Source organism: Micromonospora sp. NPDC048040 (genome assembly GCF_055587185.1).
Map to the genome: position 1 here is coordinate 56540 of NZ_JBVJGT010000010.1, position 57000 is coordinate 113539.

Annotated in this window: 50 protein-coding genes (2 of these 50 only partly in view); 21 read left to right on the forward strand and 29 right to left on the reverse strand. The window is 73.2% G+C overall.

Going from position 1 to position 57000, the window contains the following annotated elements; all coding sequences use genetic code 11:
- Nucleotides 1-318, reverse strand: the 5' end (the start) of a protein-coding gene (locus ACZ6O2_RS13260; RefSeq protein ID WP_350702456.1) for a D-alanine--D-alanine ligase family protein. It extends 681 nt beyond the left edge of the window; the window shows 318 of its 999 coding nt (coding positions 1-318); it begins with the start codon at nt 316-318; its stop codon lies beyond the left edge, outside the window.
- Nucleotides 319-325: 7 nt separating this feature from the next.
- Nucleotides 326-1639, reverse strand: a complete 1314-nt coding sequence (locus ACZ6O2_RS13265) for an aminotransferase-like domain-containing protein (RefSeq protein ID WP_350702458.1) — start codon at nt 1637-1639, stop codon at nt 326-328.
- 293 nt (nt 1640-1932) lie between these two features.
- Here ACZ6O2_RS13265 and ACZ6O2_RS13270 point away from each other — a divergent pair, with 293 nt between their 5' ends.
- Entirely contained in the window at nt 1933-2598 is a 666-nt protein-coding gene (locus ACZ6O2_RS13270; RefSeq protein ID WP_350702460.1) for a GNAT family N-acetyltransferase, read from the forward strand.
- A gap of 87 nt (nt 2599-2685) precedes the next feature.
- Here ACZ6O2_RS13270 and ACZ6O2_RS13275 read toward each other — a convergent pair whose 3' ends face one another.
- From ACZ6O2_RS13275 to murJ, 7 genes are all read right to left on the reverse strand, one after another.
- Complete coding sequence (locus ACZ6O2_RS13275) at nt 2686-3849, reverse strand: N-acetylmuramoyl-L-alanine amidase (RefSeq protein WP_466022995.1); 1164 nt, start codon at nt 3847-3849, stop codon at nt 2686-2688.
- A 151-nt stretch (nt 3850-4000) separates the two neighbouring features.
- On the reverse strand, nt 4001-4324 hold the full coding sequence (gene trxA, locus ACZ6O2_RS13280) for a thioredoxin (RefSeq protein ID WP_250793747.1): 324 nt from the start codon (nt 4322-4324) through the stop codon (nt 4001-4003).
- A gap of 29 nt (nt 4325-4353) precedes the next feature.
- On the reverse strand, nt 4354-5307 hold the full coding sequence (trxB, locus tag ACZ6O2_RS13285; protein WP_357450264.1) for a thioredoxin-disulfide reductase: 954 nt from the start codon (nt 5305-5307) through the stop codon (nt 4354-4356).
- Nucleotides 5308-5488: 181 nt separating this feature from the next.
- Nucleotides 5489-6568, reverse strand: a complete 1080-nt coding sequence (locus ACZ6O2_RS13290; RefSeq protein WP_466022996.1) for a hypothetical protein — start codon at nt 6566-6568, stop codon at nt 5489-5491.
- A complete protein-coding gene (gene sigM, locus ACZ6O2_RS13295; protein WP_466022997.1) occupies nt 6565-7386 on the reverse strand; it encodes an RNA polymerase sigma factor SigM in 822 nt (273 codons plus the stop codon). The genes ACZ6O2_RS13290 and sigM overlap by 4 nt, the downstream gene beginning before the upstream one ends.
- A 43-nt stretch (nt 7387-7429) precedes the next feature.
- A complete protein-coding gene (locus ACZ6O2_RS13300) occupies nt 7430-9031 on the reverse strand; it encodes a protein kinase family protein (RefSeq protein ID WP_466022998.1) in 1602 nt (533 codons plus the stop codon).
- Nucleotides 9032-9488: 457 nt separating this feature from the next.
- Nucleotides 9489-11240 carry a murein biosynthesis integral membrane protein MurJ gene (gene murJ, locus ACZ6O2_RS13305; protein ID WP_466022999.1) on the reverse strand — a complete coding sequence of 584 codons (1752 nt, stop codon included), beginning with the start codon at nt 11238-11240 and terminating at the stop codon, nt 9489-9491.
- 135 nt (nt 11241-11375) lie between these two features.
- Here murJ and ACZ6O2_RS13310 point away from each other — a divergent pair, with 135 nt between their 5' ends.
- Nucleotides 11376-12836 (forward strand): CCA tRNA nucleotidyltransferase, encoded by a 1461-nt coding sequence (locus ACZ6O2_RS13310; protein ID WP_466023000.1) that lies wholly within the window; start codon nt 11376-11378, stop codon nt 12834-12836.
- An 81-nt stretch (nt 12837-12917) separates the two neighbouring features.
- On the opposite strand, the gene ACZ6O2_RS13315 is transcribed toward ACZ6O2_RS13310, so the two are convergent.
- Nucleotides 12918-14435 (reverse strand): flotillin family protein, encoded by a 1518-nt coding sequence (locus tag ACZ6O2_RS13315; protein ID WP_350702476.1) that lies wholly within the window; start codon nt 14433-14435, stop codon nt 12918-12920.
- A 29-nt stretch (nt 14436-14464) separates the two neighbouring features.
- Nucleotides 14465-14986 carry a hypothetical protein gene (locus ACZ6O2_RS13320; RefSeq protein WP_350702722.1) on the reverse strand — a complete coding sequence of 174 codons (522 nt, stop codon included), beginning with the start codon at nt 14984-14986 and terminating at the stop codon, nt 14465-14467.
- Nucleotides 14987-15094: 108 nt separating this feature from the next.
- On the opposite strand from ACZ6O2_RS13320, the gene ACZ6O2_RS13325 reads away from it, so the two are divergent.
- Nucleotides 15095-15499 carry a hypothetical protein gene (locus ACZ6O2_RS13325; RefSeq protein ID WP_466023001.1) on the forward strand — a complete coding sequence of 135 codons (405 nt, stop codon included), beginning with the start codon at nt 15095-15097 and terminating at the stop codon, nt 15497-15499.
- Nucleotides 15500-15588: 89 nt separating this feature from the next.
- Nucleotides 15589-16068 carry a methylated-DNA--[protein]-cysteine S-methyltransferase gene (locus tag ACZ6O2_RS13330; protein ID WP_350702479.1) on the forward strand — a complete coding sequence of 160 codons (480 nt, stop codon included), beginning with the start codon at nt 15589-15591 and terminating at the stop codon, nt 16066-16068.
- 67 nt (nt 16069-16135) lie between these two features.
- On the opposite strand, the gene ACZ6O2_RS13335 is transcribed toward ACZ6O2_RS13330, so the two are convergent.
- The 3 genes from ACZ6O2_RS13335 to ACZ6O2_RS13345 form a co-directional block, all read right to left on the reverse strand.
- Nucleotides 16136-16831 (reverse strand): hypothetical protein, encoded by a 696-nt coding sequence (locus tag ACZ6O2_RS13335; protein WP_466023002.1) that lies wholly within the window; start codon nt 16829-16831, stop codon nt 16136-16138.
- A 144-nt stretch (nt 16832-16975) separates the two neighbouring features.
- Complete coding sequence (locus ACZ6O2_RS13340) at nt 16976-18055, reverse strand: inositol-3-phosphate synthase (protein ID WP_466023003.1); 1080 nt, start codon at nt 18053-18055, stop codon at nt 16976-16978.
- Nucleotides 18056-18078: 23 nt separating this feature from the next.
- Nucleotides 18079-18717 carry a PadR family transcriptional regulator gene (locus ACZ6O2_RS13345; protein ID WP_350677787.1) on the reverse strand — a complete coding sequence of 213 codons (639 nt, stop codon included), beginning with the start codon at nt 18715-18717 and terminating at the stop codon, nt 18079-18081.
- 175 nt (nt 18718-18892) lie between these two features.
- On the opposite strand from ACZ6O2_RS13345, the gene ACZ6O2_RS13350 reads away from it, so the two are divergent.
- From ACZ6O2_RS13350 to ACZ6O2_RS13360, 3 genes are all read left to right on the forward strand, one after another.
- Nucleotides 18893-19360 carry a DUF5318 domain-containing protein gene (locus ACZ6O2_RS13350; protein WP_350702483.1) on the forward strand — a complete coding sequence of 156 codons (468 nt, stop codon included), beginning with the start codon at nt 18893-18895 and terminating at the stop codon, nt 19358-19360.
- A gap of 196 nt (nt 19361-19556) precedes the next feature.
- Complete coding sequence (locus ACZ6O2_RS13355; protein WP_466023004.1) at nt 19557-22415, forward strand: transglycosylase domain-containing protein; 2859 nt, start codon at nt 19557-19559, stop codon at nt 22413-22415.
- 119 nt (nt 22416-22534) lie between these two features.
- On the forward strand, nt 22535-24040 hold the full coding sequence (locus ACZ6O2_RS13360; protein WP_466023005.1) for a glycosyltransferase family 87 protein: 1506 nt from the start codon (nt 22535-22537) through the stop codon (nt 24038-24040).
- A gap of 55 nt (nt 24041-24095) precedes the next feature.
- Here ACZ6O2_RS13360 and ACZ6O2_RS13365 read toward each other — a convergent pair whose 3' ends face one another.
- Together ACZ6O2_RS13365 and ACZ6O2_RS13370 are read right to left on the reverse strand one after the other, a co-directional pair.
- Nucleotides 24096-26468: a hypothetical protein gene (locus tag ACZ6O2_RS13365; RefSeq protein ID WP_466023006.1), complete on the reverse strand. Its 2373-nt coding sequence runs from the start codon at nt 26466-26468 to the stop codon at nt 24096-24098.
- Nucleotides 26465-27256, reverse strand: a complete 792-nt coding sequence (locus tag ACZ6O2_RS13370; RefSeq protein WP_466023007.1) for a deoxyribonuclease IV — start codon at nt 27254-27256, stop codon at nt 26465-26467. The genes ACZ6O2_RS13365 and ACZ6O2_RS13370 overlap by 4 nt, the downstream gene beginning before the upstream one ends.
- Before the next feature lie 636 nt (nt 27257-27892).
- On the opposite strand from ACZ6O2_RS13370, the gene rpsF reads away from it, so the two are divergent.
- The 5 genes from rpsF (at nt 27893) to dnaB (ending at nt 33452) form a co-directional block, all read left to right on the forward strand.
- Nucleotides 27893-28183, forward strand: a complete 291-nt coding sequence (gene rpsF / locus ACZ6O2_RS13375; RefSeq protein WP_076468436.1) for a 30S ribosomal protein S6 — start codon at nt 27893-27895, stop codon at nt 28181-28183.
- A 79-nt stretch (nt 28184-28262) separates the two neighbouring features.
- Nucleotides 28263-28790, forward strand: a complete 528-nt coding sequence (locus ACZ6O2_RS13380; protein ID WP_176731587.1) for a single-stranded DNA-binding protein — start codon at nt 28263-28265, stop codon at nt 28788-28790.
- Nucleotides 28791-28831: 41 nt separating this feature from the next.
- Nucleotides 28832-29071, forward strand: coding sequence for a 30S ribosomal protein S18 (gene rpsR / locus ACZ6O2_RS13385; RefSeq protein WP_007073789.1), 240 nt, complete (start codon nt 28832-28834; stop codon nt 29069-29071).
- A gap of 14 nt (nt 29072-29085) precedes the next feature.
- Complete coding sequence (rplI, locus tag ACZ6O2_RS13390) at nt 29086-29532, forward strand: 50S ribosomal protein L9 (protein ID WP_350702491.1); 447 nt, start codon at nt 29086-29088, stop codon at nt 29530-29532.
- 1094 nt (nt 29533-30626) lie between these two features.
- The gene (dnaB, locus tag ACZ6O2_RS13395; protein WP_466023008.1) at nt 30627-33452 is read left to right on the forward strand and encodes a replicative DNA helicase; all 2826 of its coding nucleotides are present in this window, start codon (nt 30627-30629) and stop codon (nt 33450-33452) included.
- Nucleotides 33453-33467: 15 nt separating this feature from the next.
- Here the strand turns inward: dnaB and ACZ6O2_RS13400 are convergent, their stop codons facing one another.
- The 5 genes from ACZ6O2_RS13400 to ACZ6O2_RS13420 all read right to left on the reverse strand — a co-directional run bounded on the left by ACZ6O2_RS13400 (nt 33468) and on the right by ACZ6O2_RS13420 (nt 39254).
- Nucleotides 33468-34148 carry a maleylpyruvate isomerase N-terminal domain-containing protein gene (locus ACZ6O2_RS13400; protein WP_466023009.1) on the reverse strand — a complete coding sequence of 227 codons (681 nt, stop codon included), beginning with the start codon at nt 34146-34148 and terminating at the stop codon, nt 33468-33470.
- A 117-nt stretch (nt 34149-34265) separates the two neighbouring features.
- Nucleotides 34266-34697, reverse strand: coding sequence for a TFIIB-type zinc ribbon-containing protein (locus tag ACZ6O2_RS13405; RefSeq protein WP_466023010.1), 432 nt, complete (start codon nt 34695-34697; stop codon nt 34266-34268).
- A 22-nt stretch (nt 34698-34719) separates the two neighbouring features.
- Nucleotides 34720-35355 (reverse strand): phosphoribosyltransferase, encoded by a 636-nt coding sequence (locus ACZ6O2_RS13410; protein WP_350702499.1) that lies wholly within the window; start codon nt 35353-35355, stop codon nt 34720-34722.
- Nucleotides 35356-35364: 9 nt separating this feature from the next.
- Nucleotides 35365-36666, reverse strand: coding sequence for a glycosyltransferase 87 family protein (locus ACZ6O2_RS13415; protein ID WP_466023011.1), 1302 nt, complete (start codon nt 36664-36666; stop codon nt 35365-35367).
- A gap of 71 nt (nt 36667-36737) precedes the next feature.
- Complete coding sequence (locus ACZ6O2_RS13420; RefSeq protein WP_466023012.1) at nt 36738-39254, reverse strand: putative bifunctional diguanylate cyclase/phosphodiesterase; 2517 nt, start codon at nt 39252-39254, stop codon at nt 36738-36740.
- Between the two features lie 861 nt (nt 39255-40115).
- On the opposite strand from ACZ6O2_RS13420, the gene moaC reads away from it, so the two are divergent.
- The 4 genes from moaC to ACZ6O2_RS13440 all read left to right on the forward strand — a co-directional run bounded on the left by moaC (nt 40116) and on the right by ACZ6O2_RS13440 (nt 42893).
- On the forward strand, nt 40116-40607 hold the full coding sequence (gene moaC / locus ACZ6O2_RS13425) for a cyclic pyranopterin monophosphate synthase MoaC (RefSeq protein WP_466023013.1): 492 nt from the start codon (nt 40116-40118) through the stop codon (nt 40605-40607).
- Nucleotides 40604-41074: a MogA/MoaB family molybdenum cofactor biosynthesis protein gene (locus ACZ6O2_RS13430; protein WP_350702506.1), complete on the forward strand. Its 471-nt coding sequence runs from the start codon at nt 40604-40606 to the stop codon at nt 41072-41074. The genes moaC and ACZ6O2_RS13430 overlap by 4 nt, the downstream gene beginning before the upstream one ends.
- Nucleotides 41075-41172: 98 nt before the next feature.
- A complete protein-coding gene (locus ACZ6O2_RS13435; protein ID WP_466023014.1) occupies nt 41173-42432 on the forward strand; it encodes a molybdopterin molybdotransferase MoeA in 1260 nt (419 codons plus the stop codon).
- On the forward strand, nt 42429-42893 hold the full coding sequence (locus ACZ6O2_RS13440) for a molybdenum cofactor biosynthesis protein MoaE (RefSeq protein ID WP_350702509.1): 465 nt from the start codon (nt 42429-42431) through the stop codon (nt 42891-42893). The genes ACZ6O2_RS13435 and ACZ6O2_RS13440 overlap by 4 nt, the downstream gene beginning before the upstream one ends.
- Before the next feature lie 15 nt (nt 42894-42908).
- On the opposite strand, the gene ACZ6O2_RS13445 is transcribed toward ACZ6O2_RS13440, so the two are convergent.
- Nucleotides 42909-44351 (reverse strand): glycosyltransferase 87 family protein, encoded by a 1443-nt coding sequence (locus tag ACZ6O2_RS13445; RefSeq protein ID WP_350702510.1) that lies wholly within the window; start codon nt 44349-44351, stop codon nt 42909-42911.
- 215 nt (nt 44352-44566) lie between these two features.
- Nucleotides 44567-45112 (reverse strand): DoxX family protein, encoded by a 546-nt coding sequence (locus ACZ6O2_RS13450; RefSeq protein ID WP_466023015.1) that lies wholly within the window; start codon nt 45110-45112, stop codon nt 44567-44569.
- A gap of 168 nt (nt 45113-45280) precedes the next feature.
- Between ACZ6O2_RS13450 and ACZ6O2_RS13455 the strand changes: the two genes are divergently transcribed.
- Nucleotides 45281-45826, forward strand: a complete 546-nt coding sequence (locus ACZ6O2_RS13455) for a GNAT family N-acetyltransferase (RefSeq protein WP_350702514.1) — start codon at nt 45281-45283, stop codon at nt 45824-45826.
- A gap of 20 nt (nt 45827-45846) precedes the next feature.
- On the opposite strand, the gene ACZ6O2_RS13460 is transcribed toward ACZ6O2_RS13455, so the two are convergent.
- The 3 genes from ACZ6O2_RS13460 to ACZ6O2_RS13470 form a co-directional block, all read right to left on the reverse strand.
- A complete protein-coding gene (locus ACZ6O2_RS13460; RefSeq protein ID WP_466023016.1) occupies nt 45847-47088 on the reverse strand; it encodes an ATP-binding protein in 1242 nt (413 codons plus the stop codon).
- Nucleotides 47089-47238: 150 nt separating this feature from the next.
- A complete protein-coding gene (locus ACZ6O2_RS13465) occupies nt 47239-47670 on the reverse strand; it encodes an LppU/SCO3897 family protein (RefSeq protein WP_350702723.1) in 432 nt (143 codons plus the stop codon).
- A 578-nt stretch (nt 47671-48248) separates the two neighbouring features.
- Complete coding sequence (locus tag ACZ6O2_RS13470; protein WP_466023072.1) at nt 48249-48797, reverse strand: LppU/SCO3897 family protein; 549 nt, start codon at nt 48795-48797, stop codon at nt 48249-48251.
- A 296-nt stretch (nt 48798-49093) separates the two neighbouring features.
- Between ACZ6O2_RS13470 and ACZ6O2_RS13475 the strand changes: the two genes are divergently transcribed.
- Together ACZ6O2_RS13475 and ACZ6O2_RS13480 are read left to right on the forward strand one after the other, a co-directional pair.
- On the forward strand, nt 49094-50122 hold the full coding sequence (locus ACZ6O2_RS13475; RefSeq protein WP_466023017.1) for an EamA family transporter: 1029 nt from the start codon (nt 49094-49096) through the stop codon (nt 50120-50122).
- A gap of 10 nt (nt 50123-50132) precedes the next feature.
- Nucleotides 50133-50768, forward strand: coding sequence for a prepilin peptidase (locus ACZ6O2_RS13480; protein ID WP_466023018.1), 636 nt, complete (start codon nt 50133-50135; stop codon nt 50766-50768).
- Nucleotides 50769-50781: 13 nt separating this feature from the next.
- Here the strand turns inward: ACZ6O2_RS13480 and ACZ6O2_RS13485 are convergent, their stop codons facing one another.
- Complete coding sequence (locus ACZ6O2_RS13485) at nt 50782-53976, reverse strand: UvrD-helicase domain-containing protein (protein WP_466023019.1); 3195 nt, start codon at nt 53974-53976, stop codon at nt 50782-50784.
- Between the two features lie 146 nt (nt 53977-54122).
- Between ACZ6O2_RS13485 and ACZ6O2_RS13490 the strand changes: the two genes are divergently transcribed.
- Nucleotides 54123-54647 carry a SigE family RNA polymerase sigma factor gene (locus ACZ6O2_RS13490; protein WP_350702522.1) on the forward strand — a complete coding sequence of 175 codons (525 nt, stop codon included), beginning with the start codon at nt 54123-54125 and terminating at the stop codon, nt 54645-54647.
- Nucleotides 54648-54670: 23 nt separating this feature from the next.
- Complete coding sequence (locus ACZ6O2_RS13495) at nt 54671-55552, forward strand: hypothetical protein (protein WP_466023020.1); 882 nt, start codon at nt 54671-54673, stop codon at nt 55550-55552.
- Between the two features lie 50 nt (nt 55553-55602).
- Here the strand turns inward: ACZ6O2_RS13495 and ACZ6O2_RS13500 are convergent, their stop codons facing one another.
- Both ACZ6O2_RS13500 and ACZ6O2_RS13505 read right to left on the reverse strand, forming a co-directional pair.
- A complete protein-coding gene (locus ACZ6O2_RS13500) occupies nt 55603-56847 on the reverse strand; it encodes a metallophosphoesterase (protein WP_466023021.1) in 1245 nt (414 codons plus the stop codon).
- A gap of 13 nt (nt 56848-56860) precedes the next feature.
- Nucleotides 56861-57000: the 3' portion of a MoaD/ThiS family protein gene (locus ACZ6O2_RS13505; RefSeq protein ID WP_466023022.1), read on the reverse strand. Its footprint extends 175 nt past the window's final position; 140 of the gene's 315 nt are visible here — the last part of the coding sequence; its start codon lies beyond the right edge, outside the window; the stop codon is at nt 56861-56863.

Below are 57000 nucleotides of genomic sequence, written 5' to 3' on the forward strand. Positions count from 1 at the left end.
GCGGGCGTCGCACCCCACGTACGGGACACCGCAGAGGTCGAGCACGCCGCGCAGCGAGCCGTCCTCGCCGGTCGCGCCGTGCAGGGCGATGACGACGGCGTCCGGCGGGTCGACGGTCAGGGCCGGCAGCAGGGTCACGTCGGCGTCCCGCAGCTCGGCGTCCATCCCGACGGCGCGCAGCGCGTCGAGCACCCGGCGGCCGGACCGGAGCGAGACGTCACGTTCGTAGGAGAGCCCGCCGGCGAGCACCAGCACCCGCAGGTCGGCGGTGACGGCGGAGTCGGTCACGACGGAACGGTCGGCAGCGGTGGGAGCCATGCCGGAATCATGCCAAGTCGGGACCCGGCGTGTCCGAGCCGGCCTGCCCCCGCCGTGATCCGGGGCGGCCGACCGCGCCGAACACCCGCCGCATGGCGATGTCCTGCTCCATGACGCCGGCCAGCCGGCGTACGCCCTCGCGGATCCGCTCCGGGGGCGGGAAGGAGAAGTTGAGCCGCATGTTGCCGCTACCCGTGCCGTCGGCGTAGAAGCCGGTGCCCGGCACGTACGCCACGCGCGCGGCGATGGCCCGCGGCATCATCGCCTTCGAGTCGAGGCCGTCGGGGAGGGTCGCCCAGACGAAGAGGCCGCCGCCCGGCGTCGTCCAGGTGGTGCCCGCCGGCATCAGGTCCTCCAGCGCGGCGAGCATCGCGTCGCGCCGTTCCCGGTAGACCTCGCGGTAGACCTTGAGCTGCTCCCGCCAGGGCATGGTGCCGAGGTAGGTGGAGACGGCGGCCTGCGCGTAGCCGCTGGGGCAGAGGATCTGCGCCTCGCTGGCGATGACCAGCTTGTCGCGGACGGCGTGCGGCGCCAGGATCCAGCCCACCCGCAGGCCCGGGGCGAAGGTCTTGGAGAAGGTGCTGAGGTAGAAGACCCCGTCGCGGCGCCGCGCGCGCAGCGGCGCGGGCGCGTCCCCCTCGAAGCCCAACTGACCGTACGGATCGTCCTCGACCACCAGGAGGCCGGCGCGCTCGCAGATGTCGAGCACCCGTTCCCGCCGCTCCTCGGTGAGCGTCACGCCGGTGGGGTTCTGGTAGGTGGGGATGGTGTAGAGGAACTTGACCCGCCGTCCGGCGCGCGCCTGCTCGGCGATGGCCGCCTCCAGCGCCTCCGGGATCAGCCCGTCGTCGTCCATCGGCACGTGCACCACCTGCGCCTGGGCGGCCTGGAACACCCCGAGCGCGCCGACGTAGGTCGGGCCCTCGGCGAGCACCACGTCACCCGGGTCGAGGAAGAGCCGGGCCACCAGGTCGAGCGCCTGCTGCCCGCCGACGGTGACGACCACGTCCTCCGGGGAGGCGCCGCAGGCGGCGTCGATGCCGGAGAGCGCCATCACCTCGCAGATCCGCTCGCGCAGCTCCAGGGTGCCCTGGCCGATGCCGTACTGGAGGGTGGTGACGCCGTGCTCGGTGCCGAGCCGGCCGAGCATCTCACCGACGGCGTCGAGCGGCAGCGCCGCGATGTAGGGAGCGCCGCCGGCGAGCGAGACCACCTCCGGCCGGCTGGCCACCGCGAAGAGCGCGCGGATCTCCGAGGCGGTCATGCCCCGCACACGGCGGGCGTACCGGTCGGTGTAGTCGTCGAGCGTCGTGCCGGTCATGACATCACCTCGATGGCTGCTCGGGTGGATCCCGCCCCGGCGTACCCGGGACACCGGCGACCATGGGCGACGCGGGACGCCGGGTGTCGATCGTAGTCGCCCCTACCAGGAACGCCGCCACGACGTGACCAGCGTCCACATCGCGGACCACCGGTGGCCCTCCCGGAGGCGGGCATTCGCGCGTCCCCTCCCGTGGCGTCCCGAACCGGCGTACGATCGCTCGTCGGGGGCAGGAAGGCGGCGTTGTCGTTCCGTGCCGGTCTCACCTCCGAGCCTAAGGTGGGGATGCGCCAATGTCGCGACGTCTGGTCAGCTTGACCCTCGACACCCTGGAGGACGTGCCCCGTCCGTGCCGGCAGTGCGTCTACTGGGAGCTCGACCCGGTTTCGGCGGACCGGGCCTGCGCCGCGGGCGACCCGGGGCTGGAGAAGGAGGCCTGGGTCTCGCAGACGCTGTTGGAGTGGGGGTCCTGCGGCAAGCTCGTCTACGTCGACGGCATGCCGGCCGGCTACGTCCTGTACGCCCCGCCGGCCTACGTGCCCCGCTCGATGGCGTTCCCCACTTCCCCGGTCTCGGCCGACGCGGCGCTGCTGATGACGGCCAACGTGGTGCCGGCCTTCGCTGGTGGCGGGCTGGGCCGGATGCTGGTCCAGGGGGTCGCCCGGGATCTCACCAAGCGCGGCATCAAGGCGATCGAGGCGTTCGGCGACGCGAAGTTCGGTGACGCCGCCGACCCCGCCGGCACCTGCGTCGCCCCGGCCGACTTCTTCCTCTCCGTGGGCTTCAAGACGGTCCGTCCGCACCCGCGCTTCCCCCGCCTCCGGCTGGAGCTGCGCACGGCCCTGAGCTGGAAGTCCGACGTCGAGTACGCGCTGGAGAAGCTGCTCGGCTCGATGAGCCCCGAGACGCTGCTCCGCCCGGTCCGCCCGGCCCCGGCCACCCGCTCCACCTCCGGCTGACCGCGCCGACCGCCCACCCGGTCCACGGCAGCACGGGCCGCTGCCCCGGCCCACGCCCGCCCGGTTCACGACCGCGCCGACCCCCGTTCAGTCCACCACCGTGCCGGCGGCCACGACCGCCCGCAGCTCGCTCACGTCGATCGAGCCGGTCGGCACGTCCCGCTCCACGGGGAAGTACATCCGCTGCACCGCGGCCACGACGGCCTCGGCCACCAGGTCCCGGAACCGGGGGTCGACCAGCCGGGCCCGGTCGCCGGGCGAGGTGAGGTAGCCGACCTCGACGCGTACGGCCGGCATCCGGGTCAGCCGGAGCAGGTCCCACGCCTTCGCGTGTGTACGGCAGTCGCGCAGCCCGGTACGGGCGACGATCTCCCGCTGCACGAGCCCGGCGAGCCGTTCCCCGGTCGCCGAGGTGACCCCGTTGTCGGTGCCGTAGTGGTAGGTCGCGACGCCCTCGGCCGCCGGGTTGGCGTGCCCGTCGAGGTGCAGCGAGATGAACACGTCGGCGCCGAGCGAGTTGGCCAGCTCGGCCCGGTCGACGTCCGGCAGGCAGTCCTCCGGGGCCGGCCCGCGGGTGAGCTGCACCCGGACGCCGGAGGCGGCGAGCCGGCCCTCCAGCCGGCTGGCCAGGTCGTGTACCAGGTCCGCCTCGGTCCACCGCAGCCGCCCGTCCGGCACCACCACGCCCGGGTCGGTGCCTCCGTGACCGGGGTCGACGACCACGGTCCGCCCCACCAGCGTCGGGCCGGACTGCCGGATGGCGTCGGACTCGCGCAGCCACTGCGGCCGCCCGCCGACGACCTTGCGCCCGAGCCGGCGCAGCGCGTTCATGGTGTGCGGCCCGCACGAGCCGTCGGGCGTCAGCCCGACCTCGCGCTGGAACTGGGCGACCGCCCGCGAGGTCCGTACGCCGTAGATCGCGTCCGCGCGTCCCACGTCGTACCCCATCTCCAGCAGTCGTTCCTGGAGTGACCGGACGTCCTCGCCGGTGAGCGGCTCGGGGACCGCGTGGTAGAGGGTGCGGGCGCCGAGCCGCCAGCGGGCGGCGTCCAGGGCCCGCCAGGTCTCCGCGCCGACCCGGCCGTCCACGCTGAGCCCCCGGGACTGTTGGAAGGCCCGCACGGCCCGTTCGGTGTGGGCGTCGAACTCGTCGGCGTCCGGCGCCATCGGTGCGAGCAGGTCGAGGCCGGTCAGCACCGTACGGATCTCGGTGACCGCGGGTCCACGGTCACCGGGTCGGATCGGACGCACGCACGACCCCCTCTGCACGGACGCTGGCTGGCCGGGCGGCCCCGGGGTTGAGGTTATGCGTTCCGGGGAGCTCAGGTGGGCGCGCCGGGAAAAGACGTCGACCCCGTCCCCCGGGCGGGCCGGGTACGGGGTCGACGTGCGTACGTGCAGCTCAGAGCGCCGATTCGATGAGCTTGACCAGCTCACCCTTCGGCTTGGCGCCGGCGATCGACTGCACCGGCTCGCCGTTCTTGAACACGGTGAGGGTCGGGACGGACATCACCCGGTACGCGCGGGCGGTCTCCGGGTTCTCGTCGATGTTGAGCTTGACGATGGTGACCTGGTCGCCCATCTCGCCGGCGATCTCCTCCAGCAGCGGCGACACCTTGCGGCACGGCCCGCACCACTCGGCCCAGAAGTCCACCAGAACCGGCTTGTCGGACTTCAGCACGTCGGCGGCGAAACTCGCGTCGGTGACCGACTTCGTTGCTCCCACTATGACCCTCCTCCGGAGTTTTCGGTTGTTCAGCCCTGCAGCGTGGCGATGAAGCGCTCGGCGTCCAGCGCGGCGGCGCAGCCCGTACCGGCGGCGGTGATGGCCTGCCGGTAGGTGTGGTCCACCAGGTCGCCGGCGGCGAAGACACCGGGCACGCTGGTCCGGGTGCTCGGCGACTGGACCTTCACGTAGCCCTCGTCGTCCAACTCCACCTGACCCCGGAAGAGCTCGCTGCGCGGGTCGTGACCGATGGCCACGAAGACGCCGGTGACGTCGAGGACCTTGGACTCGCCGGTGTGCGTGTTGCGCACCCGTACGCCCGAGACCTTGCCGTCGTCGCCGAGGATCTCCTCGACCACGGTGTTCCACTCGACCTTGATCTTGTCGTTGCCCAGCGCCCGCTCGGCCATGATCTTGCTGGCCCGGAAGGAGTCCCGGCGGTGGATGATGGTGACCGACTCGGCGAACCGGGTGAGGAAGCTGGCCTCCTCCATCGCCGAGTCACCGCCGCCGACGACCACGATGTGCTGGTTGCGGAAGAAGAAGCCGTCGCAGGTGGCGCAGGACGAGACACCGTGGCCCAGGTACTCCTGCTCGCCGGGGACGCCCAGCGGACGCCACGCCGAGCCGGTGCTGAGGATGACGGCCCTGGCCCGGTAGGCGGTCTGACCCACCCAGACGGTGCTGACCGCGTCGGAGCCGACGCTGCCCGTGTCCTTCAGCTCCACCCGCGTCACGTCGTCGGTGAGGAACTCCGCGCCGAACCGCTCGGCCTGCTTGCGCATGTTGTCCATCAGCTCGGGGCCGAGGATGCCGTCGGCGAAACCGGGGAAGTTCTCCACCTCGGTCGTCGTCATCAGCGCGCCGCCGGACTGCACGCCCTCGATGATGAGCGGCTTGAGGTTGGCGCGCGCCGCGTAGACCGCCGCCGTGTAACCGGCCGGCCCGGAGCCGATGATGATCAGGTTGCGGACCTCGTCCACTGCCGTCTCCCGATAGTGTTGTTCGTCATCGGCGCGCGCACCGATGCCGATCCGATGCCGACGCCCCTCGCGGTGCCGGCAGTCTGATGTGCAGAACGTCATCGTACGAACCGGGGATTCCCGAGCCGGTCATCCGGTGGGTCAGGTCACGTGGACGGTCAAACGTCCGGTGGCCGCGAATTCACCCTACCCGCGTGCGGTAGCGGCTGTCCGAGCCGGATCCGGGCACCCCGCATTCCGGTCCGCTCACCCAGGCCCAGTGGGCGCCGCTGTTGTCGGTGAACCGGACGACCAGCGCCGGCTGGCCCTGGAACCGGGCGTAGTCGACCACGTCGACCACCAGCGGCCCGCCGCCGTGCTCGGCGCCGATCTCGTGGATGCAGTCGCTCAGCGCGGCCGGGTCGGTGAGCCGGTCGAGGCCGACCGCGTCGCCGGGCAGCCGCCCACCCTCCGCCTCGACGCCGGGCCGGGGGCCGGCGCTGAACGGCTGCGCCCGCATCGTCGGCGAGACGTCGGCCAGGGACTCGGGCGTGTAGTTCCTCCCACTGCGCAGTGTGGGCTCGCTCGCCCGGAACGGCGTGCCGGCGGGGGCGGCGACCTCCGGTGTGGTCGGCCGGGACAACGCCGTGTCCGCGGCTCCGTCCCCCTGCTCCCCGGTGAACTGGCTGACGCCCAGCCCGACCGCCGCGATCGACGCCGCGGCGAGCGCGACCGGGCCGGCCAGCCGGGACCAGCGGCGGCGCCGTCGGCCCGGCCCCGTGGTCGCGCCCCGGCCGGGCTCCGAGCGGGGTACGCCGGCAGGGCGCCGCGCGGACCCGCCGAGCGGCTGTGCCGGCACGACCCCGCCCGACCTGCCCGTCCCCGGCTCGTCGGCCGGCAGCGCGTCGCCGCCCCCCGCGCGGGAGCGAACATCCTCGGAGCGGGCCGGCTCGGAGTCGCGCGGCTCGGGATGCACCAGGTCGGAGCGGGCCGGCGTCGGATCGAGTGGGCCGGAGTCGGGCGCGGAGGCGTTGGCCAGGGCCCCGACGAGCCGGTCGGTGACGTCCGTGGGCATCTCGGGGGCGGGGCCGGCCCAGGCGGCGGCCAGGTCGGCCCGGACGCTTGCCAGGGCCGGGGCCAGCAGCGCGTACGCCTCCGCCCAGGCCGCGTCCTCGTCGACCAGCCGGGCGACGCGCGCCTCGTCCGGGGTGCCGTCCAGCGCCCCGCCGACGTAGTCGGCGAGCAGGTCGTGGTCGACCTCTCCGAACCCCCCGGCCGTCACACGTCCTCCTGGTGGGCATCCTGCCGGGACCGTCCCGACCCCGATCGGACGCCCTCGGGCGGTCGCGGGTTCCCTCCGGTGACGGCCGGCACGTTGGGGCCCGCCGCCGGGGCGGGCTGCGGCGACTCCTGCCGCTGCGGGGTGGGGCCCGGCGGCCCGGACTGCTGTGGGGCGGGCCGGGGGCGCAGGTGCCCGAGTTGGGTCGCGAGGCGGGCGCGGCCCCGGGCGCACCTGCTCTTGACCGTGCCCTCGGCGACGCCGAGGATCCTGGCCACCTCGGCCACCGGGTAGCCCTGCACGTCCACCAGGATCAGCGCCGATCGTTGCTCGGCCGGCAGCCCGGCGAGCGCCTGGCGGACCACCAGCGCCGTGTCGTGGTCGTGGACGGGAGCCGCCAGCTCGACGCCGCCCGTGGCGGAGTTGGAGTCGCCGTCCCGGATGCCGTCCGGCAGCGGGACGGTGGGATGCGCCTGCCGGCGCCGGATCCGGTCCAGGCAGGCGTTCACGACGATCCGGTGCAGCCAGGTGGTGACCGCCGAGTCGCCCCGGAACCGGCCGGCGGCGCGGTGGGCGGACAGCAGCGCGTCCTGGAGGGCGTCGGCGGCCTCCTCGCGGTCGCCGAGCGTCCGCAGCGCCACCGCCCAGAGGCGGTCGCGGTGCCGGTGGAACAGCTCGGTGAAGGCGTCCCGGTCGCCCGCCACGTGGGCGTGCAGGAGGTCGAGGTCCGTCGGCCCGGCCGGCGGCACCGACGACGCGACCGGTGGGCCGCTCGCTCCGCCCACCGGTCCACCGCTCGTCCGCTCCCCGCGTACGCCCATCACCACGTCCGGCGGGTGCGGTGCCCTGGGCGCGGCGGCCGGCTCACGATCCCTGGACCGTGATCTCCTGGACGCCGAGCTTGTAGCCGCCGTCGCTCGGGGGCAGCTCGGTGATCCAGAGCAGCAGGTAGCGGTACTTCTGGTCGGCGTTGAAGCCGTTGAAGGTCATCTTGGTGCCGTCGTGCTCCTCGAACGGCTGCCCGATCGGCATCTTGTTGTAGTCCGCGACGAGCTGGGCGTCACCCGAGGCCGACGAGGGAGGGTTGGAGGATCCCGCGAAGAGCCCGGCGGAGGCGCCCCGGGCGGAGAGCAGCACCTGCACCGACTTGACGGTGTGCTCGCCGCCGAGGTCGATCCAGACCCCCATGCCCTTCTTCAGGTTGCCGAAGTTGGCGCGCCCGCGGTAGGTCTGGGTCTCCCAGCCCTTGTCCTCGTCGCCGTCGAACACCCGGTCCACGTTCCGGAGTTCCCGCCGGTCGCCCTCCGGGTCGATGATCCGGGCATCGCTGATCTTCAGCTCCCGGACCGTGATGGCGGCCGGGGTGGCGTCGCCGCCGGGCGCGCTCGACGAGGGCGCGGCCACCGGGGTCTGTGGGCTCTCGTCGCCCCCGCCCAGCGCGCTGATGCCGATCAGCAGGCCCACCAGGGCGACCGCCAGCAGGCCGGCGATGCCGATGGCGACCTTGCGGCCGCCGGCCGCGGCCAGCGGGGACGGCTCGTCGCCGGGGTCGGCGGCGAAGCGCAGCGGGCCCGTGCTGTCCAGGAACTGCTCGTCGGCCGGCACGTCAAGGCGGGCCAGCTCGGCGGCGAGCACGTCCGACGAGGGCGGCGCGATCTCGGCGTCGAGCAGGTCCATGGTGAGGTCGTCGAGGTACGCCGGCACGCCCGCCCGGACCTGCCGGGGCGCGGCGATCGCGCCGGCGGCGTCGCGGACGGCGTCGGGGATGGCGGCCCGGCCGTGGCCGGCGGTGGCGCCGCGCAGCGGGGCCTCGGCGTGCGGCCAGTGCCCGGTCAGGGCGAAGTAGAGGACCCCGCCGATCGCGCGGACGTCGCTCTGCTGGCTGTCGTCGCCGTCGGTACGCGCGTCGGCCAGCACCACCCGGCCGTCGTCACTGATCATCACCGTGCCGGGGTGGACGTTGCCGTGCACCATGCCGGTGGCGTGCACGGCGGCGAGGGCGCTGGCGACGGCGTTGCCGATGGTGGTGGCCCGGGCCGGGTCCAGCGGGCCGTCGGAGACCAGCTCGCGCAGGGACCGCCCGTCGACCCACTCGCGCACCACGTACGCCCGCTCGGCCTCGTCGATCGCGTCGTAGACGCCGACCAGGTTGGGGTGGATGACCCGGCTCGCCGCGACGGCGCCCTGGAGCATCTCGGTGGCGGAGTCGCCACCCGGGTAGCGCAGCACGACCGCGACGGGACGGCGGAGGATGACGTCGACGCCCCGCCAGACCAGCCGACCCGCGCTGTCGTTGTTGATGTGCTCGACCAGCTCGTAACGCTCGGCGAGGATCTCACCGGCCGTGGGAGCACCGAAGGTCATGACGTGCGGAGCGCTCTCCTCCGCCTCCTGACCCTCGCCGACCTGGGTCACCCGTCCTCCCTCGGTGATCGTGTCGATCGATGGACCCGCGCTGCTGGGCATGTGGCTTCCCGCTCTGCCTTCGAAGGAACCGGCCGACCGGTGTCGACGCGGAGCGTCGGCGCCTGCCGTACCCGTCGAGAGCGACCTTACCCGGGTTGGCGGTCTCCCCGACATGTCATCTTCGCGCCGCTCCCGGGTCGGGCTGCCGGCCGGCGATCAACTTGTCCGGTTGCGACCGTTGTCAGCCACGTTGCTGGCACATGTACTAACCAATCTAGACGTTGACCGCAAGTGCTCGCCGGAGGGGTTGACCTGTGTGGTGGCGACGCCGACGCCGCCGGGTTCCCTCCGACCGTGCCGGCACGCTCAGCCGTACGGCTGGTTATCCACAGGCCCGTCCGGCGGCTGAGCGGTCAATCGCGAAGTTATCCACAGGCGCATCCCCAGGCTGGTGATCCTCGTTCACAGAGCGTGCAGACCATCCGAGGGCCGTCGGCCCGCACCCGAGCGCGGCGCGTCAGCGGCCCAGCCGGCGGCGGACCATGCCGACGACCTCGGTGATCTCACCGATCCGCAGCGCCATCGCCAGCCCGAGGTAGGTCCCGCCGATCACCGCGCCGCCGATCACGAGCTGGATGATCGCCTCCAGGCGTGTCGGCGTGTCGTCGCCCGGCAGCAGCTTGACCACGATCAGGCCGACCACCGCCGCGCCGAGCGCCGCGACCAGGACCCGGCCACCTGTGCGCATGATCTCGCCGAGGCCGATCCGGCCGACCCGGGGACGGAGCAGCCAGGCGGAGGCGATCGCGGCGGCCAGATAGGAGACCGCGTTACCGATCATCATCCCGGCGCCGGCGAAGCTCGCCGAGAAGGCGGCGAAGAGCATGATCTGCACCCCGACGCGGAGCGCCACCACCGGGATGTTGATCAGCGCCGGGGTGCGGGTGTCCGGCAGCGCGTAGAAGGCGAACGTGAACAGCTGGCTCACCGCGAACGGCACCAGCGCCAGCGCAGCGGCGAGCAGCACCACGGAGGTGGCGGTGGCGTTTTCCGCGTCGAAGGCGCCCCATCGGAACAGGGTGAACGCGATCGGCGTGGCGAGGACGGCGTAGCAGACGGCGATCGGGGCGAGCACCGCGGTGACCGTGCGGGTGCCCCGGGCCAGGTCGGCGGCGACATCGGCGTACCGGCCGTCGGCGGCGGCCGCGCTCATCCGGGGCATCAGCGCGGTGATGATCGAGACGGCGATGATTCCGTGCGCGGTCATCAGCAGCAGGAAGACGTTGTTGTAGATCAGCGGGCCGGCGGCGTTCTCCTTGCCCGCCCGGTTCAGCAGGTTGAACAGCACGATCAGGCCGATCTGGCTGACCGCGACGTAGCAGAACATCCACGCCCCGAGCCGGCCCAGCTCACGCAGGCCCAGCTCGCGGAAGTCGAAACGCAGCTTCCAGCGGAAACCGACCTTGCGCAGCGCCGGCAGCAGGCCCGCCGCCTGGATGGCCACACCTAGCAGGGTGCCGCCGCCGATCAGCAGGATCCGCCCGGTGGTCATGTCGTCCGGCTGGACGGTGTCCGTCCCGAAGGCGGCGATGTAGAGGCCGGCGGCGCCGATCACCACCAGGTTGTTGAGGATCGGCGCCCACATCGGGGCGGCGAAGTGCCCCCGCGTGTTGAGCACCGCGCTGATCAGCGCGCTGACGCCGGTGAAGAAGATCATCGGCAGCATCAGGTACGACAGCTTCTCGACCAGCCCCGAGTATCCGGGAGCCGATTCGTCACCTCCGTATAGCCAGGTCAGCGGCGAGGCGAACGCGAGCGCCAGCAGGGCCGCCGCGCCGAGCGCCAGCACCGCCAGGGTGAGCAGCCGCTGGGCGTACGCCTGGCCGCCGTCGGAGTCGACCTTGCGCCGGCGCACCAGCACCGGGATCAGCACGCTGGTGAGGACGCCGCCGAGCAGGAACTCGTAGACCATCCCGGGCAGGATCTGCGCGGTGGTGTACGCGTCACCGACCAGCGCCCCGCCGAGCGCCGCCCCGATCACCAGGTTGCGCAGGAAGCCCGTACCCCGGCTGACGAGGCTGCCGATCGCCATCACCGCGCTGTTGGTCGCGGCGCTGGCCTCGCCGACCTGCTCCTGCGGCGGCGCGGTCGACTCCATGGCCGGCTGGTTGAGCGGCTCGGCGGAGATGAACGTCGCGCCGTCCGACGGCCGGCCGGGCGCGGCGCCGCCCTGGGCGGCGTTCGCGCTGCGGTAGAGACCGCCGCTCATCTTGTCGCCTCCAAGGCAGAGGGGGTAAGTCCGAGCCGGGCACGGGCCCGCACGTCACAGACGATAGTCAACAGTCGCCCGATACCCGCGCCCGGCGGACCGCATCCCCGCCGGGACCGATAGTCTGGCGCTCCCATGTCCGAAGCCTCCGCTCCCCACGCCGCCGACCGCCGCGAACTCACCGCCGCGCAGCGCAACGCCGTCGCCGAACTGCTCCGGGTCTCCCCGGTCGCCGACGAGCTGGGCCGCCGGTTCGCGCGGGCCGGCCACGAGTTGCACCTGGTGGGCGGTTCGGTCCGCGACGCCCTGCTCGGCCGCCTCGGCGACGACCTCGACTTCTGCACCGACGCGCACCCGGACGAGACCCTGCGCATCGTGCGCGGCTGGGCCGAGTCGATCTGGGAGACCGGCCGGGAGTTCGGCACCATCGGCTGCCAGCGCGACGGGCTGCGGCTGGAGATCACCACGTTCCGGGCCGAGTCGTACGACCAGGTCACCCGCAACCCGGTGGTCGAGTACGGCACCGACCTCGCCGAAGACCTGCGGCGGCGCGACTTCACCATCAACGCGATGGCGGTCAGCCTGCCCGAACACCGCTTCACCGATCCGCACGGCGGGCTGGACGACCTCGCCGCCAAGGTGATCCGCACCCCGGGCACGCCCGGGGAGTCGTTCGGCGACGACCCGCTGCGGATGCTGCGCGCGGCCCGGTTCGCCGCCCAGCTGCGCTTCGCGGTGCACCCCGACGTCCACGCGGCGATGACCCTGATGGCCGCCGACCTGGACCGGATCACCGCCGAGCGGATCCGCGACGAGTTCACCAAGCTGCTCTGCGGCGCAGACCCGCTCACCGGGCTGCGGCTGCTGGTCGACACCGGGCTCGCCGAGCGCTTCCTGCCCGAGCTGACCGGGCTGAAGCTCACGATCGACGAGCACGCCCAGCACAAGGACGTCTACGAGCACACCCTCACGGTGGTGAGCAACGCCGTCTCGTACGAGACCGACGGGCCGGACTTCATCCTGCGGATGGCCGCGCTGATGCACGACGTCGGCAAGCCGGCGACCAAGGCGGTGGGCCCGGACGGCCGGGTCAGCTTCCACCACCACGAGGTGGTCGGGGCCCGGCTGACGAAGGCCCGGATGAAGGCGCTGCGCTACCCCAAGGAGATCACCTCCAAGGTCACCGCGCTGGTCGCGCTGCACCTGCGGTTCTACGGCTACGGCCGGGGCGAGTGGACCGACTCGGCGGTGCGCCGCTACGTCGCCGACGCCGGCGACCTGCTGCCGCGCCTGCACAAGCTGACCCGGTCGGACTGCACCACCCGCAACCGGCGCAAGGCCGCCCAGCTCGCCGCGGACTACGACGCGCTGGAGGAGCGGATCGCCCGGATCGCCGCCGAGGAGGACCTGGCGAGGGTCCGGCCCGACCTGGACGGCAACGCGATCATGGAGTTGCTGGGCGTGCCGCCGGGGCCGGTCGTCGGGCGGGCCTGGAAACACCTCAAGGAGCAGCGCCTGGAGCGCGGCCCGCTGGACCGCGACGAGGCCGAGGCGGAGCTGCTGCGCTGGGCCCGGGACGAGGGCATCGTCGAGTAGTCGGCCACACGACCAGGGCGCCGCCCCCGGGCCGGGGACGGCGCCCTGTCGCGGCAGCGGCCACACCGCTGCCCGGTGGCGTCAGCGGGTCTCGACCGCCGTGGCGTCGACCGACGGCTTGCCGTTGCCGGGTGCGGACGACGCCGAGCCGAGCTTCGCCAGCAGGCCGGCCAGATCGATTCCGGTCAGGTCGCTGCCGAGCTGGAGCCCCTGGGCCACGTTGCCTGCCACCGACTTCGTCAACGACGAGGCGCCGTCGGTGGAGATGACGGTCATCTTGTCGATCGCGCCGATCGGGGCGCTGGCCGCCTCGACCACCTGCGGCAGCACCTTGACCAGCAGGTCCAGCACGGCGGCCTCGCCGTACGCCGCGAACGCCTCGGCCTTGCGTGCCATGGCGTCGGCCTCGGCCTGACCCTTGGCCAGGATGGCCGCGGCCTCGGCCTGGCCCTCCCGCTCGACCGCCTCGGCGATGGCGGAGCGCCGACGCTGCTCGGCCTCACCCTCCTTGGCGCCCTCGATCGCGTTGGCCTCGGCCAGCGCGGCCCGGCGGGCCCGCTCGCCCTCACCGGTGAGCCGGGCCTGCTCGGCGGCGGCCTGCGCGGCGGCGATGACGGCCTGCCGCTGCGCGTCGGCGTTCAGCACGGCCGCGTTGCGGGCCGCCTCGGCCTCCTGCTCCACCTTGTACCGGGCCGCGTCCGCCGGCTTGCGCACCTCGGTGTCGAGCTGGCGCTGCTTGAGCTCGGCGTTGCGCTCGGCAACCTTCTGCTGCTCGGAGAGGATCGCCTGGTCCCGCTCGGCCTGGGCGAGCGGCCCGGCCGCGGCGGACTTGGCCTTGGCCGCGTCGATCTCCGCCTGGATGGCGGCCTGCTTGAGCGACAGGTTCCGGTTGGCCTCGGCGATGGCCTCCTCGGCGAGCAGCCGCTCCTGCTCGGCCTGCTGGCGGGCGCGCGCCTCGGCGATCGCCGCGTCCTTGAGCACCCGGGCCGCCTCCGGCCGGCCCAGGTCCTGGAGGTAGGAACCCTCGGCCAGGATGTCCTGGAGCTGGAAGGTGTCCAGCACCAGGCCCTGGTTGGTCATCGAGTGCTCGGCCTCCTCGGCGACCGCGCTGGCGAATGCCGCCCGGTCCCGGATGACCTCCTCGACGGTGAGCCGGCCGACGATCGAGCGCAGCGCGCCGGCGAGCACCTCCCGCGTGAAGTCCTCGATCTCGTCCTGCTGGTGCAGGAATCGCTGGGCGGCGGCGCGGATGGCGTCCTCGGTGCCGCCGACCTTGACGATCGCGACGCCGTGCAGCTCGGTGCGGATGCCCTGCTTGCTGACCGCGCCCTTGATGCCGACGTCGATCCGCCGGCTGGACAGGTCGAGCGACTGGAGCTTCTGCACCACCGGCAGGACGAAGACGGACGCGCCGAGCACGACCTTCTGCCCGGACATGTCGGTGGACCGGCCGCCGTCGGCGGTCTGCGTGGTGCGGCCCTTGCGGCCGGTGACGATGAAGGCCTCGTTCGGCCCGGCGACCTTGATCCGGGAGAGGACGAAGAGCACGAGCACGATGACGAGGAGGACCGCGCCGCCGATGGCGATGAGAAGGGGCATGTGACCGTCCTGATCTGCTATGAGGGGGTTCAGTAGGTTTCGACGTGCACGCTGGTCTCGCTGAGCGCCTCGACCACGAAGATCTGGGCACCGACCGGGATCGGTCGGTCGGCCCGGGCGTTGAGCTTGACCGGCTGGCCGGCCACCCGGACCCGGACCTCGCCGTAGCCGTCGGCGGGCACCGGGGTGACCACCAGGCCGAGCGCGCCGACCAGGTGGTGGCGGGTGGGGGTGGGGTCGGTGCGCATGTCGCGGGCCGCCCGGCTCAGCCGGGACGCCGCCCACGCGGTGGGCACGGCCGCGACGACGCCGCCGGTCAGCGCCACCGCGATCATCGCGGGGGTACGCCCGCCGAGCAGCTCGTTGGCGATCGCGGCGCCGAAGCCGAGCGCCCCGGTGAACCCGGCGACCGCCTCGACCGACACGGGACCGTCGAAGTCCGGGTTGCCGAAGTGCAGCAGCTCGGTGCCGAGCAGGGCGAGCGCCAGCACCGCGACGCCCGCTCCGCCGATGATGAGGAAGATCAGTGTCCCCGTGGCCACGACCTGCACCGTATCGATCTGGCGCAACGTGCCACCGAACCCGCCCGACGCGGAATCTAGCTGTTGACAAGACTCCGGCGAGCAGCCAATCTTGACAACGACAAGACGGAGGTGTCCATGTCCTCGGCAACCCTGACCACCGCAGGCATCCTGCTGATCACCGTCGTCACGGTGGCGTACGGCGGGCTGACCCTGCTCATGCACCTGACCCGGCGCAAGGCCGGCTACCTCGACAACCCGGTCCGCCGGGGCCTGTGGACCGCCGGCCACGCGCACGCCGGGGTGCTGGTCCTCTTCGCGCTGGCCGTACTGCCCTACGTCGACCAGGCCGACGCGTCCGACGGCACCCGCACGCTCATCCGCACCCTGCTCGTGGCGGCGCCGATCCTGATGCCGCTCGGCTTCTTCCTCTCGGTGGCCCGGCCGCAGGACACCAGGCCCAACAAACTGATCTGGCTGACCGTCGCGGGCGGCGCCAGCCTCAGCGCCGGTGCCCTGCTGCTCGGCTTCACCCTGCTCTGAGCGGCCGTCCGGGGCGGGATGCCGGCGGCCACCCGACGGCGTCGCCGGGGCGCACCAGCGAGGCCGGACGCGACCGGGACAATGGGGAGATGCGCTGGACCGTGCTCGACTCCCCGATCGGTGAGTTCTCCGTCGCCACCGACGGGACACACGTGTGCCGGGCCCACTTCGGCCGGGTCGGCACGGCCGACGAGGAGCCGGGCGACGAGACGGCCCGGCAGGCCGTGACGGAGCTGCGGGCGTACTTCGCCGGCGAGCTGACCGAGTTCGCGGTGCCGCTGGCGGTGCCGGGCGGCTCCGACTTCGAGCGCGGCGTCTGGCGGGAGATGACCCGCATCCCGTACGGGGAGACGCTCACCTACGGCGAGGTGGCCCGGCGGCTAGGCGACCAGGGCGCCGCCCGCGCGGTCGGGGTGGCCTGCAACCGCAACCCGATCCCGGTGCTCGTGCCGTGCCACCGGATCGTCGGGGCGGGCGGCAAGCTGGTCGGCTTCGGCGGCGGCCTGGACCGCAAGGTGACGCTGCTCGAACTGGAGGCCGGGGTCGCCCTGCGGCGCGCCTGGTCCTGACGCGGGTCGCCCTGCGCCCGGCTGCTGCCGATCTGGGGCGGAGCCGTCCCGCCGGCACCCGGCGAGGTCAGTCCGGGGCGGGCAGGCAGCCGCCGTCGGCGATGCGGGTGCCGATCTCCACGGCGACGTCGCCCGCGCGGACGCTGCCGAAGACGCACGCCCGGCCGGTCCATCCCGCGAAGAGCAGGCCGTCACCGGGGCCGAGGTCGAGCCGGCCCGGCGGCCGGACGGTGACCTCGGTCAGCCCGGTCGCGGCGACGGCCCGTCGGACGGATTCCTCCCCGGGGTCCTCCCGCCCACCGACGGTCAGGAGGTTGAGGCTCCGCATGACTTCCGCCGCGCAGGCTCGGGCACCGCTGGCCGCCTCCGCATCGAGCGTGCCGCGCTGCCGGAAGGCGTCGTTGGCCGCCTGCTGACGGCGGAACTCCTCCGCGCGCTGCTGCTCGTCGGTCAGTGGCTGGCCGCCGCCCGGTCGGCTCGGCACGGCGGTCGGGGCGCCGTCGGCGGTCCGGGTGACCCCTCCTGGGCGCGCGACGGGGGTTCTCGCGCCGGCGCAGCGGGCCGCGGCGACCGTCGCGGAGGTGGTCGGCAGGGTCGGTGCGATGCTGCCGCTCGGTGCGGAGGCCGGAGCGGTGCCTGGACCGGTGCTTGGACTGGTGCCCGGAGCCGCGCAGCCGGCGAGGACCGGAAGAAGCACGGTGCCGGCGACCGCGCCGATCGCCCATCGTGCCGCTCGGCGGCCGGGACGTGGGACGGACGTCACGGCGATCAGCCTAACCGCGCGTCGCCGATCGCTCGACCCCGTGTGACGTCGGTGGTCGTCGCGCGTACGACGGTGGGAGAGCCGGACACGGCGAAGGCCGGGTCCGTGTGGACCCGGCCTTCGGTGGTGCTGGTGGTCGGCGCGTCAGCGCTCGACCTCACTGGCGATGAACGCCTCGACGGCGGCGTGCGCGTCGTGGTCGGCGTACTGCACCGGCGGGGACTTCATGAAGTACGACGAGGCCGACAGGATCGGGCCGCCGATCTTCCGGTCCAGCGCGATCTTCGCGGCGCGGACGGCGTCGATGATCACGCCGGCCGAGTTCGGCGAGTCCCACACCTCGAGCTTGAGCTCGGCGTTGAGCGGGGTGTCGCCGAAGGAGCGACCCTCCAGACGGATGTACGCCCACTTGCGGTCGTCGAGCCACGGCACGTGGTCCGACGGGCCGATGTGCACGTCGCTCTTGCTCATCTCGTGCGGGATCTGGGACGTGACCGACTGGGTCTTCGAGATCTTCTTCGAGACCAGCCGGTTGCGCTCCAGCATGTTCATGAAGTCCATGTTGCCGCCGAAGTTGAGCTGGTACGTGCGCAGCAGCTCGACCCCGCGGTCCTCGAAGAGCTTCGCCAGCGCGCGGTGCACGATGGTGGCGCCGACCTGGCTCTTGATGTCGTCACCGACGATCGGCAGGCCCGCGTCCTCGAACTTCTTCGCCCACTCGGGGTCGGAGGCGATGAAGACCGGCAGGGCGTTCACGAACGCGCAGCCGGCGTCGATCGCGGCCTGCGCGTAGAACTTGTCGGCCTGCTCGGAGCCGACCGGCAGGTAGGAGACGACGACGTCGACCTGCGCGTCGCGCAGCGCCTGCGCCACGTCGACCGGCTCGGCGTCGGACTCCTCGACGATCTCGCGGTAGTACTGGCCCAGACCGTCGAAGGTCGGGCCGCGCTGCACGGTCACGCCGGTCGGCGGCACGTCGCAGAGCTTGATGGTGTTGTTCTCGCTGGCGACGATCGCCTCGGCGAGGTCCATGCCCACCTTCTTGGCGTCCACGTCGAACGCCGCGACGAACTGCACGTCCGAGACGTGGTAGTCGCCGAAGGTGACGTGCATGAGACCCGGGACGCGGTCGTTCGGGTCGGCGTTCCGGTAGTACTCCACGCCCTGCACGAGGGACGAGGCGCAGTTACCCACACCGACGATGGCGACGCGGACGGAGCCCATAGCGTCTGCCTCCTTCTTCTTCATCACGGCCGCTCTTTCCTGGACTCTCCAGGCGGAGGCGGGCTGTTGTCTTCTCGTCGGCCGCCGGCCGTCCCGGTTTCCGGGACCGTCGGGGCACGGCCGGAGCGCTCGTTGGCGATGAGCTCCTCCAGCCAGCGGACCTCGCGCTCACAGGCGTCCAAGCCATGGCGCTGCAGTTCCAGCGTGTACGCGTCGAGGCGTTCGGCCGCGCGGCCGAGCACGTCGCGAAGCCCCTCGCGACGCTCCTCGATCTTTCGCCGGCGACCCTCCAGGATGCGGAGTCGGGTCGCCTGGTCGGTCCGGGCGAAGAACGCGAAGTGCACGCCGAAGCCCGTGTCGTCGTACGTCTCGGGCCCGGCCTGTGCGATCAGTTGGGCGAAGCGTTCCTTGCCCTCCGCGGTGATTTTGTAGACCACCCGACCTCGTCGGCTGGTCAGCGCGGGAACCTCCTCGGCGGTGGCGGGTGTCTCGGCGGCCTCGGTGATCCACCCCGCCGCCTGCAACCGACGCAGGGTCGGGTAGAGCGAGCCGTAGCTGATCGCCGCCCGGATCGCCCCGAGCTTGGCGGTCAGCTCCTTGCGCAGCTCGTAGCCGTGCATCGGAGACTCCTGCAGGAGGCCGAGGATGGCGAGCTCGAGCACGGGCCATCCTCTCTGTACCCTCTACGCGGAGTGGTAACCGCCGCGATGTATCGGACCGATACATCGCACGCTAGCGGATCACCGTGATCAGGGCAAACCCCCGTTTGCGGGGTTCTGTGGTCACGCATCGTCACCGTGGTCGCCCCGTCCGGCCGGACCGCGTACCCTCTTCCGCATGCGTACGCAGCGCCAGGTGGTGGACTACTCGCTTCGGAAGCGAGCGGTGCTGCGTGAGCTCCTCGCCGGTCGGGTCGGCACGTACGACGTCTGCGACGCGTCGCCGTACCTGAAGAACGCCGCCCGCTACCACGGCGAACCGACGGACGAGCGGTGCCCGATCTGCCGGAGCGAGAACCTGACGCGCGTCCACTACATTTACGGCGACGAACTCAAGCAGTCCGCCGGCCAGGCCCGGACGCTGGCCGAGTTGCCCGTGCTGGCGATGACGCTGCGTGAGTTCCAGGTCTTCGTGGTGGAGGTGTGCCTCGGCTGTGACTGGAACCATCTCGTCGAGCAGTACCTGCTCGGCCGGGACGGGCTGGCCGAGGGCGCCGAGGGCGGGCCGGAGCAGGACGCGGTGGGCGGCGCGGCCGCCTCGGGCACCGGTGCCGTCGGTCGACGGAGGCGAGAGGCGCAACGGTGATCCTGGCTCGATCGGCCGACCCCGGCCAGCACGCGCGCGCCCGGGGTGACCGACGACTCGTTGGTCTGATTGGCCCGATTGATTCACAACTGACACCGGTCGACCGGCACGCTTGTGCCACACCGGCGGGTGTCCCATCTCACGGCAAACCGGTGGCGGCGCGGTTGCGCCCCACCGCGACGGCAGGGTGTGAGGAATGAACTCGTACGGCGATCCCAGTTCCCCGCGCGGGCGGGCCCATATTCCGGGCCGGCACGGCGACCTCGGCGGTGACGCCCGCGGGGGCGGTTGGTCTGCTGCACAGGAGGGTACGGCACCCGGTCGCGCCTCGGTCGCGCCCCGGGGTGCCGCCGGGGGGCGGGCCTCGGTCGGCGGCTCGGCGTCCGTGCCGCCGCGCGGTCCGGCCGCCGGCTCGGCTTCGGTGGGCTCCGCCTCCGCCGGTCGTGCCGGCGCCGGCCGGGCCTCCGTCCCGGTCTCCCCGGCACCGGGCGCGGGCCGGGCGGGAGCGGGCCGCGCATCGGTGCCGGTCTCCCCGGCGGCCGGCGGATCGGCCGGCCGCGCCACAGTGGGCGCCGCGGCCGTCGGCGCCGCCTCGGCCGGGCGGGCCAGCGTCGGATCGGCGTCCGTCGGCCGGGCGTCGGCGCGGGCGAGCGTCTCCCCGGTCTCGGGTGGCCCCGGCGGGCCGACCGGCCCCGGCCGTGGCGGTCGCGGCGCGGGCGACCCGGCCAAGGCGGCGCGGGCGAAGAAGCGCAAGCGGGTGAACCTGCTGATCGCCGCGTTCGCGGTCGTCATCATGCTCGCGGGCCTCGGCGTGGTGGGCTTCACCTACTACTCGACCACCGTCGTGCTCCCCGAGGACACCACGCCGCCGCAGGCGACCACCCTCTACGCGTTCGACAACAAGACGGTCATCGCGAAGGTCGGCACGCAGAACCGGACCCTGGTCACCATCGATCAGATCCCGAAGCATGTGCAGGACGCGGTCGTGGCGATCGAGGACCGGAACTTCTACAAGCACTCGGGTGTGGACTACAAGGGCATCGCCCGCGCCGCGTGGAACAACCTCACCGGCGGCCACAAGCAGGGCGCCTCGACCATCACCCAGCAGTACGCCCGCAACGCGTACGACAACCTGAAGGACGACACCTACGCCCGGAAGGTCAAGGAGGCGATCTTCGCCTCCAAGTTGAACGACGAGTACACCAAGCCCCAGATCATGCAGCACTACCTGAACATCATCTACCTCGGGCGGGGCGCGCACGGCATCGAGGCGGCGGCGCAGACCTACTTCGGCAAGCCGGCGAAGGACCTGAGCGTCGCCGAGGGGGCGGTCCTCGCCGCGCTGATCAAGCAGCCCGAGGCCGGCGCGGGCCACAAGGGCTACGACCCGGCGTTCAATCCGACCGAGGCCAAGTCCCGCTGGGACGACGTGATCCGCGCCATGATCGAAGAGGGCATGCTGAACGCCCCGGGCAAGCCGGCGGCGCCGACCGAGTACCCAACGGTGAAGAAGCCGAACCAGGGTGGCGCCGGTCTCGACTACGGCGTCAACACCCCGTACGGCAACGTGATCAACTACGTCAAGCAGGAGATGCGGGACCAGGGGCTCTGCGTCGACGACGAGACCCAGGTCACCGATGAGAAGAAGCTCTGCTCGCAGGCGCTGATGTCCGGCGGCTACCGGATCCGTACCACGATCGACACGAAGATCCAGAAGGCGGCGGTCGAGACGGCCCAGCGCAAGACCAAGGGCTCCGAGCTCGCCGGCCAGCCGAAGAACCTGATGGCGGCGGTGGTGGCCATCAACCCGGACAACGGCCGGGTGCTCGCCTACTACGGCGGCGACAACGGCACCGGCACCGACTACGCCGGCAAGAACACCGACGCCAACGGCAACGTCACCGGCGGTCACTCGCCGGGCTCCAGTTTCAAGATCTACACCCTGGCCGCGGCACTCCGGGAGCAGAAGGCTCTGGAGTCGCGCTGGAAGGGCCGGGCGTTCACCCCGGAGGGCACCGAGTTCAAGGTCAGCAACGCGGGCGTCGACAACCCGAAGTGCGGCGACTCCTGCACCCTGAAGGAATCCACGCTGAAGTCGCTCAACGTGCCCTTCTACCACGTGACCCAGGAGATCGGGCCGGACAAGGTCATCAAGACGGCCGCCGACGCCGGCGTCACCACCATGTGGCGGACGGACACCAACCCGGCGAAGGCGTACGACCTGACCAAGACCGATCCGAAGAAGATCGCGCCAAGCCCGTTCTTCCACGTGGTCGGCTACGGCCAGTACCCGGTCACCGTCCTCGACCACGCCAACGGCGTCGCCACCTTCGCCAACGAGGGGGTCTACAACAAGGCCCACTTCCTCTACTCGGTGGAGGAGCGGGACGAGGTAACCGGTAAGTGGAAGAAGGTCGGCGGGGAGAAGCTCACCCCGAAGCAGCGCATCGAGAAGGACGTCGTGGCCGACGTGACCTCGGTGCTGGAGCAGTACCCGGCGCAGGTCAACCACCGGTTGGAGAACGACCGTAAGGCGGCCTCCAAGACCGGCACCTGGGAGCAGAAGCCGGACAGCCCGGAGAACGGCGACGCCTGGATGATCGGTTACACGCCCCAGATCGCCACCGCGGTCTGGGTCGGCAACCTGCAGAACCGACTGCCGCTCAAGCTGAAGGACGGCCGTCGGGTAAGCGGTTCCAACCTTCCCGGTGACATCTGGGAGCGGTTCATGGAAGAGGCGCACAAGACCTCGGACAACTATCGGGAGAAGAAGGACTTCCCGCCAGCGGCGAACATCGGCGACCCCAACTCCGGCAACGGCGAGACGCCCCCGCCGATCCAGCCGACCCAGCCGCCCTGCGATCCGACCGGCCTGTTCCCCTGCCCGGGCGGCAACAACGGCGGCAACAACGGCGGCAACAACGGTGGCAACAACGGCGGTGGCAACAACCCCACGCCGACCGAACCCACCGACCCGACCGGTCCGCGGCCGGGTGGCGGGGGCGGCGGTGACGGGCTGCTCCCGAGCCTCACACCCCGACCCGACGACGACTGAGCCCACGAACGCCGCCGGCGGCCGGACGACCTGTCCGGCCGCCGGCGGCGTTTCCGCGTACCGACGTGTCGGGTGCTGAAGGGGACGCGGAGGCCGGTCGTACGGCAGGATGCACCCTCATGAGCACGCAGCCGACGCGAGGCATCGACGACGCCGGTGCCGCCGACCATCCGTCCCGGTCCGACGGCTTCGTCCGGGGCGTCTCCGGCGTCATCGGCGGCCCGTTGGGCGACCACGCCGTCGCGCTCGAGCGACCCGCCGGGCGGGAGAGCCGGTTCTGGACGGCGGCCAGGATCGTCCTGGCCCTGGTCTGCCTGACGCTGGCGCTGCACTGGGTGCAAAAGTCGCCCTGCCAGGACGGCGCCTGGCAGAACAACGTGCAGTACACCCGGTTCTGCTACACCGACGTGCTGGCGCTCTACTACGCCGAGCGGCTCAACGAGGGCGCGGTGCCCTACCGGGACCACCCCGTCGAGTACCCGGTGCTCACCGGCTACTTCATGGGCGCGCTCGGCCTGCCCGTGCACGCCCTCGGCGAGAACGACCCGGGGATCAACCAGGGCCAGTGGTTCTACAACCTGAACGCGCTGGTGCTCGGCGCGCTGGCGGTCGCCACGGTGGCGGTGATCCTCGCCCTGCGCCGCCGACGACCCTGGGACGCCGCGCTCTTCGCGCTCGCCCCCGCGCTGATGCTCACCGCCACCGTCAACTGGGACCTCCTCGCGATCGGGCTGGCCGCGTTCGGCCTGTTCGCCTGGGCCCGCAGCCGGCCCCTGCTCGCCGGCGTCCTGCTCGGCCTCGCCGGGGCGGCCAAGATGTGGCCGCTGTTCGTCCTCGGCCCGATCCTGGTGCTGGCGCTGCGCGCCGGGCGGCTCCGCGCCGCCCTCACCGCCCTCGGCGCGGCCCTGGTGTCCCTGGTCGCCGTGAACCTGCCGGTCGCCGTCCCGTACCGGGAGAACTGGGACCGCTTCTTCGAGCTGAACTCGACCCGGCCGATCGACTGGGGCACCCTCTGGTACATCGGGCGCTACCTGGACGGAAAGGTCGGTAGCGCCAACCCCGCCGACCTCGGGCCCTTCGAGTGGCTGAACGTCAACATCCCGGCGCTGAACGCCCTGTCGTACGCCCTCTTCGGGCTGGCCTGCCTCGGGGTGGCCGCGCTGGGGCTGCTGGCGCCGCGCCGCCCACGGCTCGCCCAGCTCGCGTTCCTGGTGGTCGCCGCGTTCCTGATCTTCAGCAAGGTGTGGTCGCAGCAGTTCGTGCTCTGGCTGCTGCCGCTGGTGGTGCTGGCCCGCCCCAGGTGGGGCGCCTTCCTGGCCTGGCAGGTGGCCGAGGTCTGCTACTTCGCGGCCTTCTACGGGGAACTGCTCGGCGCGTCGACCGGCAAGCCGGTCTTCCCGGAGGGCGTCTTCGTGCTGGCGGCCACGCTACGCCTGACCACCGTGGTGGTGCTCTGCGTGCTGGTCGTGCGGGAGATCCTGCGGCCGGAACTCGACCCGGTGCGCGCCACGTACGCCGACGACCCGGACGGTGGTCTCCTCGACGGCGCGCCGGACGCACCCTGGCTCGACCGCTGGCGGCGCCGGCCCACCGCCCCCGCCGAGCCGGCACCCCTCCCGGCGTGACCCGTCCCGCCGGCCACCCCGAAGCGACACCTCGGGGCGGCCGGCGGCACGCGGGTCAGAGCCGGTAGACCACCACCTGGCCGATCTCCTCGCGGGTGATGCCCAGGCCGTCGACCGGCGCGTCGACCGTGACCTCCCACGGCGTGCCGGCGATCTGGTCGCGCATCAGCAGCACGTTGCGGACGCCGAGGATGCGCAGGTAGTCGACGCTGGTCTGATCCGGGAAGGAGAGCGTCACCCGGCGCACCTCGTCGAGCTGGTGCGGGGTGAAGCCGCTGCCTCCGTTGACCACGTCCTGGAACCTGGTCGTGGACCAGAGCATCACGGGCTGGTCGAGGTTCTGGCTGCTCGGCAGCACCAGCAGCGGGCCGTCCACGGTCCGCATCGCGGCGGGCTGCTGCGGCACGACCGGGTGCGGCGTGACGTTCAGGCCCTCGGCGATCACCAGCACCAGCGGCAGCAGGGTGGCCAGTCGCAGCCACGGGCCCGGCCAGGAGGGGATCCGCTCGGCGCAGATCTCCCGCACCCGCGTGGCGAACGCGCTGACCGCGCCCGCCGCGAGCAGCCCGAGCAGCAGCGTGGTCCAGAGCATCAGCCGGCCGGGGGTGCGCAGACCGCTCCACCCGGGCAGGTGCTCGAAGAGCGGCACGTAGGTGTACGTGCCGTCGAAGAACCGGGTGCCCATGGCGAGCACCATGGTCACCACCACCCCGGCGAGCAGCAGCAGCCGGTGGCGCAGCTTCCAGACGGAGAAGAAGAGCCCGCCGGCGGCGAGCGCGTAGAGCACGAACCCGGGCAGCAGGGTCATCTCCGGGTGCCAGGGCAGCGCCGCCCGCGCGCCCTCGTGCAGCTCGCCCCAGACACGCGACTCGGCAGGCGCGGTGAAGAAGCCGCTCGCCGGCGGGGAGAAGATGCCGATGTCGCCGACCGTCCGCTCCGCCTGCGGGTGCTGCTCCTTCACGGTGAAGTACGGAACCGCCAACAGCGCGCCGACACCGGCGAAGAGCAGCCCGCCGACCAGGTCCGCGGCCAGCAGCCGGCGCCCGAACGGGCGCTTCACGGCCCAGAACCAGGTTCGCCGGACGTACCAGGTCACGGCGGCGACGACCACCGTGCCGCCGAGGAAGTACGCGAACGGCAGCCCGATGCCGAAGCCCAGGCTGAGCTGCCAGGCGGCCACCAGCCAGCCGGTGTAGACCCAGCCGTCGTGCCGGCGCTCCGGGCGGTAGCCGTGGCGGAACGAGTAGCCGTGCCCTCGCGCCAGCATGGCCAGCGCCAGCGGGATGCCGCCGTTGGAGATCACGTGCAGGTGCCCGGCCTGCGCGAGCAGCCAGGGCGCGTAGGCGTAGCCGACCCCGGCCACCGCCCCGCCGATCCGGCCCGCGCCGAGCTGGCGGGCCAGCGCGTACGCCCCGAGCGTGGCGAGCGCGTGGGCCAGCACGAACATGATGTTGTAGCGCAGCACGGCGGCCTCGGGGCCGGTGCCGATCATGCCCGCCGGGGCGTAGCCGAGCAGCGTGTCGGAGAAGGCGAAGCTCCAGTCCTCCGGGAAGAAGGTGTTCGACTGCCAGAGCTGCGCCGGGTTGGTCAGCAGGATGTGCCCGGACCAGGCCATCTGCCACGCCTGCAGGCTCGGGTCCCAGTAGTCCTGCGGGAGGGTGTGCAACGGGTAGCGCAGGGTCGGCCAGGTCATCAGGACGGCCAGCGCCAGCGAGCCGAGCGTCGCGAGCGTCCACTCGTGGATCAGCACGCGACCGACCGCCCGGGCGGCACGCCGTACCCAACTCGGCCGGGGTTCCGGGGCGGACGCGAAGGCGGCCCACCGGTCCGGCTTCCCCGCCTCCTTGCCGCCCTCCTCGGCCTTGCCGCTCTCCTTGCCGTCGCCGTCCTTGTCCGTGCCGGCCTTGCCGTCGCCGGCCTTGTCCGTGCCGGCCTTGGCGGCACCGTCCTCGGCGGCACCGTCCTTGCGGTCCCTGCCGTCGGCGTTTTTGGCCCTGCCGCCCCCGGCGTCGGCCTTGACGTCGCCGTCGGCCTTGACGTCGTCGCTGGTGCCGGCGTCACCGGGCTTGGTTCCGGCGTCGCCGAGCCTGGTCCTGGCGTCTCCGCTGTTCGGGGCGTCGCCGGCCTTGGCGTCGCCGGTGCCGCTGACCGTGCCCGGCCGGTCGTTGTCCCTGCCGCTCGTGCCGCGGGCGTCCCCGGTCGCCGGGTCCTTGTCGCTGGAGCGGGCCGCGGCGGCAGCACCGGCCGTCGGCGCGGTGCCGCCACCCGTGTCGCTGGCCGGGCCGGCCGGGTCGGAAACGTTCCCGCGCGCGGCGTCGGTGGAGGTGGTCGGGCCCGAGGATGGGCTGGCCGGCGCGTCGCTGCCGGAAGCCGCCGACCGGTCGGCGGCGGGATGGGGGCCGCCGGTGGCGGACTGGTCGGTCGTCATCCGGCGGGGCGCTCCGCGCCGAGCCGGTCACGCAGGAAGGTGATGTCGGCGCCCTGACCCTCGACGCCGCCCGGGGTCTCGACGATCACCGGCGCGTCGGCCGCGCGGATCACCGCCACCAGCAGTTCGGGGTCGATCGTCCCGCCGTCGAGGTTGTCGTGCCGGTCCTGCCCGGAGTTGAACGCTCCCTTGGAGTTGTTGGCGTGCACCAGGTCGATCCGTCCGGTGATCGCCTTGACCCGGTCGACCAGACCGAGCAGCTCCTCGCCGCCGGCGTGCGCGTGGCAGGTGTCCAGGCAGAAGCCCACCTCGTAGTCGCCCACGGCGTCCCAGAGCCGGGCCAGCGCGTCGAGCCGCCGGGCGCACGCGTTGTCGCCACCGGCGGTGTTCTCGATCAGGACCGGCAGCTCGAAGCCGCCCGAGTCCGCCGCGTACGCGAAGGTCTTGCGCCAGTTGTCGAACCCGACGGCGAGGTCGTCCCCCGCGTTGACGTGCCCGCCGTGCACGATCAGCCCCTTCGCGCCGATGGCGGCGGCCGCCTGGGCGTGCCCGAGCAGCAGCTTCCGGCTGGGAATCCGGATCCGGTTGTTCAGGGTCGCGACGTTGATGACGTACGGCGCGTGGACGTAGAGGTCGACGTCCGCCGCCCGCAGCCGCTCCGCGTCCTCCCGGGGCTTCGGGGCTTTCCACCCCTGCGGGTCGGAGAGGAAGAACTGTACGGCCCCGGCCTCTCGGGCCGTCGCCTCCGCCAGTGGGTCGGTCGAATCGACGTGGGCTCCGATACGCATGCACGGGAGCCTACGTCGCCGCGCCGACAGCCGGGGCGACGGCGGTGGGGAGTGGGAAAGCGTGCCCGCGTCACCTCCCGGCGTCGGCGGTCGTTGATGCGAGTGGGATCCACGGTTGGTGCTCCCGGGCGAGGTGGCCGCAGGTCGCCCGCCGGGTGGCCGAGCCGCCCGGGAAGCGGGGGCACCCCCGTCGCGCGGCCCGGCGCGACGGGGGTCGACCCCGGAACCGGTACCCGGGCCGGCCGAAAAATTTCGGAGAAATCCGCCATTTACGCCAACAAGGGTCAAGAGCCGTTGTAACGTCAGGTAACAACACGATAAAGCTCCGCGGGGCGTCCCCGGTCCAACCTCATCGGTGTGGTCGTTCCTCCCCAGGTCCCACCCAAGGAATGCGGACGGGACGCCCCGCGGCCTCGTGCACGGGGGCTCGCATCGACAGTGACGTCGAGGCGGGCCCCCGTCGCCTCTGCCCGGCGCGGGTGGACCGACCACCCCGGGCATGATCGTCCGGACCGGGTATCCTGGTCCGGTTGTCCGCGTCCGGCCGGGTCCCCCCGGGACCGGCGTGGGCCACGACGCACGACCTCCTGTCACGGAAGGACCGTGGCCGCTTAGCCCACAGGAGGTGAGCACGTCTTGCGTCATTACGAGATCATGGTGATCCTCGACCCCAGCCTCGAGGAGCGCACCGTCGCCCCGTCGCTCGACACGTACCTGAACGTGATCCGGACCGCGGGTGGCTCGGTGGAGAAGACCGACGTGTGGGGCCGCCGGCGCCTCGCGTACGAGATCAACAAGAAGGCCGAGGGCATCTACGCCGTCATCGACCTGCAGGCGACGCCTGCGGCGGTGGCCGAGCTGGACCGTCAGCTGCGGCTCAACGAGTCCGTGCTGCGCACCAAGGTCATCCGGCCGGAGATGCGCTAAGCATTCAACCCGGTTCACCCGGACCAGCCTCACCGGTGCTGTCAGAGGGCTCTGAGAGCCTGTACGGCAGAACTGATGAGTGCGCGAGGAGATGGTCATGGCAGGAGACACCACCATCACGGTCATCGGCAACCTGACCGATGACCCCGAGTTGCGGTTCACCCCTTCCGGTGCTGCGGTCGCCAAGTTCCGGGTCGCCTCGACGCCCCGGTTCATGGACAAGGCGTCCGGCGAGTGGAAGGACGGCGAGCCGTTGTTCCTCTCGTGCACCGTCTGGCGGCAGGCCGCCGAGCACGTCGCGGAGTCGCTTCAGCGCGGCGCCCGCGTGATCGTGTCCGGCCGGCTGCGTCAGCGGTCCTACGAGACCCGTGAGGGCGAGAAGCGCACCGTCATCGAGCTCGAGGTCGACGAGATCGGCCCGTCGCTGCGCTACGCCACGGCGAAGGTGCAGAAGATGTCCCGCTCCGGCGGCGGTGGCGGCGGCTTCGGTGGCGGTGGTGGCCAGGGCGGCGGAGGCAACTTCGACGACCCCTGGGCCTCGGCCGCTCCGGCACCCTCGCGCGGTGGTTCGGGTGGCGGAAACTTCGACGAGGAGCCCCCGTTCTAATGGCGCCGAGCGCCCGCGATCGCAAACCAGGAGCACGAGCAATGGCCAAGGCCGCTGCACTTCGCAAGCCGAAGAAGAAGGTGAACCCGCTCGACAAGGACGGGATCACCTACATCGATTACAAGGACACCGCGCTGCTGCGCAAGTTCATCTCCGACCGCGGTAAGATCCGCGCTCGGCGGGTGACCGGCGTGACCTCGCAGCAGCAGCGGCAGATCGCCCGTGCGGTCAAGAACGCCCGCGAGATGGCGCTCCTGCCGTACACCGCCACGGCCCGCTGAGAGGAGGCACCGATATGAAGATCATCCTGACTCAGGAGGTGTCCGGCCTCGGTGCCCCGGGCGACATCGTCGAGGTCAAGAACGGCTACGGCCGTAACTACCTGCTGCCGCAGGGCTTCGCGATCGCCTGGACCAAGGGTGCGGAGAAGCAGGTCACGGTCATCAAGCGGGCCCGCTCGGCCCGGGAGATCCGCGACCTCGGCCACGCCAACGAGGTCAAGGACCAGCTCGAGGGCCTCAAGGTCAACCTGAAGGCCCGTGCCGGTGACGGTGGTCGGCTCTTCGGGTCGGTCACCCCGGCCGAGATCGTCGACGCCGTCAAGGCCGCTGGCGGCCCGGCCCTCGACCGTCGTCGGCTGGAGCTGCCCGGTCACATCAAGTCGACCGGCTCCTACCCGGTGCGGATCAAGCTGCACCCCGAGGTGACCGCCAAGTTCGACCTCAACGTCGTCCAGGGCTGACGCCTCACCACAGCACCACGACAGGGCCCGCACCGACCGGTGCGGGCCCTGTTCGCGTTCGACAGGCCGGCCCGGCCGGGTGGTGGCGCGTCAGCCGATCGGCTGCCCGGTGACCGCGCTGATCATGACCGTCGAGAGGCCACCGCAGCGCCGCCGGCACCACGGAGCAGGCGGCGGTGTAGAGCACCGGCCGCCACGCCCCCACCCGGATCGGTATCGAGCAGGTCGTCCTCGACGCGGCGGCTCCGGGCTTCCGCCCCGGCGGCCTCGACCCGACGGCGTACGGCTGCCGGGGTCGACGCCCGCGACGGGGCGACCCGGCTCGGACGCCCGCCGTCGCGGCGCCATGGGCGGTCGGGCGTAGGAGGCCGTCGCCGATCCGCGTGCCTCCCGGTCGTCGGCCCGGCGGCGCCCCCGAGTAGCCCCGCTCCTGCGGTCGGTCGAACGTCCACAGCGGCTCCACCGCCCTGGGCCTGACCTCCGGCGGCAGCGGCAACTGCACTCCCCGGTGTGGTCCGACTCCGGGACCGCGCCGCCCGCCGGGGCCTTCCGCCAGGTCGTCTCGCTGACCCGGCGCCAACTGCTCGTGCTCTCCGTGGTCCGCCAGCCGCCACCGGACCGGCGGCGGTCGAGGTCGTCCTCGTCGTGCCGTCGCTCGCGCGGATCATCCTCTCCGCGTCCCCGGTCCCGGTAACTCACGGCCGGAGCGTCACCCTTCCCCACCGATGGCGCAATCCGCTGTCCAGGTGTAGCCGTTCGCTGGAAGGGGCCCGGGACGTTCGACCGGGCAGTTCGACCGAAAACTTCTCCTCCACAGGGTGGGGATTGAGTTTTCCCAGCTCAGCGGCTTGTCTGGGGGAATTCCCCAGCCGTTTTCCACAGCCTGTGCACACCCTGCGCACATGGTCGTCCACCGGCATCCACAGGTTGTCCCGAGGCTCGTCCACTGCCATGGTTGAGGGGCTGACCTCGGGTTCCGTAAGGTGGGCCCCCCGACCGGCCGTGCGATGACCCCCGATCGACCGGCAGGTCGAGGTTGTCGTACCCCGGCGGTAGAGCTGGCCTTGGATCCGACGCAGTGGAGGGGGGGACCCGTGTCGGTCACCGACGACATGCGGGCGGACCAGCGCACCGGCGGCGGCCAGGCGTCCCCGCCGCCCCAGCGCGACGGTCAGTTCGACAAGACCCCGCCGCAGGACGTCGCTGCCGAGCAGTGCGTCCTCGGCGGCATGCTGCTCTCCAAGGACGCCATCGCCGACGTCGTCGAGATCCTCAAGACCAACGACTTCTACCGGCCGGTGCACGCCACCATCTTCGACACCATCCTGGAGATCTACGGTCGGGGCGAGCCGGCCGACTCGATCACCGTGGCGGCGGCGCTGGCCGACTCCGGCGACCTCGTCCGGATCGGCGGCGCCCCCTACCTGCACACGCTGATCGCCAGCGTGCCGACCGCCGCGAACGCCGCCTACTACGCGCGGATCGTCAGCGAGCGGGCGGTCCTGCGGCGGCTGGTGGAGGCCGGCACCAAGATCGTGCAACTGGGCTACGGCACGGGTCAGGGCGGCAGCCGCGACGTCGACGACATCGTCGACCTCGCCCAGCAGGCGGTCTACGACGTCACCGAGCGCCGCGTCAGCGAGGACTTCGCGGTGCTCGCCGACATGCTCCAGCCGACGCTCGACGAGATCGAGGCGGTGGGTGCCCAGGGTGGCGTGATGACCGGCGTCCCCACCGGCTTCACCGACCTGGACCGGCTGCTCAACGGCCTGCACGCCGGGCAGCTCATCATCGTCGCCGGGCGGCCGGGTCTGGGTAAGGCGCTCGCCCTCGACACGCCGCTGCCAACCCCGGACGGATGGACCACGATGGGCGAGGTCGCCGTGGGCGACCGCCTGCTGGCCGCCGATGGCAGCCCGACCACCGTTACCGCCGCCTTCGAGGTGATGTACGACCGGCCGTGCTACGAGGTTGAATTTTCCGACGGCACGGTGATCGTCGCGGACGCGGAGCACCTGTGGAAGACCACGACCCGGGCGAGCCGAAGCCAGCCTGAGCAGCGAACGCGTCAGTACTGGCCGGAGTCGTCGTTGTCCAGGGTGCGGGCCGCCCAGGCGACGGTCGGTGCCGAATCCCGACGCCTCGTCACCGTGGCGCAGGCCCTGGAACAGGTCGGCCCTGAGTTCCGCAACGTCCTGCACACCGTCGCGCGGGAGGTCGGCGCCGAGGGGCGGGTGAGCCGGCTGGTGACGCGCGCGGGGAAGGCGCAGAACTGGAGCGCACCGGGGTACCCGGCAGGGCCACTGCTGACTGGGCTGCGCGAGCGGGCCGAGCGGCACGTCAATGCCGGTGCCCGGGTGCGGCACGGCGGCGTGGTGACCACTGCCCAGATCGCGGCGACGTTGCGTACCGACACGGCCGACCGGCGGTTGAACCACGCCGTCGAGAACTGCGGTCCCCTGCGACTGCCGGAGCGCGACCTGCTGATCCCGCCCTACACCCTGGGCGCGTGGCTCGGTGACGGGCACACCGGCGCCAGCCGGTTCGCCACCGCTGACGACGAGATGGTGGACCTTGTCGAGCAGGACGGATTCGTGGTGCGGCCCAGCGGCCCGATGCTCTACAGCATCTCTCTGCCGGCGGCGACGCCATCGACCGAGCGGACGTGTGTCAACTGCGGCCGGTCCACCCGGTCACTTCGGGAGAACCCTGCCGTCAAGCGCTGCGCGGACTGCAGGGTCGTGCACGGTTCGTTTCTGGCGCTGCTCCGCCGGCTGGGGGTGGCGACGGACAAGCACATCCCGCAGGAGTACCTTCGGGCCTCCGAGCCCCAGCGCCGCGCGTTGCTGGCGGGCCTGATGGACACCGACGGCACGGTCGCTCCCGCCGGTAACCTCCAGTACACCTCCACCTCCAAGCGGCTCGCCGAGGACGTGTGGGAGCTCGTGGTGAGTCTGGGCTACCGCTGCACTGTCACGGAAAAGGCGGTGCCCGGGCGCAGCCCCGATTCGTCGATCGCGTACACGCTGAACTTCTCCACCCCGGATCCGATCTTCCGGTTGGAGCGGAAGCGCTCGGCTCACGCTGCGAGGCGTCGTACCAGTTCGGACGTGCGGACGAATTCCCGCTTCATCGTGGACGTCCGACCGGTGCCGAGCGTCCCGGTCCGGTGCGTGACGGTGGACAACCCCGAGCACCTCTACCTCGCGGGTCGGGCGATGATCCCGACGCACAACAGCACCGCGAGCATGGACTTTGCCCGAAACGCGGCTATCCGCGCCAACCAGGCATCGGCGATCTTCTCGCTGGAAATGAGCAAGGTCGAGATCGTCATGCGGCTGCTCTCGGCCGAGGCGCGGGTGCCGCTGCACGTCCTGCGCAGCGGTCAGCTCTCCGACGACGACTGGACCAAGCTCGCCCGGTGCATGGGCGAGATCAGCGAGGCGCCGCTCTTCGTCGACGACACGCCGAGCATGAACCTGATGGAGATCCGGGCCAAGGCGCGGCGGCTCAAGCAGCGGCACGACCTCAAGCTGATCGTCGTCGACTACCTCCAGCTGATGACCTCGCCGAAGCGCACCGAGAGCCGGCAGCAGGAGGTCGCGGACCTGTCCCGTGGCCTGAAGCTGCTGGCCAAGGAGGTCGAGTGCCCGGTGATCGCGGTGAGCCAGCTGAACCGTGGCCCGGAGCAGCGCACCGACAAGCGACCCCAATTGTCTGATTTGCGCGAAAGTGGCTCAATTGAGCAAGATGCCGACGTTGTCATCCTGCTGCACCGCGACGACTACTACGACAAGGAATCGCCCCGGGCCGGGGAGGCGGATTTCATCGTCGCCAAGCACCGAAATGGCCCGACCGACACCGTGACGGTGGCCGCCCAGCTGCACCTGTCGCGCTTCGTCGACATGGCGATCGTCTGAGAGCAGCGGCGCGGGTCAGCCCAGCAGCGGAAACCAGCCGGCGACCTCGCCGAGTTCGAGCTGGTCGCGGTCGGTGAGTGGCACCCGGCCGGTCGCCTTGAGCAGGTATTCCGCGTCGCTCCATCCGGCCGGGCGGACGGCGTCGTCGCTGAGCAGGCCGTCCATCGTGGCCACGGCGACCCGCGTGGCGAGCACCCCGGGCAGGGGCGCGTCGGGCAGGTCGAGGACCAGGTCCAGGTGGTGCACGACGGCCTCGGTGGTCAGGGTGGCGAGCAGGTCCGGCACGCGCAGCACGTGCCCCTGCGTGGTGACGCAGGCGCCGGGGTCGGCCGCGCCAGCAGCGCGTACGGCGGCGGGGGCCGTGTCGGTCCAGAGCCGGACGATCCCGCTCGGACGGTCGAAGGCGGCGGCGGAGCGGCGAACCCACCAGGCATGTCGGGCACCGGCTCCGTCCCCGTCGGCCGGGAAGGCGCGCCAGTAGCTCACGCCGTCCACGTCGGGCGGACCCTCGGCGGGGCTGGCGAGCGCGACCAGCGCCCGCTGGGCGTCGCATAGCACGTGGAACAGCAGGTCCGCGACGAGCCAGCCCCGGCACCGGGTGGGCCGTTGCAGGTCGGCGTCGTCGAGGTCGGCCACGACCCGGATGATCCCGTCGTACGCCTGCGCCAGCGCGAAGTGCTGCCCCTGGTGCGTCATGGAGTGCAGCGTCGCACGCCCACCGCCGGCCGGCACGGCGAGCGGCGGTAGGAGGGTGCGGGCGTGGCCACGGGTGACCGGGCCGGTCGAGGCACCGGCCCGGTCGACGGAGTGGGCTCAGCCGAACATCTCGTCCAGGAAGCTCTTGTGCTTCTTGCGCTTGTAGTGCCCGTGGTAGCCGTGGTGCTGGTGGCCGTGCCCGTACGCGGGGGCCGGCGGGTAGCCGTGGGCCGGCGGGGGCGGCGGGGGCGGCGGGACGGCGCCGTAGCCCGGCTGGTGCGGGGCGGGGGCGGGCGGCGGGGGCGGCGGAGGCGCGTAACCGCCCTGCTGGTGGGCGGGCTGGCCGGGGTAGCCGCCCTGCTGGTGGGCGGGCTGCGGCGCGGTCGGCGCGCCCTGCTGGCGGTTCCAGTTGGCCTCCGCCTCGAACAGCTTCTCCAGCTCGCCGCGGTCGAGGAAGATCCCCCGGCACTCGCCGCACTGGTCGATGACGACGCCGCTGCGCTCGTACTGGCGCATTTCTCCGTGGCACTTGGGACAGGTCAGGCTCATTCTCCGACCGTACCCGGTCCGGTCACGCGGTTGCTGTCAGCGTTTCCGTGACTTCGGAATCGGGGACCTCGTGGAAGTCCTCGTAGTAGGCGCTCACCGCCATGAACTCCGGCGGGTGCTGCGCGCAGATGACCTGGTCGGCCTCGGCGGCCAGCATCTCGTACGCCTCCTGCGAGCCGACCGGGACGGCGACCACGACCCGGCGGGCGCCGAGGTGGCGGGCGACCTGGACGGCGGCGCGGGCGGTGGCCCCGGTGGCCAGGCCGTCGTCGACGATGACGGCGGTGCGCCCGGACAGGTCGAGCGGCGGCCGGCCAGCGCGGTAGAGCTGTTCCCGCCGCTCCAGCTCGGCCTGCTCGCGCCGGCGCACCTCGGCGATGTCGTCGGCGCCGAGCCGGCTGGCCACGACGTCGTTGAGCACCTGCACGCCGCCGGGGCCGAGCGCGCCGAAGGCGACCTCGGGTGCCCACGGCATGCCGAGCTTCCGGACGACCAGCACGTCCAGCGGCGCGCCGAGGCGCTCGGCGACCACCCGGGCCACCGGCACGCCGCCGCGCACCAGCCCGAGCACGATGACGTCCGGTTCGCCGATCAGGGCGGTGAGCCGGTCGGCGAGCATCCGGCCCGCCTCTTCGCGGTCGCGGTAGGTGGTGGTCATGCCTCAGGTCTACGCCGTGTCGCCGCCCTTCGCCTGCCAGTTCGGCGAACCGGGGTGCCGCAGCGCGGCGGCCCAGACCAGGAGGGCGAGCGGGTAGAGCAGGTAGCCGAAGCGGGTCGACGGCATCAGCAGGATCGCGGCCAGCAGCCCGTACCCGCAGGTCAGCGCGGCGGCGACGGCGGTGCGGGGCGGGCGGCGGGCGAGCCGGACGGCGATCGCCAGCCCGGCCGCGAGCAGGAGGGCGGCGGCGACCGCGCGGCCGGCGGGCAGCGCGGTGGCGATCAGATGGCCGGGGAACGGCGACTGTGCCGGGCTGGTCACCAGGCCGTGGCCGAGCGGGAAGCGGAGCACGTTCTCGACCAGCGCGTCGCGGTCGACGAGCAGGGCGGGGAGCAGCGCGGCGACGGGGAGGCCGACCGCTCCCGCCGCGACCCGCAGGCCGGCCCGCCGGGTCATCCCCCAGATGATCAGCACGAGGGCGACCGGCCAGGCGAAGAGCTTCAACGCCCCGGCCAGGCCGACGGCGATGCCGGCCCGGCCGGGTCGTCCGGCGGCGACGAGGGCCAGCGCGAGCAGGCAGAGGGCGAGTACGGGCAGGTCGTCGCCGCCGGTGGTGAGGGTGAGCGCGCAGACCGGCAGCACGGTGGCGGCCTGTACGCCCCGGAGCACGGCGGCGCCGGTCGCGTGGTGGCCGGCGGGGCGGTCGACGCGCGTCAGGGTGCGGACCGCCAGGGCCAGCGCCAGTGCGGTGCCGACCGCGAACCAGACGCGGGCGTCGGTCCACCAGGCGTCGACGGCCGCCCTGGGCAGCCCGAACAGGGCCATCCCGGGCTGGTACGGGGTGTAGCCGAGCAACTGCTCGCCGGGCGGCAGGGCGGCGATCGCGTCGTGCCCGAGGTACGGCGTACCGGTGTCGACCAGTCGCCTGCCGGACTCCTCGACGACCAGCACCTCCTCCTGCGCCCGGTCGCCGCGCCCGCCGGCCCGTTCGACGCTCTGCCAGGCCAGCGGCAGCAGGGCGGTGGTGATCCAGGCGAAACCGGTGACCGCCCAGCGGGCCGGCAGGCCGGCCAGCGGCGACCGCGGGTCGCGTCGGCGCAGCACGAGTTGGGCGGTCGCCGCGAGGGCGGCGACGAGGTACCCGACGGCGGCGACGCCGCCCCAGGCCCGGTGCGGGACGAGTGTGGACGTGGCGGCGGTGGTCGCGGCGAACGCCGCCGACACGGCGTACAGGCCGAGGTCGAGGGCGAGGCCACCGGCGGCGGAGTCGAGGGCCCGCCAGCCGCGGCGGTTGGTCGGGGCGGCGGTCACGCGCGCCAGTCTGGCAGACCGGGCCCACGCCACCGCCACGCGTCGACGGTGGGCTGGCGGCCGGCCCCGGTTCAGGCCGGCAGGTGGCGGTCGGCGCGCCCGCGCCCGCCCTGCCGGCGGCCGGGGGCGAGACGGATGACCGCGCCGGCGTCGTGCAGCGGCGGCGCGAGAGCGCCCGGACTGCCCCCGGAGCCCCGCCGGAACGCGGCGAGGAGCGTGCCCGCGGGCATCGGCCGGGCGAAGAGGTGGCCCTGCCCGGCGGTGCAGCCCAACTCCCAGAGCGCCCGGCGCTGCGGCTCGCTCTCCACCCCCTCCGCCACCACGTCGAGGCCGAGGCTGCGGCCCAGGTCGAGGGTGGAGCGGATGACGGCGGCGGCCTCGGCGGAGCCCTCCATGGCGGTCACGAAGCTGCGGTCGATCTTCAGCTCGTGCACCGGGATCCGGGAGAGCAGGGAGAGGGAGGAGTAACCGGTGCCGAAGTCGTCCAGCGCCAGCCGCACCCCCTCGTCCCGCAGCCGGCTGAGCACCCGGTCCACCACGTCGAGCTGGCTGAGCGTGAGCGTCTCCGTCAACTCCAGCACCAGCCGGTCGGGGGGCAGGTCGTGGGCCCGCAGCCGGGCCAGCACCGAGCCGGGGAAGCGGGCGTCGAGCAGGCTGCGCGGCGACACGTTGACCGCGACCGGCACGTCGAAGCCGGCCTCCCGCCAGGCGCTCGCCGCGAGCAGCGCCTCGTCGAGGATCGCCTCGGCGAAGGCCGGCAACAGCCCGGACCGTTCCACCGCCTCCAGGAAACGCAGCGGGTCGATCACCCCGTGGACGGGGTGGCGCCAGCGGGCCAGCGCCTCCGCGCCGGTGACCAGGCCGGAGCCCAGGTCGACGATGGGCTGAAAGTTGACGGTGAACTCGTGGTCGGCGACGGCGCGGGGCAGCTCCCCGCCGAGGGTCAGCCGGCCGAGGTCGGCGGTGTCCCGGGTCGGGGCGTACGTCGAGGTGCGCTGCCCGGCCCGCTTCGCCTGGTACATCGCCACGTCCGCGCGGCGCAGCAGCTCCGGCATGCCGCCGGTGGCGGGCGCGGCGGCGATCCCGCCGCTCGCCTCGACGCTGATCCGCATGCCGTCCAGGTCGAACGGCTCGTGCAGCGCGGCGAGCAGGGTCTCCGCGCGGTGCGCGGCCACCGCCGGGGCCGGCAGACCCCGCAGGAGTACGGCGAACTCGTCGCCGCCCAGCCGGGCCACCAGGTCGCCCTCCTGGGCGGCGGCGCCCAGCCGTTCGGCGACCTGCACGAGGACCTGGTCCCCGGCGGCGTGCCCGAGGGTGTCGTTGACTTCCTTGAAGTGGTTGAGGTCGATCAGCACCAGCGCGGTCACCCCGTCGGCGTGCCGGGTGTTGAGGTGCTCGGTGCCCTGGTCGAGCAGGTGGCGGCGGTTGGCCAGCCCGGTCAGCGCGTCGTGTGTGGCGGCGTACGCGTGCTCGTCGGCGACCCGGGCCAGCTCGGCGTACGCCTGGGCGTTGCGGACCGCGGTGCAGAGCGCCGAGGCGAAGGTGCGCAGCGTGTACTGCTCCCGTTCGGAGAGCTGCACGGGGCCGCGGAAACGCAGTCGCAGCACGCCCACGTCGGCTGTCCGGTCGTGCCCCTCCAGCGCGGCCGGGACCACGGTGCCGGCGGTGGAGGTCGGCTCGCCGGCCGGCCCGTCGTACGTGATGGCGCCCGCTCCGCCGCGCACGGTCCGGCCGCCGTCGCGCAGCTCGACCTCCACCTCGTCGGCGGAGAACAGCTCGGCGGCCTGGGTGACCGCCGTGGTGAGGACCTTGTCCAGGTCGACCACGTTGAGCGCGTCGGTGGTGCGGGCGAGCCGCTGCCACGCCTGCTGCTCGGCGCGCCCCCGCACCCGGGTCGAGTAGGCGAGGTGCAGGCTGAGGACGAGGGGCGGGACGGCGAGCAGCAGCCGAGGATCCGCTCTGAGGATGAGCAGCGTGCAGACCGCGACGACGAAGCGTACGCCGAAGCCGGCCAGGCGCAGATCCAGGTTGTTGAGGAACTGGCGACCGACCCGGCTGTTCGACGCCAGTGCGATCACCGGAATCGCCAGGAGGTCGTCCAGCAGTGCCGCCACGAGATAGATCGCGCCGAGTGACGTGATGAGCTCGACCACGTCCGTCGGCGGCCACCGCCACTGCAGCGCCAGCGCGACCGCGCCGGCCCCGGCGGCGACCAGGATGTTCTTGCCGACGCCGAATGCGGTCTTGATGGCCGGGAGGCCCATGGTGACGGACGCGATGCCGACGCCCGCCCCGGTCGAGAGCACGACCCACGCCGGCGGGGCGACGGCGAGCCCGATCACGATCGCCGTTTCGATCCACGTGATGGCGTGGGTCGTCGACCGAATGCGTATCGGAGCCTTCACCCTCGTCCCGAGGGCCGTCATGCAGGTCAGGGCGACGATCGTTGCCACATCGCCGATGGAGTGGGGTGGACCGTCGACCAGCGACACGAGTGCGACGAGGGTGGGTGCGACCGCCAACGCGACCACCAGGCCGACGAGCGACAGCAGTTGCCGATCTGTTCTGCTCGCGTTTCCTGGCGTCATCCCGGCCATGAGGCTCCTGTCGTCGCCGACAGTTACATGCTGACGACGGGAGCCTACCGCTCTGTGTCATCAAAAGTCAGTGCCAGTCGCTGCCGCGCATGACGCGCTCCTTTCGCTCCGTCCCGGCTTGCGGCCGCATCCCTGGGGGATCAGCCGTCGTGACGGGAGCGTAGGAGAAATGACGAATGGTTTGCAGCAATAAATGTCGGTATGCGCAACATTAGCCAAGCCTGGGACCCCTTGTCACGGTCTGTCCATCGTTCCTGAGCGGAGCGCGTAGGCGTCGCGTATGAGGGCCGGTGCCGTTGACTTCTGATGATGACAGCAGGGAAAGGAGTCTCTCCCGGCAAGTGTGGAACCGCGGGATCGCCGGCATCATCCGCGCTTCGGTTGGACCGCAACTGTCAATCACCTCGTGGACCATGCGTTGCGGTCGCGTCACCCTGGCGTGCGGTGGCGGTGAATCGCCGAACGTGCGGAGACCTTGTCCGCCCGGCTCCGGGTGATCATTTCAATCCGCGCCGGTGCGGAAATAGCGCACGGTTCTCACCTTGGTGGCCGCGCACCCGGACGGTTCGTCACCACCGAAGAACTGGTCAACGAGTTGTGTGCGGTACGCACGCACCGGTTGCCGCCGTGGCGATGCCGAGACGCGAACGCCCTCGGCATCGCCTATCGGATCTGCTGGACGAGGTGCGTCGGCAACACGCATTGGTGCTCGAATTGACGGCCGAATCGGGGAGGCGCGCGGAATGTGGCGTGCTGAACGCGGCGAGTGGTGGACGCCGGCGCGAGGTCGGGTGACGGGCGCGCTCGGGGTGCACCCGGCGATGGCGTCGTACGACGGATAGGCTCGCGGCCGTGACCGATCCCGCGCAGCTCACCCACGTCGATCCGGCCGGCGCGGCCCGCATGGTCGACGTCTCCGCCAAGGCGGTCACCGGCCGCCTGGCCGTCGCCGCCGGCCGGCTCCGCACCACCGCGGAGGTGGTCGAGCTGCTGCGTCGCGACGGGCTGCCCAAGGGCGACGCGCTGGCGGTCGGCCGGCTCGCCGGCATCATGGGCGCGAAGCGGACCCCGGACCTGATCCCGCTCTGCCACCCCATCGCCCTGCACGGCGTCACGGTCGACCTGGCGCTGACCAGCGACACCGTCGAGATCACCGCCACGGCGCGGACGGCGGACCGCACCGGGGTGGAGATGGAGGCCCTGACCGCGGTGGCCGTCGCCGGGCTGGCGCTGGTCGACATGGTCAAGGCGGTCGACCCGGCGGCCAGCGTCGACGCCGTCCGGGTGCTGCGCAAGGAGGGCGGCAAGACCGGCGAGTGGGTCCGTCCGGAGGACCGGCCGTGATCCGGGCGCGGGTGGTCGTGGCGTCCAACCGGGCCGCCGCGGGGGTGTACGCCGACACCAGCGGGCCGCTGCTCGTGGCCGGGCTGCGCGAGCTGGGTTGCGAGGTGGACGACCCGGTGGTGGTGCCCGACGGCGAGCCGGTGGGCGAGGCGCTGCGCGCCGCCCTGGCCGACGGGGTCGACGTCGTGCTGACCAGCGGCGGCACCGGGATCAACCCGACCGACCGCACCCCCGACGTGACCCGGGCGCTGCTCGACTACGAGATCCCCGGCATCGCCGAGGCGATCCGGGCGCACAGCCGCGACAAGGTGCCCGCCGCCGCGCTCTCCCGCGGGCTCGCCGGCGTGGCCGGCCGGATGCTGGTGGTCAACCTGCCCGGCTCCACCGGCGGGGCCCGGGACGGTCTGGCCGTGCTCGGGCCGATCCTCGCCCACGCCGTCGACCAGCTCCGCGGCGGCGACCACTGACGCCCCGCCACGTCCATCCCGGCCGCCCGCTCGGCCGCGCACCGGGGTGGTGCAGGTGACGGGGCGACCGGCACCCCGCACCGACTAGGCTCGGCCGGGTGAGCACGGAAACCGCACCGGCCGCCGATCCAGTCGCCGCGCCCCCGCCGGCCGACTGGGAGGAGGCCCGATCCCGGGTGTACGCGGTCGGCCTGGCCGCCGCGCTTCCCGCCGTGAGCCGGCCGCTCGCCGAGATCGACGGGCACACCCTCGCTGAGCCGTTGACCACGCGTACGGACCTGCCCGCCTTTCCGACCTCCAGTGTCGACGGCTGGGCGGTGCGCGGGGCGGGCCCGTGGCGCCCGGTCGGGCGGGTGCTGGCCGGCAGCACTCCGGCGCCGCTGACCGACGACGGGACGACCGTCGAGATCGCCACCGGCGCGATGGTGCCCGCGGGCGCCACCGCCGTGCTGCGGGTGGAGGAGTCCCGCCCTACGCCGGAGGGCCTGGTCGACGGCACGCCGCGGCCCGCGCCGGAGTGGCGCGAGCCCGGCGAGGAGGCGTACGCCGGGGAGGAACTCGTCCCCGCCGGCACGCCGGTGGACCCGGCGCTGGTCGGTCTGGCCGCCTCCTGCGGGCACGACAGCCTGCGGGTGCGGCGGCAGCCGCGCGCCGCGCTGCTGGTCTTCGGCGACGAGTTGCTGACCGCCGGCCCGCCCGCCGCCGGCCGGGTCCGGGACGCGCTCGGGCCGGCGGTGCCGGCGTGGCTGCGCCGGTACGGCTGCGTGGTGCGTCCGTCGGACGTGGTGGGACCGGTGGCGGACACCCTGGCCGCGCACGTGGCGGCCCTGCGCACCGCGCTGGCCACCGCCGACCTGGTCTGCACCACCGGCGGCACGATGCACGGCCCGGTCGACCACCTGCACCCCGCGCTGGAGGCGCTCGGCGCCGACTACGTGGTCAACACGGTCGCGGTGCGGCCCGGCTTCCCGATGCTGCTCGCCCGGCTGACCGACGCCGACGGGCGGGTCCGGTTCGTCGCCGGGCTGCCCGGCAACCCACAGTCCGCCATCGTCGCCCTGGTCTCGCTGGTCGCCCCGCTCCTGGCTGGCCTGTCGGGCCGACCGATGCCGGTGCTGCCGCACGCCACGCTCGCCGAGCCGGTGCCCGGCCGGGGGCGGTACACCCACCTGGCGCTGGTCCGGCTGGACCGCACCGCCGGCACCGCCCACCCGGTCCGGCACGTCGGCTCGGCGATGCTGCGCGGGCTGGCCGGCGCGGACGGGTTCGCCGTCATCCGCCCCGACACCTCCGGCGAGCCCGGTGACCGGGTGCCCGTCGTGCCACTGCCGCTGCTGCCCGGGGAGCGTGCGTGGTGACCGCGCCGACCGCCGACGCGTCAGGCCGACTCGCGGACCACCGGCCCACGACGTTCGGCGAGGTCACCGACCGGCCGCTCGACCTGGCCGCGCACGAGGCGGCGGTCGCGGACCGCCGGGCCGGCGCGGTGGTGTCGTTCCAGGGCGTGGTCCGCGACCACGACCACGGCCGCGCGGTGACCAGCCTGGAGTACGAGGGCCACCCGAGCGCCGAGCGGGTGCTGCGCGAGGTGGCGGCCGAGATCGCCGCCGAACCGGACGTGTACGCGGTCGCGGTGTCGCACCGGATCGGCCCGCTCGCCATCGGTGACGTGGCCCTGGTCGCGGCGGTCAGCACCGCCCACCGGGCCGCCGCGTTCGCGGCCTGTGCCCGGCTGGTCGACGAGGTCAAGGCGCGGCTGCCGATCTGGAAGCGGCAGGTGTTCGCCGACGGCACCGAGGAGTGGGTGAACTGCCCCTGACGGGCGGCCCACCCCTCAGCGGCGGACGCCGAGCGCGGCCTGGCGGCCCATCCGGTCGCCGTAGAAGGCCGGCTCGGCGCCGGGGCGCCACGGCAGCGCGGCGACGAGCACGATCAGGGCCAGCGCCAGCGAGTTCTCCATCAGGGCGCCGAAGAGGCCGTCCTGGTAGTGCGACACCTCGGGGAGCTGGTGTTCGTACGGCCAGATCGGGGAGACCAGGAAGAGCAGGTAGAGCCCGATCGCCGCGACGCCGTGCCGGAGCCCGGTCAGCGTCGGGTACCAGATCGGCGGGCGCAGCCCGTTGACCCCCGGCAGCCCGCCGTACGCGCCCTGGCCGGCCCGCTGGGCCAGCCCGCGGCTGGCGTCCCGGCGGCGTACGGCGGCGTCGGCCAGCACGATGATCGCGGGGATCACCCAGACCAGGTGGTGCGTCCAGGAGATCGGGCTGATCACGTTGGCGGTGAGGCCGACCAGCGTGAACGCGGTCAGCTCGTCGCCGTCGGCGCGCGCGTTGGCGGCGCGGGACAGGCCGAGCGCCAGCATCAGCACCGCGAACGACAGCCAGAGCAGGCCGGGCGTCTCGATCGAGTCGTAGAGCCGGGCCAGCAGCCCGGCCAGCGACTGGTTGGGCGTCATGTCGGCGGCGCCGACCCGCTCGGTCTGCCAGAGCACGCCGCCGAAGTAGGCCCGGGACTCGTTGCCGACGACGGCGAAGGAGCCGAGGGTCACGGCGATCACCGTGCCGACCGCGGTGGCCGCCGCCCGCCACTGTCGGGTGATCATCAGGTAGGCGATGAACAGGGCCGGGGTCAGCTTGACCGCGGTGGCCAGACCGATGCCGACGCCGGCCCACGCGCCGCTGTAGACGAAGCGCAGCAGCGGGCCGTCGGTCTCGGCGACGTGGGTGCCCCGGCGGGACCGCCAGCGCAGGCCGATCAGGTCGGCCATGATCAGTGCGAAGAGGAGCAGGTTCACCTGGCCGTAGCCGAGGGTCTCCCGGGCCGGCTCGATGGCGACCGCCAGCGGCGTCGCGATCGCCACGGTGAACGGGAGCGGCCAGCCGAGCCGGTCGACGATGGGGCGGAGCAGACCGGCGAGCACGACCGCCAGGGCGGCGATGCTGGCGAGCGCGTTGGCCATCCCGGCCAGCTCCACCGGCAGGTGCGCCATCGGCAGCATGACCAGGCCGCCGAACGGCGGGTAGGTGAAACCCAGGGTGGTGCCGGGTGCGATGAACTCGTAGAGCTCGTGACCGCTCGCCCACCACACCACCGCGCCGTGGTAGATCTTCATGTCGAAGAAGTTGTACGGCCGCCCGAAAGCGCCGATGGCGAGCCATGCGGCATAGGCGACGGCGGCCACGATGCCGGTCCGTACGACTGTCCTGCGATCGATCCCACGCGTTACGCGGCGGACTGGGGCGAGGCGGTCCGCCCGTCTACCGACAGTCGCCGGCATGGCGTGGCCACCCCCGTACCAAGGTCGTCCTACCCGTCCAGGTCCGGTACGGAGCCTAGAACGGCGCCTCACGTTAATGCCTCCCGCGTTATGCGACCGTGTCCGATCCCACACATGTTTTTGACATTTCCACCGCGTTAACGCCTAGCGGGTGGTTCAGGTGATTCGTGGCGTTGGCGGGTGGCGGGCCGGCGGAGGGGAGGTATCGACGCAGGTCAGCCGGGGAGTCGTCGGGCCGTCGCTGCCGATCGTACGGCGATCCGGGCCTCTCTGCGGGCGGTACGGACGGCTCGCTGCACCGAACGTCGGGAGTGGCCGATCCGGTGGCCGGTCCGCCACCGCAGGCCGGGCTTGCCGCCGGTGTCCGCGGCGGCGAGCAGCAGCCCGCCGAAGAGGCCGATGTTCTTCAGGAAGTGGATCTGGTTGTTGTTCCGCGCCGTCGGGTCGTCGTTGTTCCAGAAGGGATGCCCGGCGAGGGTCACCGGGACCAGCGTGCCGGCGAGGACCAGCGCGGCCGGCCGGGCGAACCTGCCGGTGGCGAGCATCAGCCCGGCGCCGACCTGCACCACCGCGTTGACCCGGATCAGCGTCTCCGTGTCGGTGGGGATGCGTGGGCTGGCCTTCTCCAGCAGCGGGGTCACCCGGTCGGTCACGGGCTTCGCGGCCGGGGCCAGCCGCCCCGGGTTCTGGAAGTTGTGCAACCCGCTGACCACGAAGATGCCGCTCAACATGGCGCGGGCGAGGGAGCGTACGGGTTTCATGGGTCAGTCATACCCCGTCACCAGCCCGGTTACCCCCGCAACCGCCGATCCGGATCGGCCGACGTGGACCTCCCCGGGCTGGTCGCCACGCCGACCCGGCGAGGTCGCGCCACGCCGATTCGAGCGACCGTCGCTGATGGACCGGCGACGAGGGGTAACGTCCCCCGCGTGACGACGCTGCGGCTGCGACCCGAGGACCCGGCCGACACCGGCGCGGTCCGGCGCGTGCTGGCCGCCGCCTTCGCCAGGCCCGACGTGGCCACGCCGCCCGAGGTGGGGCTGGTCGACGAGTTGCGCGGCAGCGACGCCTGGCTGCCGGAGCTGGCGATGGTCGCGGAGTACGGCGGCGAGGTCGTGGGGTACGCCCTGCTCACCCGGGTCCGGGTGCGGTCCGATGACGCCACCGCCCCGGCACTGGCTCTCGGCCCGGTGGCGGTCGCGCCGCACCGGCGGCGGATCGGGCTCGGCGCGGCGGTGGTCCAGGCCGGCCTCGACGCGGCCACCGAGCTGGGCGAGCGGTTGGTGGTGGTGCTCGGCGACCCGTCCTACTACCACCGCTTCGGCTTCGGCCGGGCCGACCGGATGGGGCTGACCAGCCCCTGGTCCGGCCTCGGCGACCCCTGGCAGGCGCTGGTGCTCCCGCCGACCACCGGCGGCGAAGGGCCGCCGCCGCGCGGCGAGGTCCTCTTCCCCCCGCCCTGGTCGAAGGTCTGACCCCGCGCCCACCCCGCCCGTCAGGCCGGCTGGGTGCGCAGGTAGCGGCCGAAGTGGGGGACGGTGAAGGCCACCGTGCCGCGCTCGCCGGAGTAGATGAGGCCCTTCTTGATCAGCGCGTCCCGGGCCGGGGACAGGCTGGCCGGCTTGCGCCCGAGGGTGCGGGCGATCTCCGCCGTCGGCACGGCGGCGTCCATGTCGTCCCGCCCGCCGCCGTCGACCTCGCCCTCCACCAGGGACAGGGTGGCCATCGCCCGCATGTACTCGCGCTCGGCCGGGGTGGCCCGCTCGAACCGGGAGCCGAAGAAACCGACCGCCAGCTCGGCCTCGGCCTCCGGCGCGGCGACCCGCACGTCGGCGGCGGTGATCGGCGAGCGCGGCGCGTGGTCCCAGGTCGCCTTCCCGTACGCCTGGACGAAGTACGGGTAGCCGCCGGACTTCTCGTAGAGCAGGTCGAGCGCCTTCTGCTCGTACTCGACCTCCTCGCGTTCGGCGGGCGCGCAGAGCGCCTGGTCGGCGGCGAGCCGGTCGAGCCGGTCGATGCGCTGGTAGCGGAAGAGCCGCTCGGAGTACGACTTGGCGGCGCTGAGCACGGCCGGCAGGTGCGGCAGCCCGGCGCCGACCACGATCAGCGGCGCGCCCAGCTGGGACAGCTCGTGGCAGGCGGCGCAGAGCGCGGAGACGTCCTCCGCGCCGAGGTCCTGCATCTCGTCGATGAAGACGGCGATGCCGGTGCCGACGTCGGCGGCCACCGCGGCGGCGTCGGTGAGCAGCTCGACGAGGTCGATCTCGATGTCGCCGGAGTCGGCCCGGCCGCTGGCGGCGGGCACGTCGATGCCGGGCTGCCACCGGTCGCGCAGCTTCGGGGCGGCACCGCCGCGACCGGTCGGCGCGGACCGTTGGGCGAACGCCTTCAGCACGCCGAGGAAGGCGTCGATCCGGTCCGGCGCGCGGTGCCGGGGCGCGAGTTCCCGGACGGCCATGTGCAGCGCGGCGGCGACGGGGCGGCGCAGTGACTGGTCCGGCCGCGCCTCGATCTTGCCGCTGCCCCAGAGGTGGTTGATCGCCTGGGACCGGAGGGTGTTGAGCAGCACCGTCTTGCCGACCCCGCGCAGGCCGGTGAGCATCAGGCTGCGTTCCGGCCGCCCGCGGGCGATGCGCTCCAGCACGACGTCGAAGACGTCCAGCTCGCGCCCCCGCCCGGCCAGCTCGGGCGGACGCTGGCCGGCGCCCGGTGCGTACGGGTTGCGGACCGGATCCACGCATCGCACAGTATCGGGCCGTCTAGCTGCGGGGCTAGACATCCGTAGATGGGGCTACCGGCGTGTCGGAGCGAGGCCTAAGCCGGATCCGGCGTCGAGACAAAACTAGGGCTGTCTAGCGCCCATGCTAGACAGCCCTAGTTTTGGTAATCAGCGCTTCTTCAGGCAGAGCACGTAGTCGAGGAAGTCCACCGAGTTGTCGTGCACGTAGTTCGCCGTCGACTTCGGCGCCCGGGTCTTGCACTGGTCACCGTCGCTCGAGCCCGGGATCCGCAGCAGCACCTCGTACGTGTTGGGGCCGCAGGGCACCTTCCGCAGCTCGGCGTCGGTGGACGTGCCGTCGTTGACCACGCAGTCGCCCTTGGCGAAATCGTCGTCGTCGTCCTCCTCGCTCGGGCTCGGCTCCGCCGAACTCGGCGCCGCGCTCGGCTCGTCGGTCGGCTTGCCCGTCGGATCCGCGGGGGCACTCGTCGCCGGGGCCGAGATCGACGGGTCGTCGTCCTCGCCGGCCTGCCAGACCGCCCAGCCGGCGATCCCGAGGCACGGGCAGAGCACGAGCACCACCACCAGGCCGATGATCAGGGCGATCTTCCCGCCGCCCTTCTTCGCCGGCGGAGCGGGCGGCGGCGGCGTCCCGTACCCGCCGGGGGCCGGCGGCGGGGCGCTCCACTGGGCGCCGGGCGCCGCCGCGGGCGTCGGGCCGGCCGGCGGGAACGGGCCGGCCGGCGGATAGCCACCCTGCTCCGCCGACGGCTGACCCCCCGTCGGGGGCGGATACCCGGCCCCGGAGGTGGGCGGCGGCGGGTAGCCCGACCCGGAGGTCGGGGGCTGCGGGGGGTAGGCCGGTCCGGGGGCCGGAGGCTGGCTCCACATCGGCGTGGTCGGCGGCTCGGCGGCCGGGCCGGGCTGGCCCCACTGCGGTTCGCCACCCGGCTGCGGCTGGCCCCACTGCGGGGCGGCGGGCGGTTCGCCACCCGGCTGCGGCTGGCCCCACTGCGGGGCGGGCGGCTCCGCGGCGGCCGACGGCGGCTGCCCCCACTGGGGCAGCGTCGGGTCGATGGGCGGCAGGCCCCCGGGATTGTCGGCCGGGCGCTGGTAGGGGTCGTCCGGCTGGCCGGGTGATCCGTAGGTTGTCATCTCTTCCCCAGGGGTGCGGTGGTTCAGCGCTGCTTCAGGCACAGCACGAAGTCGAGGGTGTCCAGCTCGCTGTCGAAGAAATACCAGTTGGTGTAGCCGTCGACCTTGGCGCACTTGGCCGCGGCGTCCTTCTCGCCGCTGGTCGCGCCGTCGATCCGGCGTAGCACCTCGTACGTCCGCGGGCCGCAGTCACTGATCAGCAGTTTGGGCTTGCCGCCGGCCGGACCGTCGTTGCGTACGCACTGCCCCGCCTCGACGAAGCGGGGGTCGGCGGAGGAGTCGGGTGCCGCGGCACTGGGCGCCGGGGCGCTTGCCGTTGCCTCCGGCACCCCGGACCCGGCCGCGGGCGCTGGCCCGCTCGGCGTGGCCACCGGGGCCTCGTCGTCCTGGCCGAGCAGGTAGAACACCGCCGCGCCGCCGACGAGGACCAGCACCGCCACCGCCGCCAGCACCGCGGCCACCGGCCCCCGGCCACGCCGGCGTTCCGGCGGCGCGGACGGGGAGGGGGTCGCGGAGCCGGGCCAGGAGGCGTACGGCGGCGCGGCGGGACCGTGGTCGTAGGCGGGAGGCAGGGCCCCCTGCTGGTACGGCCCCGGTCCGTGACCCGGGTCGTCCCGCCGGTACGGCTGACCGCCGTACCGGGGCTCCGGCGGTGGGTACGTGGCGTGCGGATCGTCCCACCCGCCGCGCCCGGGCGACCCGGCCGACGGGCCGTACGCCTCGTCCGGCTGCCGCCCACGCCACGGCGCCGGGTCCCCCCGACCCGGTGGTGGTCCGTAGTTCGCCATGCACGTCTCCCGCGTGAGTGGTGAGAGGCCGGCCACCAACGAGGGACGCCGACGCCCACGTCACCGTAGCGTGTCCACCGATGAGACCACGCCCACCGATTCCGTCACCGGCCGCCGAGCCGCCCACCGGGACCGACCCGGGCACCGGGGCGCGTCGGGCGGCCGTTGCCACGCCGGCCCTGGTCTGGACCGCCCTGCTGCTGGTCTACGTCCTCTGGGGTTCCACCTACCTCGGCATCAGGATCGCCGTGGAGTCGATGCCGCCGCTCGGCTCGGCGGCCACCCGGTTCGCCGCCGCCGGTCTGGTGCTGGCGATCGTGCTGCGGCTGCGCCGGGGCCCGGGCGCGCTGCGGGTCGACCGGCGGCAGCTCGGCTCGGCCGCGCTGGTCGGGGTGCTGCTGCTGGCCGGCGGCAACGGGCTGGTGGTGCTCGCCGAGTCCGGCCCGCCGGGCGTCGCGGTGCCCTCCGGGATCGCCGCGCTGCTCGTGGCCACCGTCCCGCTGCTGGTGGTGCTGCTGCGTACGGCCACGGGCGACCGGCCCCGGTTCTGGACGCTGGCCGGGGTGACGCTGGGCTTCGTCGGCCTGGTGCTGCTCGTGCTGCCGACCGGCGGGGCGGACGCCGTACCGCTCGCCGGGGCGCTGACCATCGTCGCAGGCGCCGCCAGCTGGTCGATCGGCTCGTTTCTCTCCGGACGGATCCGGATGCCCGCCGACCCGTTCGTCGCCACCGTCTACGAGATGTTCGCCGGGGCGGCGGCACTCGCCGTCCTCGCCGTGGGGCGCGGCGAGCTGCACGGCTTCGACCCGGGCCAGGTGACCGGCCGGTCGTGGCTCGCGCTCGCGTACCTGATGGTGGCCGGCTCCCTGGTCGCCTTCACCGCGTACGTCTGGCTGCTGCACCACGCCCCGATCTCGCTGGTCGCGACGTACGCCTATGTCAACCCGGCGGTCGCGGTGGCGCTCGGCGCGCTGTTCGCCGCGGAGCCGATCACCGCGCAGGTGCTGCTCGGCGGCGCGGTCATCGTCGCCGGGGTCGCCCTCGTCGTGAGCACCGAGAGACCCCGACGTCCTGTCCGGGGGACCGCGCCGGAGCCGTCCCGCCGGTAGCGTCCGGCCCGTGTCGGGCGGGCTGGTGGCGTGCGCGGCGCTGCTCGGCGGCGTCGCCGGCCTCGCCGCGCTCCGGGTCGCCCGCCGCTGGACGGGCCGATCGGCGTCGACCCGGCCCGGGCCGCGCGCCGCGTCCGGGGCGGTGGTGGGCGCGGTCGTGTTCGCCGGGCTCGCGGCGGCCCTCGGCGGCGAACCCGTCCTGCCGGCCTTCCTCGGGCTGGCGGCGGTGGGGCTGGCGCTGGCCGTGGTCGACCTGGCCTGCCTGCGGCTGCCCGACCCGCTGGTGGGCGCGGCCGCGCTGGTCGTCGCCGTCGGCCTGACCGGCGCGGCGCTGCTGACCGGGGCCCCGGAGCGGCTGCTCGGCGCGGTGGCGGGGGCCGCGCTCTGCTTCGCCGGGCACGCGCTGCTGGCCCTGCTGCCCGGCTCGCGGCTGGGCTTCGGCGACGTGAAGCTCGCCGCCGTGCTGGGCCTGCCGCTCGGCTGGCTGGGCTGGTCGCCGCTGGCGCTCGGGCTGCTCCTGCCGCACCTGCTCAACGGCGTGGTGGTGCTCGCCCTGCTGGCCGCCGGCAGGGTGCGCCGGGACACCCCTCTCCCACTCGGGCCGGCCCTCCTCACCGGCGCCTGGCTGGCCACCCTCATCCCCTGACCCGCGCGTTCCCTCAGATGAGGCGGAGTTGGCGGTCCCGGGGGCGACGGGGTTCGGTTTCGCCGAAGCGTTCGAAGAGGCCCGGGTCGATGGCGTCGAGGAACGGCGACGGGGAGCAGTCGCGCTCGTTGCCGTGCCGGCTGCGGCGGGCGGCGTGGGTGACATACAGGCGGTCCTGGGCCCGGGTCAGCCCCACGAAGAAGAGCCGCCGCTCCTCGGCGATCGCGTCGTCGTCGGGCGTGCTGCCGGGCCAGCGCAGCGGGAGCAGCCCGTCCTCGGCGCCGACCAGGAAGACGACCGGGAACTCCAGCCCCTTCGCGGCGTGCAGGGTGAGCAGGGTGACCGCCTCGGCGCGCGGGTCGAGGGCGTCCACCTCCGCGCCGGTGGCGAGCTGGGACAGGAACAGCGGCAGGTCGTCGCCGCAGCGGCGGGCCAGCGGGGTGAGCAGGTCGACCGCCGCCCGGACGTCCTCCGGGCGTACCGAGCCGGCGCCGTCCAGCGTCGGCACCGCGAAGCGCTCCGCCAGCACCTGACCGGCCAGCCGGACGCGGGCGGCCAGCGAGCCGTCGAGCCCGTCGGCGTGCCGCAGCTCGCGGGCGATGGCCGCCACCCCCGGCCGGTCCCGCAGCCGGTCGTGCGAGCGCTTCTGCACCGGGATGTTGGCCCGCGCCAGCGCGTCCACGATCGGTGCGGCCTGCGCGTCCGTGCGGTAGAGCACCGCGATGTCGGAGAAGGAGAGCGAGGTCGACCGGCCGTCGATCCGCCCCGAGTCGAGCGACCGGTGGGAGAGCCCGCCGACCAGCTCGTCGATGGTGCGTACGACGAAGTCGGCCTCGTCGGCGACGGAGGCCGCGGGGTAGCGGCCGACCAGCGGGGCCTCCGGGTCGAGCCGGGCCGGGTCGAGCCGGCGGCCCCGGACCAGCGACGACGGCGCGATCGCCTGCACCGCGGCGGCCAGGATGGGGGCGGAGGAGCGGTAGTTGCGGTTCAACCGGACCAGCCGGGCGTCGGTGAAGTCCTGCGAGAAGCGCAGGAAGTAGCCGACGTCGGCGCCCCGGAAGGAGTAGATGGCCTGGTCCGGGTCGCCGATCGCGCAGAGGTTGCCGTCGGCGGGGCTGAGCAGGCGCAGCAGCTCGTACTGCACCTCGTCGACGTCCTGGTACTCGTCGACGAAGATCCACCGCCAGCGCTCCCGGTAGCGCTGCACCAGCTTCCGGTCGGCCCGCAGCAGCGCGACCGGCAGGGTGAGCAGCTCGTCCAGGTCGACCAGGTCCTGCTTGCGCAGCAGCGCCGCGTAGCCGGCGTCGTCGGCGCCGGCCTCGGCGCGGGCCTCCGCCCGCTGGGCGTCGTCGGCGATCCGGAAGTCCGCCGGCAGGCCGACGGCGTCGGCGTTCTCCCGCAGGATGGTCAGCCCCAGCGAGTGGAAGGTGCCGACCGTGACGTCCTCGGCGACCGGCCCGAGCAGGCCGTCGAGGCGGTGCCGCAGCTCCTCGGCGGCGCGCCGGGTGAACGTGATCGCCAGGCACTGCTCCGGGAAGACGTTCAGCTCGGCGCAGAGGTAGGCGATCCGGTGGGTCAGCGTCCGGGTCTTGCCGGTGCCGGGCCCGGCGACGATGAGCAGCGGCCCGCCGGGCGCGGAGGCGGCCACCCGCTGCATGGCGTCCAGCCGGTCCAGCAGGCCGGTGCCGACCTCCTCCATGCCCGCGAGCATCGGCTCGAACGGCTCGTGCGGCGAGGGCGCCGGCGCGATCGGGGGCGGCGGCGTGGGCGGCGCGGCCTTGCGCTTCGGCTCGACCTTGGCCACCGCCGGGCGCTTGGCCCGCGGCTTCGGCGCCGGCTCCGCAGGGGTGCGCTGCGCCGGCACCGGTACGTCGAAGAGCGTCTCCTGCGCCGTGCCGGTGCGCGCGCCCAGCTCGGCCGGGTCGAACAGGGTGATGACGCCGTACTCGCCGTCGTAGCCGGGGACCCGGCGGACGTCGCCCCGGCGCAGCCGGCCGATGCCCTCGGCGAGCAGTTCCCCGCCGACCCGGGCGATCTCGGCGAGCGGGGTGGTGGTGAGGATCTCCAGCTCCGGGCCGAGCGCGGCGAGCAGGTCGTTGAGCTTCCCCTCGACCTTCTTCGAGCGGGCGCCCACCTTGTTGATCTCGCCGAGGACCTCGGCCAGCGGCACGAGGTGGGTGACGTCCCTGGCGTGCGGGGGCCGGTGCCCCGCCGGGCGGTCGGCCAGCTCCTCCACCCGGCTCAGCACGCCCACGGTCAGCGGCTTGCCGCACTCCGGGCAGCGCCCGCCGGCGGCCCGGGTCCGCTCCGGGGACCAGTTGACCCCGCAGAGCCGGTGTCCGTCCGCGTGGTACTTGCCCTCCTCGGGGAAGAACTCGATGGTCCCGGCCAGCCCGTCGCCGGTGCGCAGCGCGTCCCGGATCGCGAAGTAGTCCCGCCCGGTGGCGAAGACGGTGGCCTCCCGGGCCAGGGCGGGCGGCGAGTGGGCGTCCGAGTTCGACACGAGCTGGTAGCGGTCCAGGCTGCCGACCCGCCAGTTCATCTCGGGGTCGGAGGAGAGGCCGGTCTCCACCGCGAAGACGTGGTCGGCGAGGTCGGCGTAGCAGTCGGCGATCGCGTCGAAGCCGGACTTCGAGCCCAGCGCGGAGAACCACGGCGTCCAGATGTGCGCGGGCACCAGGTAGCCGTCGGCGCTGGCCTCCAGGGTGATCTCCAGCAGGTCCCGCGAGTCCAGGCCGAGGATCGGCCGGCCGTCCGAGCCGAGGTTGCCGATCCGCCCGAGCGCGGTGTTGAGCCGGGCCACCGCGTCCAGGTCGGGCAGGTAGATCAGGTGGTGCACCTTGCGGGTGCGGTCGTCCCGCTTGTAGATCGTGGAGATCTCCACGCTGAGCATGAAGCGGACCGGGTCCGTCTCCGCCTCGCTGGCCAGCCGGGGCGGCAGCCGGCGGGCGACGTCCCGCTCCGCCTCGGGGCTGAGCCGGTGCAGGCCGGGCTCGGCGGGGTGCAGGGTCTCGCGCAGGTGGTCGTACCAGGCGGGGTGGGTGAAGTCGCCGGTGCCGAGCACGCCGATGCCCTTGCGCCGTGCCCACCAGCCCAGGTTGGGCAGGGTGAGGTCGCGGCTGCACGCGCGCGAGTACTTCGAGTGGATGTGCAGATCCGCGACGAACGGCGGGAGGCCACCGGAGGGTGCGGCGCTGAACGGAGGCACGCCGCATCCTGTCACGAGCCCGTTGGTGCCCGTCATCCGCCACGCGCGGAGGTGAGGTGCGCAATCGGCGAGGGGCGGTGGGCGCGCCCGGAAACAGATCGAGCGGTGGTGTCGACCGTACCGACGGGCCTGAGCGTGTGAGGGGCATGACCAAGGAAGTCACCGATCCGGCGCCGAGCGACGCCAGCTACGCCGGTTTCGTCGAGGAGGCATGGCCCCGGCACCTGCGGTACGCCACGCTGCTCGTCGGTGATCGACAACGGGCCGAGGAACTGCTGCAGGACTGTCTGGTCAAGCTGTACGTCCGGTGGCGCAAGGTGGGCCGCGGCGACCCGCACGCCTACCTGCGCCGGATGCTGGTCAACGGCAGGGTGAGCTGGTGGCGGCGGGCCCGCCGGGAGACGCTGACCGCCCAGACGCCGGACCGGGCCGACCCGCACGCCGGCCCGGACGGGGCGCGCCGCGACCTGCGTGACGCGCTGATGACCCTGTCGCACCGGCAGCGGACCGTGATCGTGCTGCGGTACTACCTCGACCTGACCGAGCGGCAGGTCGCCGATGAGCTCGGTTGTTCGGTCAGCACCGTCAAGAGCCAGCACAGCCGCGCCATGGCGAAGCTGCGCGCGCTGATCCCCCATCCCCGTGAGTCGACCTTGGAGGCAGTGAGATGAGCATCGACGAAAGGGAGCTGTCCATGGCACTCCATGATCTGGTCGACCACCAGCCGCCGACCGAGGCGCCGACCGACCGGCTGGTGGGCCGGGGCCGCCGGGCGCGCCGAGGCCGGGCGGTGGCGCTGACCAGTGGCGCGTTGGCCGTCGTCGGGATGGTGGCCGTCGCCGCCGTGGGTCTGAGCAGCCCGGGCGGCGCCGGTGGGACCTCGGACCAGCCGGGCTCCGGCACCGTCGCCGCCACCCCGGAACTCAGGCTGGTCGCGGCGGCGCAGGCGACGGCGAGGACCAGCTTCCGATTCCGTCTCTCCACCACGTCGGAGGTGGTGGAGAAGGGCCGGAAGTGGACCGACACCGATTCGTACGAGGGGGTCTTCGACCCGAACGGGCCGACGGGCGAGGTCCGGCAACGCAGGGAGAACGCCCAGATGGAACCCGCCGAGGAGCGGATCGTCGACGGCATCCTCTACATGAAGAAGGGCGACAGGTGGAGCAATTTCGGCAAGGAGTCGACCTTCCGGGCCCCCACCGCGTACTACATCCCGTTCGCCGACCCGGCGTCGACGGTCACCCCGGCGTCCCAACTGGAGGCGCTGAAGGACGTCGGCACGGTCACGGCGCTCGGCACGTCGGGTAGCGGCGCGTCGGCCGTCGAGCGCTACTCGTTCACCTACGTCGCCAAGCCGAAGGATGCCGACCGGCCGAAGCAGGTTCCGGGCGAGGGCATCATCGAGATCGGCGTGCAGTCCCAGAAGATCAGCAAGATCACCCTCAGGACGACGTCCGACTACGGCATCGGGCCGGACTTCCTGGATCAGGGCACGCTGACCTGGGAGTACTCGGACTACGGTCTCGACGTCGACGTGCAGGCGCCCGAGGTGAACCCGCGCCCGCGGGTCAGGTGAGGTCAGGGTGCTCCGCCGGGCCAGGCGCCCGGCGGAGCGTCCCGCCCGGTTCAGGCGCTGCGCAACTCCACCAGGGTGACCTGCGGTTCGGCGCCGACGCGCACCGGCGGGCCCCAGAAGCCGGCGCCGTTGGTGACGTACACCTTGGTGCCGTCGACCTCGCCGAGGCCGGAGACCACCGGCTGCTGGAGCTTCACCAGGAGGTTGAACGGGACGATCTGGCCGCCGTGGGTGTGCCCCGAGAGCTGGAGGTCGACGCCGAACTTCGCCGCCTCCACCGCGGCCACCGGCTGGTGGGCGAGCAGCACCACGGGGCGGCTCGGGTCGCGGTCGCCGAGCGCCGCCGCGTAGTCCGCCGGGGCGGCCAGCCCGGTGCCGGCGGCGGTGACGTCGTTGACCCCGGCCAGGTCGAGCACGCCGCCCCGGGCCTGGATCTCCGTCCGCTCGTTCTGCATCACCCGCAGCCCGAGCCGGTTCACCTCCTGGACCCACTCCTCGACGCCCGAGTAGTACTCGTGGTTGCCGGTGACGAAGTAGCTGCCGTGCCGGGAGCGCAGGCCGCGCAGCGGCTCGGCCGCCTCGCCCAGTTCGGCCACCGAGCCGTCGACCAGGTCGCCGACGACCGCGACGATGTCGGCGTCCAGGCGGTTGATCGCGGCGACGATCCGCTCGGTGTGGGCCCGGCCGCGCAGCGGGCCGAGGTGGATGTCGGAGACGGTGGCGATCCGCAGGCCGTCCATGCTCCGGGGGAGCTTGGCGAGCGGGATCTGTACCCGGTCGAGCTGCGGCGGGCCGAGCGCGGTGCGGATGCCGGACCCGGTGAGGCCCGTCGCGGTGAGCCCGGCGAAGATCGCCGCCCCGCGGGCGAGCAGCAACCGGCGGGCCGGGTCGTGGTCCGGCTGCGCGACCGCGCCGGCGGCCGGCGGATCGGCCGGCCCCGCCGCGCCGACCAGGGCGGGCTCGGGCGCGGCGGCGGTGGGCTCCGCGGCGACGGCCCGGCGGCGCAGCACCAGCCGGGCCACCAGCATCGGCACCTCCAGCGCCACGAGCAGCACCAGCAGGTAGAACATGACGGCGAGCCAGAGGTAGCCCGGCCACGCGAGCCAGTAGAGGCCCGCCTGGGTGCCGGCCATGGTCGCCGGTACGAGCAGCGCCAGCACCAGGGCCGTGATCCCGCCGATCCGCCGCCAACGCCCCGGGGTGGTGGTGTCGCGCACCAGCCGCTTCCAGAGATAGAGGTGGATCAGGCCGGTGATCAGCGCCATGGTGGCCACGAAGGCCAGTGCCGCCAGCATGTGTGCGCCTCCCTCAGCCGCCCGCGAAGGGGGGCAGGACGTCGATCGTGGCCCCGGCCGGTAGCGGTGCCCGACGATCATGGCAGGCCACGCCGTCGACGAGGAAACTCGCCACCCGCAGCACGGCGGCGAGCCGCTCGCCGTGCCGCTCGG

Coding starts and splice junctions, on each gene's coding strand:
- ACZ6O2_RS13405 (WP_466023010.1), bottom strand. CDS start 34,697: ATGAGCCTGACCTGTCCCAAGTGCCACGGAGAAATGCGCCAGTACGAG.
- ACZ6O2_RS13370 (WP_466023007.1), bottom strand. CDS start 27,256: ATGCGTATCGGAGCCCACGTCGATTCGACCGACCCACTGGCGGAGGCG.
- ACZ6O2_RS13400 (WP_466023009.1), bottom strand. CDS start 34,148: ATGACGCACCAGGGGCAGCACTTCGCGCTGGCGCAGGCGTACGACGGG.
- ACZ6O2_RS13420 (WP_466023012.1), bottom strand. CDS start 39,254: ATGACGCCAGGAAACGCGAGCAGAACAGATCGGCAACTGCTGTCGCTC.
- ACZ6O2_RS13340 (WP_466023003.1), bottom strand. CDS start 18,055: ATGGGCTCCGTCCGCGTCGCCATCGTCGGTGTGGGTAACTGCGCCTCG.
- murJ (WP_466022999.1), bottom strand. CDS start 11,240: ATGAGCGGCGGTCTCTACCGCAGCGCGAACGCCGCCCAGGGCGGCGCC.
- sigM (WP_466022997.1), bottom strand. CDS start 7,386: ATGGGCGTACGCGGGGAGCGGACGAGCGGTGGACCGGTGGGCGGAGCG.
- rpsR (WP_007073789.1), top strand. CDS start 28,832: ATGGCCAAGGCCGCTGCACTTCGCAAGCCGAAGAAGAAGGTGAACCCG.
- ACZ6O2_RS13495 (WP_466023020.1), top strand. CDS start 54,671: ATGGCACTCCATGATCTGGTCGACCACCAGCCGCCGACCGAGGCGCCG.
- ACZ6O2_RS13450 (WP_466023015.1), bottom strand. CDS start 45,112: ATGAAACCCGTACGCTCCCTCGCCCGCGCCATGTTGAGCGGCATCTTC.
- ACZ6O2_RS13265 (WP_350702458.1), bottom strand. CDS start 1,639: ATGACCGGCACGACGCTCGACGACTACACCGACCGGTACGCCCGCCGT.
- ACZ6O2_RS13270 (WP_350702460.1), top strand. CDS start 1,933: ATGTCGCGACGTCTGGTCAGCTTGACCCTCGACACCCTGGAGGACGTG.
- ACZ6O2_RS13445 (WP_350702510.1), bottom strand. CDS start 44,351: ATGCCGGCGACTGTCGGTAGACGGGCGGACCGCCTCGCCCCAGTCCGC.
- rplI (WP_350702491.1), top strand. CDS start 29,086: ATGAAGATCATCCTGACTCAGGAGGTGTCCGGCCTCGGTGCCCCGGGC.
- ACZ6O2_RS13500 (WP_466023021.1), bottom strand. CDS start 56,847: ATGCTGGCGGCACTGGCCTTCGTGGCCACCATGGCGCTGATCACCGGC.
- ACZ6O2_RS13330 (WP_350702479.1), top strand. CDS start 15,589: ATGCGCTGGACCGTGCTCGACTCCCCGATCGGTGAGTTCTCCGTCGCC.
- ACZ6O2_RS13360 (WP_466023005.1), top strand. CDS start 22,535: ATGAGCACGCAGCCGACGCGAGGCATCGACGACGCCGGTGCCGCCGAC.
- ACZ6O2_RS13355 (WP_466023004.1), top strand. CDS start 19,557: ATGAACTCGTACGGCGATCCCAGTTCCCCGCGCGGGCGGGCCCATATT.
- ACZ6O2_RS13300 (WP_466022998.1), bottom strand. CDS start 9,031: ATGCCCAGCAGCGCGGGTCCATCGATCGACACGATCACCGAGGGAGGA.
- ACZ6O2_RS13315 (WP_350702476.1), bottom strand. CDS start 14,435: ATGCCCCTTCTCATCGCCATCGGCGGCGCGGTCCTCCTCGTCATCGTG.
- ACZ6O2_RS13490 (WP_350702522.1), top strand. CDS start 54,123: ATGACCAAGGAAGTCACCGATCCGGCGCCGAGCGACGCCAGCTACGCC.
- ACZ6O2_RS13350 (WP_350702483.1), top strand. CDS start 18,893: ATGCGTACGCAGCGCCAGGTGGTGGACTACTCGCTTCGGAAGCGAGCG.
- ACZ6O2_RS13410 (WP_350702499.1), bottom strand. CDS start 35,355: ATGACCACCACCTACCGCGACCGCGAAGAGGCGGGCCGGATGCTCGCC.
- ACZ6O2_RS13325 (WP_466023001.1), top strand. CDS start 15,095: ATGTCCTCGGCAACCCTGACCACCGCAGGCATCCTGCTGATCACCGTC.
- ACZ6O2_RS13310 (WP_466023000.1), top strand. CDS start 11,376: ATGTCCGAAGCCTCCGCTCCCCACGCCGCCGACCGCCGCGAACTCACC.
- ACZ6O2_RS13365 (WP_466023006.1), bottom strand. CDS start 26,468: ATGACGACCGACCAGTCCGCCACCGGCGGCCCCCATCCCGCCGCCGAC.
- ACZ6O2_RS13475 (WP_466023017.1), top strand. CDS start 49,094: ATGAGACCACGCCCACCGATTCCGTCACCGGCCGCCGAGCCGCCCACC.